The organism is Methanobrevibacter millerae (genome assembly GCF_900103415.1).
GTDB lineage: Archaea > Methanobacteriota > Methanobacteria > Methanobacteriales > Methanobacteriaceae > Methanocatella > Methanocatella millerae.
On the sequence record NZ_FMXB01000015.1, the window covers coordinates 13,950 to 69,201 of the forward strand.

The following is a 55,252-nucleotide window of genomic DNA, read 5'->3' on the forward strand; positions in this document are numbered from 1 at the left end:
GTTTGTGCTGCATCTTCTATTTGTGCAGTTACTCTTTTAATTCCACTTTCGGTAGGGTTGAATTTGACTGTTTCATCCGGACTGACAACAGATTTATCAAGGGTACCGTCTGTTGTGGTAAGAGTTAAATTGATTTTCGGCAGTAATGTATTGTCATATTCACTTGTTGTTGTGCCGTCATAGCTCATCAGGAAGAATTTAATGTCGTTTTGATTGTTTGTTCCGTTGAGGAATAACCAGCTGTCCATTTGAACATTATAATTATTTGGTTTATTCATATAATTGCTTGCATTATTGCCAAACCAGCTATCTTTTACCACAACACCCAGGGTACGGGCATAAATTTCATATTCACATTTGTTGTTTAAGAAAATTGCATTTGTAATCTCCACACCAGGATTGCTTTGGAAGTGGATTATTGAATTTGATGCATTGTTGTTAATATATGTTCCTGTAATGTTTGAATTTGAAACACTACTTAGGAAGCTGTTTGCTCCACCCCTTTGTGCGGTGTTGTGGTTGTATGTTCCGTTAATGTTTGAATTTGAAACAGTCCAGTAGAAGTAGTTTGCTCCACCATTACCATTTTTTGCGGTGTTGTTGTTGTATGTTCCGTTAATGTTTGAATTTGAAACAGTCCAGGAGAAATAGTTTGCTCCACCATTATAATCTTTTGCGGTGTTGTGGCTGTATGTTCCGGTAATGTTTGAATTTGAAACAATCCAGGAGAAGTAGTTTGCTCCACCTCTTACTGTTGCGGTGTTGTTAATATAAGTAGCATTTATATTGGAATTGGAAATGGCATTTTCAAAATAAATTGCACCACCTTGGTCTGCATTTCCGTTTATAAATGTCAATCCGGTTATGTTAATGCATGATGCATAAACTGTAAAAATTCTGGAATTGTGCTTTGCATCAAATACTGCTTCACCTGAACCATATTTTAAAAGATTCAATTGTTTATTAATATTTAAATTCACATTTTTTCCATTGCCTTTGTAGTTTTCTTTGCCGGCGAAATATACATTGTCTCCATCTTGAAGATTGGTATTATCCAAAACACTTCTAAAATTATTATATGGAGAGATATTAGAACCGTCGCCTCCATCTGCTGCGCTGGCGTTTACATACCAGTCACGGTTATTGCTTGAAATTACATTCTCATCACTTGACATGCCAACCGCATCATCAGATGCGCTGGCAGTTAATATTTCCGGGCTTTCACTAGTGCTGATTACATTATTTTCACCAATATTATCTATCTGACTTTCCAAGGCGCTTACAGAGCCGATGCAGACAAATAACATTATGAATAGTAATAAAATTATTAAAGTATGATTTTTCAGTTTCATATACCTTTTTCTCCCATTTGAAAAATATTCGAATAAAAATGTTTTATACTTTACAAACAATCTTAGAAAGTTCTACTTTTTGAATAAAACATTTATATAATTAAGAATTTATAAAAAAATATATTTATAGGTATTGATATGTTTTCACTAAACTTTTTATAAAATTAATCCATCATGATTTCTAGAGAATTAGACAATTTCCGTGTTATTAACCAAAAAATCAATCCCCAACAGCAATCTTGCCACTTTTCCACAAAAATAATAAATCAGACAAGCCTTCTGAAAACATATGCAAGAATCGAGCCTGCAAAATTCTGCCAGACGGAATAGAGGGCTCCGGGAACCGTCGCCTGAGCCAGGTTCGGAAAGTGGTTCTTTGCAAGGCCCGTGGACAAACCGGAATTTTGAAACGAAAGTTCAATGGCAACTGTAATGATCTGCTTTCGCTCCATTCCGGCCAAATAGCCGACAGCGAATCCCAAAATCATTGCAATGAAATACTGCAGAATAATAACAAACATTATGACTGCAGATGAAGATAAAATTGCCTGTTTATTGGCCCCGATTACTCCGGCAACAATCAGACAGATCACGATTGAAGATACTGCAGGCAGATAATCCTTAAGCTCTTCGCAAAATTCAGGGAATTTGTAATTCAGCGCCAAACCTAAAATGATCGGTATGATGACAATCTCAAGGATGGAAATGAACATGTCAACCGGATTGAAATTAATCTGATTGCCTATTAACAGTAAGGTAATCACAGGAGTTAAAAGCGGCGAAATCACGGTGGAAACGGCCGTCAGTGAAACGGACAATGCCACGTCCCCCTTGGAAAGAAACGTTATAACGTCAGACGCCGTGCCTCCGGGAACGGTTCCAACCAGAATGATGCCGACAGTCAGTGCATCGTTTAATGAAAAGGCCTTTGCAAGAACAAGCGCTATAATCGGCATTATGAGATACTGCGCCAAAATTCCAACGGAAATCTCTTTGGGATTTTTAAACACATTGACAAAGTCATCAGCCTTTAATGTAGTTCCCATTGTAAAAAGAATGATACTCAATAACAGATTCAATACATTAATGCCGTTATAATTGCTTAAAACCCATTTGAACGAATTCGGATAGAATAATGAAATGACAACGGCAAGCAATACTATTATGAAATAATATTTTTCAATGAATTTAAAAACCCTTTTCATGAGTTTTATTTTTATGTTAATCTTTTAAAAAAATTATCGATTTTGAAATTTCCGTGATGAGAAAAAAGCCGATTTTTCGGACAAAAAAACAAACCAGAATAATTGAAAATAGCCATGATTAAAATCATACATCATATAAAACAATACAATTTAATCAGATGAAAAATCAATATGGTAAACATTAATCAATAAAAATGAAAATAACACTAATGTTATCTACATGAAAAAAAGAAATAAGGATGAAAAATTCATCCTTTAATCAAACCATTTTCTTTGGACAATTGTCTTTCCAATTCAATTATCCTTTTTTGTTGTTTTTCAATAGTCCTATCCTGTTCTTCGATAGTCCTATCCTGCTTTTCAATTTTTAAAGCATCTTTCTCACGCAGTGAATCCCTTAATTCAATTCTTTCATACAATTTAGCAATTCTACGTTCATAAGTTTCTTTAGGAACCAATCCTTCAGGATTTTGACGGAACACAGCTTCAGATATCATTAATAACAACTCCCCACATTTAGCCTCATCATCACTGAAATAATACTTAATCATTTTTTTAAGAACTTGATGTATGTCATATTGAAGTTGTTCTTCAATTTCCTCAATTTGTGAAAAAAGAACGGATAATTTTTCTAATGTATCCTTACCAAATTCTTTTTTAACGAAAATAGCAACGACAGTGATGTTTAATGCTTCGCTACGAGATAATTTCTCTTTAGATTCTATTTTGTTTGTTAACATTGATAACCTTTTTGAAATATTTTCTTCATCAAGAACTATATAATGTATCTTGAATATCTGATCATGAGATTCACAATATATTACTTGATTTTCAGTGTCAATATTTGTTATAACAATAGAATTTGAAGGCAGATTAGTTTGATTAATCAAATATAACTTATAATCATACATTATACCTATTTTTTCCTGTATTAAAGGAGAAGTTTGATGTTCTACATTAATGGTGGATTTGCAGGTTATGTCTCCCTTAGGCATTATTAACTGTGCACAATCCATTACTAAATTTCTTCCATCCTCAGTAAATGCATCTGTACCACATGTGTCCAAATATTCACCAGGGAATTCAAAAATCTCATGTGCTTCTTTTGGATATTCAGAAACAACATAACGAAAACAAAAATCACGAGGATTATGATTTATTTCTTGCATCATGTTATTTACTAGTTCTTCTAATGAAATTTCTGTATTAAAATCATTTTTTTCCACGTAATTCAACACCTTTTATTTTCTTTTGAAAAAATTTTTGAGAATTTTTTTACAATATTTTATTTATTAAAGGAAGTATATAAATTATTTAGTTTTTTTTCGTACAATATAACCTTCTTTTTGAATATAACCTTATTAAATCAATATTATAATGAAAAGGTAAAAATTTAATTAAAAAAAGGAATTATTGTAAAAATTCAAAAAAAGAATTTAACAATAAAAATGAATCGTCAAAATCCATATATCTAAAAAATAAAAGAGGTTAAATTGAATTTAACCCCTAAGGAGTGACGGTTACCTTGTTTGCTATGTTTGCACCATTGTATGATGAAGTTATGATGTATTCTCCAGCCATCAGGTTGATGTTGAGCCTTGCAATACCGCTATCATCGGTCGTACGAGTGTAGAAGACACCGTTGATGTTGAAAGTGACGTTGGTATTAGGTAGTGCTTTGCCCTGGCCGTCAACTAATGAAACTTCAAATGCCTTTTTCTCTGAATATGATTTGGTCAGATCGGTTGCGTTAAGCACAGGCTTGATTGTGATGTTGTTTGAAGCCATCAGACCTTTATATTCAGCAGTGATAATGTATTGACCAGGTTCCAGGTTCAGGTTAAGCCTTGCAATACCTTCATCGTTGGTTGTACGGTTGTAGAAAACACCGTTGATGTTGAAGGTTACAACTTCACCTGCTTTGGCTACAGTGCCGTCCTGCTTGATGATTTTAACTGTGTAGCCGGTACCGTTTTTATAATACATTTCAATGTCATGGTTTTCAACGATCAGCGGGTTGATGACGATTTGGTTGCTTGCCATTTCACCGGTTTTAACCCTTTCGGCCGTGATTGTGTAGTTCCCAGGGTTTAAGTTAATGGCTAAGCTGGCCGTACCTGCAGCATTGGTTGTTCTTTCATAGAAAACACCGTTGATGTTGAATCTGAGAGTTTCATCAGATACAGGTTTTCCGTCAACAAGCACTGCAGCGTAGTATCTTGTTCCGTCTTTATACATCATGACGATATCATTACCCTGAACAGCTGATTTTATGGTTACTGTTGCGTTTGCAGAACATGCTTCATACTTGTCGTTTCCTTCAAAGACCAGTTCTACAGGATATTCACCGCTGTTTAAACCTAAAGCAAAGGAGAACTGACCGGATGAATTGGTGAGTCTCTGACGGGTAACGCCGTTGATTGTTGTTGTAACGTTGACGTTAGCTATAGGATTGCCGTTCATGTCTTTCAACGTACCGACAAACCTTGTTCCGTCCTTAACGTACATCACAACGTCGGAAGCTTCGATTTGAGTGAATTCCTTTGCGTCTTTGCTGACGGTTAAAACGCCGTCACCTGAATTCTGCACATAATTGTCGCTTTCAGAAATAACAGCTAAAATCGTGTAGTTTCCATCATTCAAACCGGCAGGAATTGTTGAAAGGAAAGTAGCAATACCGTTATCATCGGTTTTGTTTGATCCTACATACTGTGCGTTTCTGTAGAATTTAACTTCAATTCCTGCAAGGGTATCGTTGGCAGCGGTAATTACGGTTGCAACAAGAGGAACTTTAGAACCTGCCTTTGCAGTAACATCGTCCACATTAACCGTGAAATTGGCTTTTGTAATTTCCAGATTGGCAGTTACGACTTCAGTTTTGTATCCTTCCTTGGATAAGGTGGCCTTGAGAGTGTAGTTTCCGACATTGGTATTCTTATTTAATTTATAGCTGACAACGGTTTGAGTGCCGTTGGTTGTCGTATTTGCAATTATTAAGTTATCCAATGTGAAAAGCACTTCAGCGCCTTCAACGTCACAGTTCAGTACGATATCAAATGAACCGAGGTATTCGGCCGTTGCATCTTCCATGGTTGCGTTTTTAAAGTCTGCTGCGTAATTATCTTTAACAGTGTTTGCAGAAGGGTTTGTAACGCCTGCATCACCTGATCCTTCAGCGCCTTTAAGATAGTTGTCTGTTACTGTGTTTCCGGTTGATTCGTTTGATAAGTAAACCGGATAGCCTTCAGCAGTAGTAATTGCATTATAGGTAATTTCATTGTTGGTTGATTTTCCGGCCAAAAATATACCTGAATTATCAGCTTTTACACTGTCCTTCAATATGAAACCGAGGTTTTCACCAGTACCGTTTGAGGTAATTTCATTATCCTTAATCACGTTATTGTCAGCGTTGATGCCTGCAATTCCTGAAATTATTTTACCTACACCGGAAATAATATTGTTTTTAATGGTGTTGTTGTCTGAATCGTAGGCTTCAATTCCGTATCCTGCTCCGGCATCCATATTAATGACGTTGTTTTCTATTGTGGATTTTCCGGACATTTCAAGAGTGATTCCGTAAGCGGTGTAGTCAACGCTTAAATTGATGTTGTTGTCCTTAACGAGAGTGTCTGCGCATCCCTGTCCGAATATAAGTCCTTCAACAACGTTGAAACCATTAACTGTAATGTTGTTTGCAATGAACTTGTTGTTTACGGCAGTGGATGAACCAGGCTGTCCTGTAGGATATGCGATTGCGCCTGCGCCGTAGAGGTAATTGTCGTTACCTTCAACAAGGATTTTATTATTGGAAATAACGTTGTTGTCACAGTCATAGTAGAAGTCGATTCCCACAAGTGAATTCGTTGAGTTTACAACAAGGGATTCGTTGACAAGTGAGGATACGTAAACGTCATTTGAATCTACGGTGTTGTTGGATGATTTAATCATTAAAATGCCGTATGTCCTGTAGATTTCAGGAACTATGTTGGTTCCGTCAAGGCAGTGGTACTGAAGAACATCACCCAGACAGTGCCCGATGCACACACCGATGCAGGTTTCTGAATCGTTTGCGTTGATGTCTCTTGCGTCTTCAAATGAATGGATTTGGCCAGTACCGATACAGGAAACAGTGTTGTTTACAAATTCACAATTTTCAGCGCCGTATCCGAGTAAAGTGTAAGTCAGTGACTCACCGTGTGACATCAATACGTTGTTATCAACGTAAACCTTTGATGACTGGAATACGTAAATGGCATATGCAGCTGCAGGATCGAAAACAACAATGTTGTTGTTTGTGATTTTAACGATTTGAGTGTCTGCAACGAAAATTGCCCATGCGTTGTACCTTTCAGCTCCCCTGTTGACAATAGTCAGGTTTTCAATCCATACGGAATCGGAAGTGACTATGAACGTTGAGTTGTTGAAGGTTGCGTTGTCTGCAGTTACCTTAACGCTTAGGGATAAAAGGATTTCCTTGTTGTCAAATGTACCATTGAACAATAATATGTCCCCGTCACTTACAAAGTCGTTTTTAAGGTTTCCGTCAGTGTCAATGAAGTTATGATAATTTGCAGGAGTGATTACGTGGGTAGTTCCGTTAAATACAAAGTCCGGAACGCTTGGGTCCACTTCACCGGCAGGAGTCATGATCTTACCGGTACCTGCGTTATCCTTGATTACCCAGGAATTCTTGTCCGCATCTGCGGCATTGATTATATATTCGTTTGAAGTCGTGATATTGTTGCCTGTAATGGTAATTTTGGACGGATATTTTGTTTTGGATGCTTTTGAAAGCAGAACACCGATACCGCTGTCAGATACGATTACATTTCTGTCCACAACGATTCCTTCATATTTACCCTGCTGGTGAATACCTGCGCTTGCGGTTGTGTAGATTTCGTTTTCACGAATGACAACGTCGTTTGCGGAAATGTCCATACCGTATCCTTTTGTAGCGTTGATGAAATTATTTTCAATTACAGAACCGTCACCGGCTGAAATTCCTGCACCTACAAACATACCGTTAATGGTGTTGTTCCTGATTGTTGCGTTTGATGCAAGTGCAATACCGTAATCACCGCCTGTTACAGCATGAGTTGAGAAATCGGTACCTGCAACATAAATCACATTGTTTATAGCCTTGTTTGACGGGAAATTGGAAGAGGAAATACCTCTGTAGGCCTTATAAATCCTGTTTGAATCAGCCGTATTGTTTCCGCCCATCATCTGAATGGCGTATGCCCAGGAAGTAGTGTTTACAAGATAATAGATATCATTGTTGTAAATATAATTGTTATAGGATTCTCCTCCCTTAAAATCTCCGCCGGCAAAGCTTGACAGGTAAATACCGTTGGCGTCATCACAGTAGAGAGTGTTTCCTGCAATGTAATTGTTGTCCGCACTTCCAAGAACTATTATGGAAGTTGACCTTGTACCGTGTCCGTAAGCAGCGCCCATAGTCTGGAGGACGTTGTTTGTAATGTTGTTAAAGTCAGAGCCTTCATTTAAACAGATTGGATAGGATGAAATACCCGTATTGTTGATTACGTTATTGTCAATGAGACAATTGGTAGCTCCGTTGATATAGATACCCTGAAGCTTATCTCCGACGTTTATAATTTTCAAGTCACGTATTACACTTCCGGATGCCGTTTTGGTAAGCTTTACAATACCGTTTTTAATGGTAGCTCCGGAACCCTGAAGGGTAATATTTTTAGTTACCGTAAAGTTCTTTGATGAGAATTCGCCTGAAAGAGTTATGGTATCTCCAGCACTGACCTTTGAATCAATCAGCTCACCCTTGGATGAGAAGTACTGATTGTAGTTGGATGGAGTTACAGTGTACTCTGCACAGAGAATCTCACCGCCATCATCAGAAATCTCATTAATGGCTAGAGTTTCATTTGCATCGTCTGCTGCGCTTACAGCACCCAATGAAACGAATACCAGCAATAATAAGATTAAAATCATATTTAGTTTTTTAATCACATTAACCACATCATAAATTTTTTAATATAATACATTTGATGAAAAAAAATGTATCATAAGTTTATTTATGTAATTAAACCATATTTAAAAATTGCTAAAAAAAGAAGAAAAATTGATGATTTTAATAATCATCGAAATCGTTTTTGTTTCTTGTATAACCTATGAGGAATATTGCAATAAGAGCAATAACCGCAATGATTACAACTATAGGCATGCTTGATTCCACGCTGCTGCTTTTTGCAGGTGAGCTTTTGGAAATCTCATAAGCTTTTGAGTCGCTTGCCTGTGAAGCGTCTTCAGCTGCGTCGTTTGACTGGGAAGCATCATTAGCCTGTGAGGCGTCGGATGCTGATGAAGATGAAGCGCTTGCGTCGGCCTGTGAAGTTGAAGGCTGATCGCCTACAGGACTTACGCCTGCAGTGCCTCCCGTGGACTGTCCGTTTTCCTCAGTGGTTCCGTTAACCAGAATCTCTTCTGATGAAGGATTTGATTCGCTTTGACCGTCACCGTCTGTAGGTGCGTCATCTGCAACGTATAACGGATCGGTAAGTGTAGCCTGTGAGAGGATTTCAGCATATTTTGCCTTTTCCTGAGGAGTAAGTGAGCTTGCCTGAATGATTTTCATGTTGAAGTCCAGGTTCTTACATGTGTGGTGACAGCATGCGACACCGTACTGGATAGCCATCTTGATGATGTTGTCAGCCAGTTTCTGAACCGCCTGTGCGTCACCGTCCCATACGCCCTGGTCGTTTAGGTAAAACATCCATGCGGCCATGCTCTGCCATGCGGCGGCCTGAGCGGTTGACTGTACCGTACCGGTGAGACCGTTGTAGGTATTTGCAATCTGATTACCGAGCTCAGCGTTAAGCTTGCCTCCGCTTAATATTAAACCTCCGTAAAGGTTTTCCATGTTTTTAGCGTAAGACAGAGATCCTGCCTGAGTTCCGACAAGCGCATTGTAGTAATTAGGATTTAAAATCATTGAACGGATTTCAAAGTCCAGTTCCTCTTCATAGGTTCTTGCAACGTAATTGTTCTGATTCCTTATGTCAACGAATGAAGTGTCAGGATTTGCCCCAAGGGTACGTGCGGCATTGTAGAGTCCGCCGAACCAGTCGTAGTAATCGTCTGAATCGATGAATCTCCAGGTACTGTCGAAGTTCTGAGTAATCAAATCGACCTGTGAGAGTAATGTTTTATAAGCTTCTTTCTGGGCAGTCACAACAATGTTACCTTTCTCATCCATGTTCCATGCAAATGAAACCTTGTCAAGGTAAATGCTTGTTGCCTCTTCGTTAACCGTTTCGATATTCCAGTCTGAAGTACTTGGAATAAAATTACTCATACCAGTACCTTCGAGAATTGCTCCAGGAAGACCATAAAGCCTATCCTTAATGCCGTTCTGCTCATAATGGAGCTTGATGTAATTCTGTGAGTAATCTTCGCCTTCGGCGTTCATGGCCAGATTGACACTGGTTAAAAGCCACGTGAGCCAGTCCTTGTTGCTCGTTACTATGCTTGCAAGCACGTCGACTCTAGGCCTGTTGACAACGCTTCCGTTGTGAAGTTCAACAGTCAAATCGCTTAAAGGAATCATTTCAACTCCTATGACCTTGCCGTTTTCAGCCCATACAGGCTTGCATCCGAGGAAGTACATGAATTCTGCAAGTCCGATACCTTCGGTTCTTGATATTTCGGTACCCCAGAGGATTAATGCAGTTAATTTAGGCCATTCGCCATGCTCTTCCATGTAGTCGGCCAGGAGCAAGTCAACGATTTTGACTGCTGATGCGTAGGCTGACTTTGAAGGCATTTTCGTTGAATCCGAAGCGAAACCGTCATAACCTGTCGGGATTGAGTCACTGTATGAAGGATCGGCAAAGAGTCCTGCAAGCACGTAGTCGCCTTCCAATGCCTTTATAATGGCTGCCCATTCATTATTGTTCTCGATATTTACAATGACGCTTGCGGCATACAAGGTATCGTTATAAAGGGCAGAGCCCACAGATATATTATACTCCTTGTTCAAGGCTTCAACGGACGTTCCGCAAACCAGCGCTGTCACGTATTCCCTTAAGAATGCCGTAACGACATCTTCCACTAAGGCGTATTTCTCCACGTGACGGATATCCTCATAGAAGTTCATGCCGTCCAGTTCAGGGAAGAAATGAGCCAGTATGTGATTGTATATTGTAGTCTGGGAAGTCGTAACCGTTATTACCTCTTCAATCAGTTCATAGCCTTCCAGAACCTTACCCAGATGGTGAAGACCGTAGGTATAGAAATCGTCCTGCATGCCTTCAAGGTATGAGTGCAGTTCGGCCACATAATCATCAAATGTCTGATTGGACTCATTATAAACTCTAAAACCTAAGCTAGGAGCCAGGTCAATAATTAAAAGCTTATATTCCTCAGCATTGGTAGTTACGTTGAGCTTTGACTGGTCCCTGTAGTGGGCAATGTATTCGTATAACAGAGTATAATTGCCGTACAGTGCTGATGAAACCATTGCAGGAGTCATGTGAGTAATCATCAATGGAGCGATTCTGTCACGTGCAACCATAGCTTCCCCAGGGTTTGAAACGATATACGGATAGACCGTAGGAGTTAATGTCAGCTCAAAGGTCCAGTCCCCTTCCATTACGCCTATGTTTCTTCCCGGAAGCCATTCGAGGGTTCCGTGAGTACCCATATTGATTATCGCATTGACGTCTATGACCTGGTCGAGCCATTCGTAAAATGCAACGTACTGCTGATGAGGCGGCAGGGACAGGTCGTGATAGTTCTGAACCTCTTCCCATCCTCTTGAAGGCTGGAAAGTAATGAAGACATTGCCGAACCATAAACCAGGAATGACAATGTAAGTATTATTGTAGACCATGATTTCTCCGAGTCCGTCGCCCCAGCGGTCAATCATCCATTCATACAAATCAGGATTGATGTTTGCGGTCAGCTCGTAGAACTGGTTTAAGTCAATCAGCTGATGGTGAGCCATCAAATCATCGAAATTCTCCTCAACGTAATCATTTAACAAACCTTTGGCCCAGGTACCCTTGTTACCGAACTTTACGATTAATTCAGTCAAATTGTACAGTGAAGGAATGTCTGAGAGGTCGCCCACATCAAAGCCCGCTTCGTGAAGCTGGAACAATAAATCATATGTACTCTGGAACACATCCAGATAGGAAGCTCCGATTTCTGCCTTTCCCGGCGGATAATTGTAAAGCACTATTGAAATGACCTTATCAGCATTGTCCATTTCCTTCAAATCGGCCCACTGGCAGCCCAACTTGACCATCTTGTCTACGCCGCTTTGAATAACGTGGGATTTTCCCATTCCGTCAACGTAGGACAGGACTATAGGTCCGTAGACACCTTCAAAACTCGGATAGGTTACTGAAAACGTCCATTCGATTTGAGGACCGAGCTCGTTATTGTAACTTGTTTCGGAAATGTCATAAACACCTTTAAGGACTGCAAGATCGATATCTTCCAAATCGCCCTGAGCGGAACCGTTTGCATAATTTAAGGACCAGCTATAAAGTGACGTGATCGCTGAGATGCCCACTGTTGAAACCTTAGTGATCTTGTTTAAGATTGAAGCCATAGGAGGGATGGTGCCTGTCTTGAATACGTTAAATGCTGCCCTTCCCTCTGCCTCATAGCTTCTGATTAAGGCATCTACAACGCCGCCACCAGAATAGTAGGTAGCAATAGCTATGAACGGTTTGTCGTAAGCGATTTTGTCAATATACTCCTTTTCAAATGATTTGAATAGCTCCGTAGGATCCAATGTGTTTTCAAGCCAGTTCGGATAATCTTCAACCATCCAGTTAAGGCTTCCATGACCGTCTGCGTCGTAACCCGGATTGTCATGAATCCATTTGTTGATTAACTCCGCTTCGGGAACGATTGTGTAGATTCCCAAATCAGGATGGTAGAAACCACATTCAGGACTCATCAGCGGAGCGTTTTTAGGATCCAATGTCGGGTCAGCGTATTTGTCCGAATCAATCAGGTAACATACGTATTTGAAGTAATTTGCCATGTTGTCGTTCAAAACGGATGAATCCTCAATGTCTTCAGCCTGGAAATATGAACCGACATAAGTGTTTTCTATGGTATGATACGTATTGTTTTCTGCGCTTGCGCCCGTGATATGGATTCCGGTTGCGTTTAAAATGCTTTCGGAATACACACCGAAGGTATATGCCACGTTATAATTAATGTTTGCCGGAGAGGTTTCAAGAATCTTTTTCAAGTATTCCCCGGTTAAAGTATGATAGGCACCTTCGCTGAACATGTCCAGGTGAATGAACTTGGCGTAGTCAACGAGCCATTCCCTGGTGTTGTCATAGTCCGTTGTGCTTATATATGCAACCCTTTTGGACATTTCCATTAATACGTCAACCTTTTCGTTGTGGGAATTGTAATCCACCAGCAAAAGTATATCAGGAATGAACATGTAATTCAGCAGGGCCGTGCTTTGAGTTGACAGATCCACGCTTTCAACATAAGTCTCATAGGTGGAATATTTAATCTCAACGTTATATTTCGCTGGATTTAAATTGGAAACAACCACATTACCCTCACTGTTTGTTAATCCTGAAAATACCAATTCGTTAGACGAATCATAAACCGAAACGCTTGCATTGGCCAGATTTACCCCGTCTTCAGTCCAGGTGTTCGCACTGGCGACATATGAATCATTGACATGAACCGTCAGTGAAGGAGATGCCATCAGTACGTCCGTTGAATCTATGCTCGATGCAAGTAAAGTTGAATTATCCTCGGCAGAAATCGCGCTCAATGATAGTAAAAGCATTAGCGATATTATTAGAGTAAACAACAACTTATTACCTAACTTTTTGATATTTTCACCCCCTTTTTATGCTAATTGTGTAAACATAGCAGCATTTAAAAATCCACTATAAGTGTGATATATATCTTACTTTATATATAAAATTTAGTAAAGATAAAGTCAATTTGAGAAATTTATCCAATGTAATTGGGAGAGACGAATATTACCTTGTGAGATAACTATTTCCCTGAGACAATGAAAATTCAATAAGTGAGTAAAATTGTCCTCATTTTGTAAAATTACAATGTAAAGTAAATATTTACTTCAGAATAGAATTTATTACATTCAAAATCAAAAACAAAACATTTATATGTATTTAAATCCAATATTAAAACCACAAACTTGATGGTGGTGAAGTAAATGAAAGATGAAAAAAATAAATCAAACTGGCCTGAAAAGTATGATACTGAAGATACAATTTACAATGAATGTGTAATCAGCATAGAAGAATTTCCAGAATACATTACTAACTATAAAGACATTGAACATTGGGGACATACAAAAGTAGTATCAAAAGCTTTTCAAAATTTAAGAATGGATTCCGTTTACGAACGCAAAGACGGCAGTTTGGTTAATATAGAACATCATTCCACTCTTAATAAAGAAAAATTAGCAAGGGATTTAGACTATATCACTACACTACATCGTGCTACCCTCAAAGATGTCGAACCATTCATAATGTACACTGGAAAATTACCTGTTAAAAAAACAGTATATCTAAATTACAGGGATGCTTTCACCCCAAATTTTTTCATTACAAAATTCCAAAATGGTGAAACAAATTTAAATAATTTGAAATATAAATTAGAAAATGACAAGAAAATCACACCATTTGATGTACTTGATTTGATTTGGCTACCATCCTTTGATACAGAAATTAATAAAGAAAATTTAGTAGTAGAACTGTCTGAAATCTATGATGAACTAGAAATTTCTAATTCATTATCAGAAGTTGCACAATCATGCCTAATATTATGGGCAAGCAAATATGTTAAAAAACAAGCCAATATAGATATTATAGAGGAGAAATTACACATGTCAATAACACAAAAAAGGTCCATGGAAGAAAAAATAAGAAACGCTAGAATTGACGGAATGTTAACCCGAGCAGAAGAAAGAGGAGAAGAAAACGGTGAAAAAAGAGGAATAAAAATAGGGGAAGAAAATGGAATTAAAATAGGGGAAAAAAACGGAGCAAGAAAAAAAGAAGAGGAAATGATTAAAATCCTTCTCAAAACACATGATGCCAAAAAAGTAGCTGAAATGCTTGAATGCGACATCGAAAAAGTACAAAAAATAAAAAACAATACAGAAACTCCAGCAGAATAACAAAACCCGATTCCGCACTTCCAAAATAATATCTGAAATATGGAATATAAAATACCTCTTTTCACTAATAGATATTGTTAGAATTCTTAATAAGAGTAAAAATCCGGCAAAAAGGAAGGTATTGAAACGGCTACAATTTGTAGTCCGTTGAAAATACCGGTTAATAATAGTAAATACATAATTAATGTTGATGATACCTGACAATTATTCCCCATCATTCAAACAATGCATCCACCAAATTTCGATCCATCAAATCAATATTTGCTCAAGTAGATAATGAAAGGATTGTTATATTAACAAAATTTATACACCAAATTAAAAATTCTCATACCAAAAACACACAAAAATGGAGAAACTAAAAATGTCAGAAATAGTGTTAAGACCATTAGAAGAAGAAATAAGAAACGCAAGAATAGACGGAATGCTATGGCGAGCAGAAGAAAGAGGAATTAAAAGAGGAATCAAACAGAAAGAAGAAGAATTAATTAAAAAACTCTTAAATAACTATTCCCCCGAGAATGTCTCATTAATGCTGGAATGCGACATCGAAAAAATAGAAACAATCAGTCATTCAAAACAACCACATTGTTAATCATCTCAACCAACAGCTTATTGATCGGATTTAAAAATGAAAACTCATGTTCTTTCGGATAATTCTGGCTCAGCGGAAATACCTGAAGGGTTGCCATGCACAGCTCGGTTGACCTCACAGCAAAGTAGGAGGAGTATTTGCCGTCAGCATACTTTACGATCAATCCGATGTCGTCGGTTCGCCTGTGGCCGGAAATCCCCTCTTCCTCAAAAATCTTAAAGACCTTGACTTCATCAGCAGTAATTAATGTAAATTGCCTTTCAAAGTACAGGTCATCCTCATCAAGGTCATAATCGTCATATTCAATGACCTCATCAACATATTCTTGAGGAACTCTCATTTCAGGACTGCAATAGGCAAGGGAGATGTAGATGCCCTCATCGTCCAATGCCCTTGAAATCAAATCAAAATAAAAATTGTCCAGTTCGATTTTCGGCGGATTGTCACCCAAAAGCCTGTCTACAGGATAGGTGAATGAGGAATTTTGAATGACACTGCAGTAGAAATGCTTTTCGCCAAGATAGCCTGCGATTGCGGCCTTTTCTATTGTGGCTTTAACGTCTATATCTGCATGCTCCATTTTACGGGATATTTCAATTACTTCATCACTCGTCAGCACGGTTACACCTTATTAATATATTATAAAATCAAAAACATTTAAATATACACACAACTTATCAACATAAACATTTATATACTACTTGTAATAATTATAAGTTAGAGAGGTGAAAATTATGCGCAAATCTTTAATTGGTATAATAATCTTATCAATTGTTGTCATAGCTATTGCAGTTCCTGCAGGCTTTTCAGCCCAATCAGAAAAGACTGTAATTACCTATGGTGAAACTACGTATCATAATGGCGAATACAAATCAGTTGTTGACAACTTCTTTGCTCAGCAATCAAACCTTAAGGTAAACAGCATCGAATCAAAAGTTATTACTGCAGATGAAGTGAACAAGATCGCAAGTACGATAACTCACAAGACCTACAATTCAAATCAGATATTCTCATCTGCACTTGTTGACTTAAGCGAACAGGGAAACATCAAGGTGACTGTGGACACATCAAAGATTACGACCATAACTGCCGACATGTACATTTCAGCCCTTAAATCCGCTGGAATTACCCACGGACACGTCTACGTAACAAGTCCAGTACAGGCAACCGGTGAATCCGCACTTGCCGGAATCATGAACTCCTATGAAGAGGTTACAAACGTCGAAATTCCTGAAACCGTAAAAGAGGCAGCAAACGAGGAAATCTACACCGAAGCTGCAATCGTTGAAAACGATAACGTCAGTGCCGACGACCTGACAAAGCTTGTGGATGACGTTAAGGAAACTGTTCAAACCGGAAACATTACAGATCACACGACAATCGTAAACATTATCTACAATTACACTGTAAACAACAACATAAACATGACGAACAGCAGCATTGAAAACCTTGCAACCAGTATTGGCGGAGTCCAGGCTGTGCAGGGCGATGTACAAAGTTATTCAAGCAAGGTCACCGAATTTGTTGGAAACAACACGGCCGGCGGCTTTTCACTTAATGATTTATTCTCCAAACTCGGATTATAATCATTAACCTCCTTTTCTTTTTTTTAGCCTAAAGTTTAACTATCAGTGCCTACAATATATCATAATAAGTGATATTTTATGACAGATGAAAGACAATGGAACAGCAACATAACATTTATTTTGGCAATGATAGGATCTGCAGTCGGACTTGGAAACATATGGCGTTTTCCGAACGTATTATACTCCCACGGCGGAGGATCATTCATGATACCATATCTTGTGTCACTATTCCTTTTGGGAATCTCATTTGTCCTAGTTGAATACGCAGTCGGATTCCGTTTCAAGACATCCCTTTCAAAGATACTCTTTAAGGTGCATAATAAATTAGAGCCGGTTGCGTGGTTCGTCCTGACGGTCGTGTTTTTAATAACTACTTACTATGTCTGCGTTGTCGGATGGGACCTGATTTATGTAATATTGAGCTTTACCAAAGCCTGGGGGTCAAACCCCGACACATTCTTCACAAATACCGTTCTACAGTCAAACGATTCAATTTCAGGAATTTTCACAATAGTCCCCTCCGTTTTAGCCGCAATAATAGCCATCTGGTTTACGACATGGCAAATCATAAAAAGGGATCTGAATGCTGGAATCGGCCGTGTAAGTGAAATCCTGTTGCCATTGCTATGCATAATCGTTGTGGTTATCGTAATTTATTCACTGACATTGCCCGGAGCATCCATAGGATATTCACAGTTATTAACTCCCGACTGGTCTGCTTTGACCGATTTGAATGTATGGCTGGCCGCATTCGGTCAAATCGTATTCTCATTAAGTCTGGGAATGGCCATAGCACTGACATACGCAAGCTACCTGCCCGAAGGCTCAAAACTGGTGGACAACGCATTAATCGTGGCATTCTCCAACTCAGGATTTGAAGTCTTCAATTCAATCGGAATCTTTTCAATACTGGGATTCATGACATTGACAAGCGGAATACCATTCAACGAGCTGGTAACTGAAGGAACAGGCCTAGCATTCGTGGTTTTTCCGCAGGTGTTCAATATAATGGGATCCACATCAAACATAATCGCTCCAATGTTCTTTTTATGCATACTCTTTGCGGGAATCACATCAATCATCGCCCTTCTTGAAGGAGTGTGCTACTCAATTTCAGACAAGTTCAATTTCTCACGCAAAAAGACCGCAACAATCGTCTGTATTTTCGGCACTTTAATATCATCAATATTTGCAACAGGTGCCGGAAGCATGATATTGGGAGTCTTCGATGCCTTCCTAAACAATACCGCATTATTATTCGCAGTTCTTCTTGAATGCATCATATTCGGATGGATTTATAACTTCGACAAACTGATTGAAACCCTGAATAAACATTCAAGAATCAAAGTAGGAAAAATATGGAAAGCTGTAATAAAGTATATTCTGCCTGTGTGCATATTTGGACTCTGGATTCAGGGAGTTTTATCAACTCTTTCAGGAGAAGACCCTATAAGCATGGCGATAATTTATGCATTGGCCATTGCGATTGTGATGGTTCCGATAATATTTACAAAACTGCCGGCGAAAAATGAGGATTTCTACAAAATTTAATTAGTCATTATCCTGAAAATATTATATTAGCATGAAGTGGAAAATAGGCAATGTAGAAATTGCAAATCAAATTGTTTTGGCTCCGATGGCAGGCATATGCGACTCATCATTCAGAAGCATAGTCAAAGCAATGGGCTGCGGACTGATAGAAACCGAAATGGTATCTACAAGAGCAGTCATGCACCTAAATAGAAAAACAAGAGAAATGCTTCATATGACTGATTTTGAAAGGCCGATAGCACAGCAGATATTCGGCTCAGAGCCCGAAAGCTTTGAAATCGCATCCAAATACATCTGCGATAACATGAGGCCGGACATAATCGACATCAATATGGGCTGTCCCGTTACAAAAGTAGCCATCAAGTCAGGGGCAGGATGCGCACTGCTTAAAAATCCAGATAACGTTTCGCAAATCATAAAGACAGTTGTAAATACTGTCCAGATTCCAGTTACGGCAAAGATAAGGAGTGGTTGGGATGAAAACAATGCGGTTGAAATCGCACAAATTATCGAAGAGGCAGGAGCGTCAGCCATAAGCGTCCATCCCCGCACAAGAAATCAAAGGTACGACGAGGCTGCCGACTGGTCAATAATCAAAGACGTTAAGGATAACGTGTCAATACCAGTTATAGGAAACGGAGATGTTAGAAGCTGCTATGACGCCAAGGCGATGATTGACCTGACCTGCTGCGATGCAGTGATGATTGGAAGAGGAGTTTTGGGAAATCCGTGGCTCGTAAAGCAGTGCATAGAATATCTGGAAAACGGAAGGAAGCCCGAAAGGGTTTCATCAAAAGAAAAGCTTGAGATGTTTAAAAGGCACTCCGAAATGCTTTGTGAAAACTACCAGGACAAGGTGCTGATGCACAAGCTGAGGATAAACGCCGCTTACTACATGAAAAACCTCCACAGAAGCGTGGAAGTCAAAAAAAAGATTTTTCAAACGAAAACCAAAGAGGAATTATACTGGCTTCTTGAAAACTATGTGAAAGATTTGAAATATTAGCTGATTAATCTATTCGGTTGACAATAAATGATAATTTTAAAACTCCAAAACGATAATATTAAAGAAACGCATAATTAATCAATAGATTATGATTAATATGTCTCATTTAATTAATCATCTATCAAAAATAGATTAATGAAAAATAAATCAAAAAAGTGATGGCATTAAAACATTGACTTCATCCTATAACGTGCACAGGATTACATCACATTTGAGAGGGGACTTGTCCTTTTTAAGGCATAATTTCTCATCCTTAATAATGACCTTATCCTTGAGCTTCACATCATCACTTTCAGCATACATCACAACATTATGTCCCGGTGCAGCCGTCTGCTGCCAGTTTTCATCAACAGCCTGGGTCTTATCATTCAGCTGAACCTTTAACTCATTCCCATTAATGTCGACAACACGTCCGATGTCTCCGTTGTCAATGATCTTGTAGGACATTTCAATTTCAAGGTTTTGCCGGACCAGCTTTTCAACAAGGTCCTGCCTGAATCTTGCCAAAAGCTTAATGTCCTGGTCGATTGTCCTGTTTAAATTCATCTGGGCGGTCGTTTCGGAATATGTCGGATGTTTTACAATAACATCGAATGTGTCACCGACGGTTGGCGTTTTTAAAGAGACTTCAGACAAGATTTCCTCAAAGATCTCACGCATTTTCATCAGATTCTGGGAAGCTTCCCATTTTCTTGAAAGGAGTTCTTGAGCCAGTTTCTTTGCATATTTGTTTCCAAAGAGGATTACTCCATTGTTTCCTGCCTTACGGGACTGGGTTTGAGCACCCAACAGTTCAACAAGCTGATAGCCATTGGTCGTGCCATAAACCCTTCTTCTTTTTGTCTGGAAGGTTCCTTTGGAGCTCACTTCACCCCGAATGATTTCTCCAATTTCCAAGAGTTTGCTTGAGCCGTCAGTGATTTTAACCGCAACATTCAACTCCTCTGCCCTTTTTGCCAATTCATCATCATTTTGAATAGTTCCACTATACAGTTCACTTTCCAAAACATTTAATTCATCCTTATCGCCGAAATAAGCTATTTTTCTTTTATCTGCGGCCATTACGCAGCCTTTTTTACCCATATATGCTATAATCAAACTCATAATATCACCAAAATTTGATATCCAATAAAACTTAATTATATTATATCAATCATACATTATAAAGTTTAAAGAAAAATTGAAGAAAAGTTGAATTAATAAAAAAAGCCCTATGAGATAAACATCATGACCATGTTTTCAGCTCCGACAAATACGGATGCAAGCATCATTAAGGCAGCAAGCAGAAAAGCCGCAAGCCTGTATTTCGGACTCCATTTCATGACCATGGTCCCGTCCAGGCTCCAAAGGGGCAGTATGTTGAAGACAGCAAGAAAGCTATTGACGGAAAAGCCGACAGTGCAAAATAAGAAAAAGAAGATGAAATATGCTTGAGTTCAATGAAAGAGGATATAAAAATAAAGCAATCACAATAAAAAGCAATGCAAGGCTCATATTGGCCATCGGTCCGGCAATTCATATTCTGCCCTTTATTTCATCGGGAAGATCTTCGGGATGAATCTTGGCTTCTCCAGGTGATGCAAATACGATTCCTATAAGAGAGGTTACAAATGCAATAAGCAACCCCAAAGGCCACAGCTCGAACTCGGCCTCACAGTCATATTTCATTGCCACGTATTTGTGTCCAAGCTCATGGACAACAAATCCCAATCCTACGCCGAACATGACAATATGCAGGAGAGAAAGGATAGCGTGAAAATCGAATCCGACATTTGAAATTGCAAAACAGAATGAAAGCACAATCAACGCAATAATCAAATCCCTTAATTCATCCCTTGAAACCGCAAACATAATAATGAATATTAATTTTAGAATATAAAATTCTTTTCAATATCAAAATCCAAATATCCCTTTTAATTATGTTGATTTTCAAAAGATTTTTTACCATTAATCCATAAAAGATATAAACTTAAAAAATAAGAAAAAATAATTAAAATTCATGGCCTGTTAAGAGTAACCCACCTTCTGTTCTAACAGCATTCGTCTTAGCGAACTACCTTGCCTACAACAGCGATCATCAGCAACTTTGTTCTTGCATCCTATGGGATAGCCGTTTCACCGATTCTTTTAATGTCCTCAATTAGCTATCATCGTCACCCATTAAAAGCCGTGTCGTTTCTGCTCCATTGCCATGCTTCTCAGCATACATCTTTCAATGCCATAGTCTGTGCGATGGGCGGAGTTTCCTTAGTTAAAATAACCAGCAGCTGTCTTTAACTTGCCATGAGAATTTTAATTAAGAGTAGCAGGGCCTAGATTTGAACTAGGGATCTCGGGGTTATGAGCCCCGCGGGATCACCAGACTACCCCACCCTGCTATAAAAAACAGAAAATAAATCGATATTAATATTATATTTAAGATAATATATAAAACTTTCGATGAAAATAGAAATTTGAGAGATTTTTAATAAATCTCTTCAACATTAAACACATTAAGATAAAAGAATCACTTTTCCAAAGCTTCAATTCTCTTATCGATATCATTGAGTTTTTCTTCAGTAGCTTCCTGGAACTCCTTTGATGATTTCTTGAATTCCTGATAATCCTTGTCAAGTGCGTCAACGGAGTTTGTTGTTTCAAGGAATTTGGCTTCAAGCTCTTCCAGGTCGTTGGTCGTTGCAAGTGACCAGTCCTTAATCAGCTCATCGCTTTTCTCATCCAAAAAGGCATCTAGCTTGTTTGAAAAGGCGTCGGTATTGATTGAGGACATATCAATGTCGTTTAACTTGACCTTGATTCTTTTGGTCATGGATTCGGAATCCTTTTCTTTCTTTAAATCACCATATTCATCATTTTTACCGAGAATCTCGTTCATGTGCGCATCAGCGCTTGTCGGAACATAGCTTTTAATCTTGTCCATTGTCTTTGGAGTATTCAACAGGTAATAATAAACTAAAACCAAAATGGCTATTATTAAAATAACTACTGCAACAGCTTCAATTGCATCCATAATTAACACCTACTTCTTATTGTTGAGTTTCTTCTCCTTGGCTTCGATTTCCTTAAGCATCTTTTCAAGCTTTTTCTGCTCGGTTTGAGCTTCAAGCCTTGCAAGCCTTTCGTTGATTTCACTGTGCAGGTATCCGATTTCGTTTCTCACATCAGTGGTTGACTGCCTGATTGCCTTTAGGGAATCCTGCTGGTCTTTTGGCAATGGGATTGGATTATCCATCAGTCTTTTGGTTTCAATATCCTTTTCAACCATAGACATTTTCTTAAGCTGAATTTCCTTTTCAAGCATGTTTACGGAAGTTTTTGACTGAGCAACCTTTCTCCATTGGGCTACCACGATAATGACAACGATTGCTACAATAATTAAAACGATTAGATAAAACGTCTGATCAGGTATAGTTGGAATATCCATAATTTACCTCCAAATTTATTTATATATAGAAAATATTATTAATCTCATTGCATATAATATTTATTATTAAAAAGTGATGATTATGATGGATTCTTATATTAAGGCTGGAAAAATAGTATCAAAAATACGTAGCGATGCGTCAAAAATGATTAGGGAAGGATGCCTTGTTTTTGATTTGGTCGACTATGTTGAAAGTGAAATTCTAAAGCAGGGTGCCGGAATAGCATTCCCATGCAACGTGTCAATTAACGAAATAGCTGCGCACTACACTTCACCGGCCAACGATGAAACTGTAATACATGCGGGAGATCTGGTAAAGCTCGATTTGGGGGCCGAAGTTAACGGTTATATTGCCGATTCGGCGGTTACGATAATGGCTGAGGGAAACATCGACGAAAGGTTTTCCCAGGATGAAATCAACCAGAACGCAGAAATGATTGAGGCTTCAGCCGCCGGTCTTGAGGCCGCAATTGCAACTGTAAGAGACGGCGTTGAGCTTAGAAAAATCGGAGCTGCAGTTCATGAGGCCATAAGCGATTTCGGATTCAATCCTATTTTCAATCTCATGGGGCACAGCCTGGAGCAGAACAATCTCCACGCAGGAATTTCAATTCCTAACTACGACAACAACGATCCCTTCAAGCTTGAGGAAGGCCAGGCCATAGCAATAGAGCCTTTTGCAACCACCGGAGAAGGCCACGTCAATGACGCACCGGGACATTTTATTTTCTCATATATGGCAAACAAGCCGTTCAGAATGAAATCCACAGCTAAAGTTTTAAAATACATCCAGACAAACAACAGATACCTGCCGTTTTCCGGAAGATGGATTACAGACGAGTTCGGCGAAAGGCGTGGAGGCATTGCGTTAAAACAGTTATCAGGAGCAATGGCGATTTATCCTTACGCTCCGTTAAGGGAAAAGAAAGGGTGCTTCGTTACGCAAAAGGAGCATACCGTAATCGTTGAAAAAGAGGGTTGTACAGTTACAACTCTATAATTTTACTTATTTTTAAAAAAAAAAGAAAGAAAAGAAAGAAGATTTAGTAAATTGCAGGGATACGAACTCCCATTTTTGCTCTTCTTTCACGTTCTGCAGTATTTTTGTCTTTTTTACCTTTAGCTAATTTTTCAAGTAAAGGAAGACCTGGTTTTACATCATCCATTGGTTTGGTTTCGATTAAGCCTGCGTCAACTGCAGCTTTAAATACTGATTCACCTGCATCAGTTCTGGTCAAGACAGTGGACCATCCGTCAGGAGATCCTACAGAACCGGTAGATACATCAGCCCATTCAGCAACGTAGTCTTGACATACGTTACATCCTGCCTGTTCGTATCCGTGGGTTTCTTTAATAGCTAATCCTTTGTCTTCACCATCTTTGGTTAACCAGAATTTACCTTTACCGATATCCATTTTGCTGGCATCAGTTAAGGAGTCGAATCCTAATTTAGCTGTTGCAAATGTATCAAGAGAAGCCATTGGGAAGTTTTCCATACAGTAGATACCGATGATTAAGTTTACTTTATCAGCGACAAATCTTGTGAATGGATAAGCTTTAGCTTTTCTTAAACCCTGTACTTGACATGGAGTTGCAACTACACCGACTTTTTCAAGACCGTATTGACGTGTTGCTTCTTTTAAAGCAGATAATGTAGGAGACATTGAGTATTTGGTTCCTGCAGCTGCAATTACTTCATCGGATGAAGTTACAACAGTAGGAATAGGTCTCCAATCTTCATCAGGAGTTCCAGCAACTACAGCACCTTCAATGATTCCTTCATCAAGTGCGTAACAGAGTAATGATGAAACGATTCCTCCATCTTGTGATACATCTAATATTTTTTGTTCAGTAGATCTTGCAGATAATGCTTCTTTATAAGTACCTAATGGCATATCTAATCCTCCTAAAGTCCTGTTTCCTTTTTAATTCTTCCTTCAGGCAACCATGACCTTGGACACATCATATAACAGGTACCGCATTTAATACATCTGTCTTTGTCACAGCTAGGTCTACCTTCAGAATAGCCCATTGCCCTTGTTGGACAAGCTAGACCACAAGTTCCACATCCGGAACATAATCCTTGACGAATTACGTTTGTCAATACATCACAACCGCATCCTTTATCACATGCAGCCCAATCCATTGCAGGTTTTAAGTAATCTAAATCGCCTTCGCATACTGCTACAACGGTTTTTGCAATCATTTCAGGAGCTACAGGACAACCTGGAAGTGCGGCATCAACTTTAACTAATGAACTGATAGGCAAGAATGATTCATGTTTAGGTTGTGCTTGCTGACCTCCGCGTGCGTAGGTTGTAAAACAACCGGTAACAGCACAGGATCCGAATGCAACAATTAATCCTGATTTTTTCCTTGCTTCCAAGAGTTCGTGTACACTGTGTTCGTCTTGTAAACAAACAGAACCTTCAATCAAACATACGTCCATTTCAGGCATTTCTTCAGCGAAAGTTCCGTGAATCCATTTATCAACTAAAGTTTGTCCGTATACAATATCAACCATATCGGTTAAAACAGTAGCTAAAATGTCATAGTTTTCAGTTAAAGACATTGCATCACCAGTACAACCACTTAAGTGTATGTAACCGATACGTGGTTTTGCTGAAGCGGCTTTTGGTTCTTCTGCTGGTGCAGTTTCAACAGGTGTTTCTACAGGAGCAGCTTCAACTTTTTCCTCTGCTTTTGGTGCTTTAGGTTCTTCTGATCCGCCAAAAGCTTTTTTCAATTTATCAAACATTATTTTACCCCGATTTCATTTAAAATAATATCTATAGCTTTAGGAATTGCCTTTTCAACGGGTTCTGTCAAACCCATGTCAACATCCGGAGTTGGTATGCTTAAAGGCCTGCATCCAACAATAACGACCTCACATTTTTCGGAAATCTTTTGAAGAGGCTCTTCAACGGTCATTCCGTGAGGATTGTCATACTTTCCGATTTTCATTACATTTGGATCGAATGTTTCAACCGTTCCAGGCTCGGCGTCGAACTCAACGACGTCCAGAACAATGAGCTTTTTCCAGTCGTACTCGGTGTACAGCGGGAAGAAATTGCTTGGAGCTGCCGTGCCGCCGTCAACGAACTGAACGCTTTCGGGCAATGTAACGCCTTCAAATTTTTGCTGAATCTCATTCAATATGTCTTTATCAAAATCTTCTTCAACGTATGAAGTGACCACCGGATCGTAATAATCGTTTTTGTCATTGAAATATTTCTGCAGTATGTTTATGAGAATAGGACCGAATCCGTCGTCCTTAAACAGGACATTCCCACAGCCTACAACAATAATATCCGAATGATAAGGCATTTAATTTTTCCTCCACTGCTTAGATTCTCACCATTTCATTTTTGAGAATAGATTTATCTTCATCGTCAACTACCATTACATGAGTAGCACATGATAAACATGGGTCGTATGCCCTTATGACATGAGGACCGAACTCATGATGGAATCCTTCAGTTGCAGGACCCATAGTTGGAATGTTCCAAGTAGTCGGTACAATTGCAGAATAGAAAGCAGTTTTTCCTTCAACAACTTTTGCCATATGTACGTCAGTTCCTCTAGGACCTTCGATGACACCAAATCCAAGTTCACCAGTTCCTCTTTTATCGTAACTAACATTAGCAGGTGCTGCAGGGTCAATTGCATCTAATGCTTCTAAACAGGCGTTGTAGTTTTTCATCATTTCGTCTGCACGAGCAACATGTTGTGCAACTACGCCTTTGTCCTTGAAACCTGCGAATTTTTCCATTCTTGCCCTAGGACCGGTTTCAACATTAACACCTTCCCATAATGGAATTACTGAACATGCTTTTGTTCCGATTTCCGGATCATCATACCATGCTTCAGGCAATACTTCGGAGAATTTGCTCATGTCAAATTCATTGGTACCGTAAGTTGCATCCATTGCCATTAATGGCTGGTTGACTACACCTAAATCATTAGGCAATCCTGCTTCGAGGACACAATTTTTGATAAATTCTATGTGTTCTTCGAGTTTTGGTTTGAATGCAGTCATTCTTTCGACTAATCTTTCTTTGGTGAATGGAGTAATATTTCTTGCCATACCACCAACTCTTATATCAGATGGGTGAATACCTTCACCAGCAATCATTTCAACAACATATTGAACAGTTTTTCTGACTTCACTTACACTGTTAACTGCATCTGCGAATTTGTCATCAGGGACAACATCAGGTGCAACCAAGAAGTGGTGAATTGCTGCACTGTTAATACCATGTGCTGCTGCGACAGCTTTTCTTAACAATTTAGCTGCTTTAGGAATTTCAATTCCTAATGCCATGTCCATTGCTTCAGCTGAAGCCAAAGTGTGAGGAATCGGACAGACTCCACAGATTCTCTGACATAAAACTGGAGCGGTTTCAGGTGCCTTGTTAAGAACCATCTTTTCTAAACCCCTAACCGGAGTGATACTTAAATACATACCTTTTGTAACAATCCCTTCGTCGTCAACTTCCATGACCAATTCGGCATGGCCTTCTTGACGGGTCGTAGGAGATATAACTACTCTATCTTTCAAATATGTCACCTTCTTTCGTAATTAAAAATTTCGTTGTTTTAATTAACGATATATATATTTCTTTCAAAGTATTAATAAGTAATACTTTCTGAATTAAATAGTAAAATATATATAATAAAAAATCGGAGCCTTCTGCGACGAGCAAATTCATGATAAATCATGAAAAATTATTAACTGTGTTAAAAAAAGTAGTACTATTTTTTAGGTTATACAAAAAATTATAAATATTGAGAAAAATTGAAAAAGGGAATGAATAAGATGTTAAAAAAATTCTCTGATAAAGTCTAAAAAAATAAAAAACATCTAAAATTTTAAAAAATAAATTAAAAGTAATTGAAAATAAATATAAGCCTAATTGAGTAATGAAACAAACAAAAAATGATGTTTAAAAGAATTCAAAAAATGGAAAATGAATCAATATTGCCCCCAGATCCCAAAATCAGAGAAATCTGCAAATCATTACGGAAGTAATAATCGAAAATTTAAGAGTAATACCTGAAAATTAAAAAAATATGATGAATTTTCATAAAAAAGTAATAACAAGTATTACTTTGAAATTTCATCAAGTATTAACTCGATGGCTTTCGGAACTGATCGGGCAACCGAATCAGTCAGTCCCATCTCAACGTCAGGAGTCGGAATGCATTCAGGCCTGCATCCGACAATCACGACCTCACAGCTTTCGGAAAGCTCATGGAGAGGCTCCTCAACCGACCATGTGTGGACATTCTCGTACTTGTCCCTTGGCATCTCAAACGGTGAGAAAGTTCTTACTGTTCCAGGCTCGGCATCAAAGTCAACGACGTCAACGACAATGACCTTTTCCCAGTACTCGTCGGGAAGGGAGAATATGAAATGGGTTGCGCCGTTGCCGGCGTCGATGAACTTCACTTCGCCGGTCAGGTCAACGCCCTCAACGATTTTCTCGACCTCATCGATTATCTCAGATGGAAACTCGTTTTCGATATATGAGATTACCGCAGGGTCGAAATCGTCCTCGCTTTCGTTTCTGAAGTATTTTTCAAGCATGTTTACAACAATTGGCCCGAAACCATCGTCCTTAAAGAGAATGTTTCCGCAACCTACAACAATAGTTTTGGCATGATACGGCATTCTTAATCACCTATTTTAATATATAGTAAGTTATTTATACGATGAGAATATAATAAATTTGTTATAAAATAAACATTTAAGTATATTAATAAACAAATATTCTATTAATTAACTCAATATATTCAGGAGGTGCAATCATGGATAAAGCTAATGTAATAATTTCTATCATTATCGTTTTATGTATTGCAGCTGCAGTTGCAGCTTACGGTATTATAAATAATCCGAACGCTGTATTTTCAGATTTAGCAAGCATGGGTTCTGGTTCCGGTAGCGGTGGAAGCAACGGTATTGGAAACAATACGACGCACACCACAAGCCCTACATCAAGCGGAAGCGGATCCAGCTCAGGCAGTTCAAGCGGAAGTAGTAGTGGAAGCGGAAGCGGCTCAGGTTCAGGTTCAAGTTCCGGAGGAGGCTCCGGCGGAGGCGGCTCTGGTGGAGGAGGCTCCGGCAGTGGTACTGTACACTCATCAAGTGAAATCAGAAGCATTGCAATGAACCACGTTGAAGTCTCAGGATGTTATGCAGGAACGCCTAGCTACTCCAACGGATACTGGTACGTTACAATATACAACTCCACTGATGACAGCGCTGTAACCAGTTTTGAAATAAACGACAGAACCGGATTCGTAAGTTTAGCGTAGATTCAATCTACCTAAATTTTTTATTTTTTTATTGAAAAAATACTTAACTATATATAACAAGAAAAACATATTAATTAAATGACGTACACTAGGGCCCGTAGCCTAGCCTGGATAGGGCGTCGGACTTCTAATCCGAAGACCCCGGGTTCAAATCCCGGCGGGTCCGTCTCAATATTTACTTTTTTTAAATAAATTCAGTTAAACAATGGGCTTGTAGCCTAGTCTGGAAGGGCGTAAGACTCCTAATCTTAAGATCGAGGGTTCAAATCCCTCCAAGTCCGTTTTTCAAAAATTATCCAAAGTGACCATTTTAGGCTCTTTTTTCTCGGTTGCCTTGGATTTCAAAATTATCTCGCCATACTTTCCCCCGCCGCCGGGAACGATGTCTATGGTGTTGTTTCTAAACGCTTCAATTGCCTTTGAAACATCAGAATCTATTTTTTCAATGTCTTCGAGTGAAGCATTAATCAGTACGTTGATTTCGCTTCCAAAGCTTGCAATCAATTTATCCCACAGGCGTTGAACCGTCTTTGTGGTGACCCCCTTGTCATAGACCTTTGCAATCAGCTCGGCCAAAGGCATGATATGAACGTATTTTGGGCGGAATTCGGGATGATGGGGCTTTTTAAAGTCAGCAATCTCATAAATGCGGTAGTCAACACCTTTTTTTATTCTTCCTCCACATTCGCATTTCATCTTTGACTTTTGAGCGGATTCGGGATCGACGAGTTTGAAGCATTTGGTGCATGCGGTCATGTGATACTTGCCCAGGTTCGGATGAAGGCCGTAGTTTGCTTTAATTTTTGAATGCTTTAATGCATGCTTGAGTGATGAAAATGAAATATCTTGAAGCTCCATTTGATTAAACTCCCTTCCCAATCTGTGAGGCCACGGGGAATGCGCGTCGGAATTCGTCAAAAATGTGAAATCCTTCAGTTCACCAACGCAGTCTGCCATGTCGGTATCGGCGGACAAACCCAGTTCAACGAAATCAACCTTATGCTCGTAGCAGTCGTAAATGCTGTCGAAGGACTTGTACATTCCCGTCCATGGAGTGAAAGCGTGGGCCGGACCGATAAGACAGTCGTATTCCTTGACCAGCTCAAATATCTCGGCACCGTCCAGTCGTGTTTTAGGCCTTCCGTCCATATCCTTGTTTTTAGACGGCAATTTCATCGACAATTCACGGGCGATGTCAATGTCCGGAATTATTATCAGATGATGGATCCGGTTTTTTCCTTCGATTTCAGTGGTGATTACAAAGTCCATCTCATCGGTTGAATATATTCCGTCGCCCGAATAGCTTGTGGACTCCTCGATGATGTCAAGCCATCTAGGATGAAGCCCGTCACCCGTTCCAAGTAGATTCAAGCCCTTAAGCTTGGACTTTGGAGCGATGTTTTTAATCAGCATATCTCTTGAGGAGGCCATTGAAAAGCAGCTGTGAATATGAAAATCCGCATTTATCAACATAGTTAAATGTATTTAAATTGAATTATTTAATGTTTTTTCAAATTGATCCAAAGGAACATTACAAGACTTTGGCATCAAATCAGCATCCAAATCATCACCAATTGACGAATCGAAATCCTTTAAGAACCTATTGACCTTATCAATCAACTCAATAATCTCCTCTCTAGTGGTGGGATAGGCCAGCTTCAAAACGGGAATATCCCTCTGGGACACCAGACTGACCGCCAGCGAATGGGCATTGTTGCATCCGTTTCCGCAAAATAAAATCAGTTCATTTAAAACGTTATACATCGGCTCATAGTCGGAAGGCCTGCGGCCCAAAACGATAGCTGCATCGGTTTTTTCCAATAATGGAGCCAAAAGAGAGATTCGTCCCCGCACCCCCGAAGGAGTTTCACTAGACAAATTAACCTTAAAATCAGGATTTAAATTAACTTCATTGTTATACTTTGAAAAATCAGTAGGAGAAAGATAAGTATGTCCGTTTTTCTCAATTAATGGCACAACAATCATTGCGCCGTCGGGAATAACAACTATATTCATAAAAAAAAGTAAAAAGATTGGATTTGATTATCCAATATATCTTAAGTCATCGGCATTGCCTGCATTGGCACGATTGATTAAGTCCTGCTCCATTTGCTGGGCTCTGGCCAACATTTCCCTTGTCTCTTCAGCCCTTTCATCGAGCTTTTCGGTATTTATTTCAAAGTTTAAAATGTCGGCAAGTTTCAATAGAACGCCTTCTGCAGATTCCGCATCGATAAAGTAACCCGGAGTTTCGCCCATAAGGCAGGCTCCGTATATTCCCCTGCGCATTCCAAGGCCTAAAAAGAGCCCTGAAGCTCCGACGATTCCGCCATCGTTTGATCTCATTTCAACGCCGACTTCCTTTAAGATTTCGATGTGCGCTTCGTCGCTTGCGGCTCCCAATACCCTTGGGTTTTCGATAGGCTGTCCGGTTGGAACTCCACCTAAAGTGAAGATTCTTGAAATATCAAAATCCCCTAAAAAGTCCAGGATTTCCTCACAGACAATATACTGGCCGTCTGGAGATAATGACTGGGTATTTCCGGTAATCATGATGACATCAACGCCATCTTCTCCCAAATCCTTAATATAATATAACTCGTTGATCATGTTTTCAATCATTCCGCCCTCTCCGACAAGAACCTGCGGAGGAAAGGTTGGAGAATAGATTTCGGCGAATTTGGTTGCGTCCAGTTCGTCTACCATATGGTCTGCAACAAGTTTGCCAACATGGCCAACGCCGGGTAAAGCTTCAATAAAAATAGGATTATTCAATTCCACTTCTTCTAAAACAGTAATTTCAGCTGCTTTCATTTTTATCCCTTAACTCTTTTTTTAATATGCGGCGATATTTGCCGTATTTATCTTCAATAGAAAATTTGGGAGGATAAATCACTTTCAAATCCCCGCTGCATTTGGGGCATTTATCCTCTAAAGTATAAATTCCACATTCTGGACATTTATGCATTTTCATAGTCATTTAATCATCTAATTCTCTTAAAAATGAACCGTTACCGTCAGATTCTTCAACGATAGCTATGCATCTTTCGGCTGCTGCCTTAAGTGCCTTTTCAGCCAACAGATAATCGGTTGATTTGACCGTGATTCTGTATCTTGGAGCACCGACGCACTGGACTTTAATTTCCTCTTCCTCGTCGCCGTTGTCTTCAGCTGCCTTGAGGGCTTCAATGATGATTTCAACTCCGTTTGGAACGAAAGTCTCGATGTCAACGTATCCGTTGATGTGAACTTCCGGAGGAGTGATGTTCTTTTGGGCCACTTCTGTAATGGCTTCAGCCCAGTCTTCAGGAATACCCTCTTCAATCAGGGATTCGGCTCCTTCATCAGCTGCGGTTTCAAAAGCGCCGTAAACGTCACCGAAGATGTCCATAAGGTCATATCCGACTTCATCATAGGCTTCATCCAATGACTTATCCAATGATTTTGCAGATAATTCCAGGAACTTTTCAGCCTTCTGCTCGATTTTCCAGTGCTGAATCTTTTTGGTTCTTTGATCTTCACGAATTCTTTTTAAAGAAGCATCCACATGTCCTTTTTTAGGGTTTACTCTTAGAACACGGCATACAATCTTTTGATTTTCTCTTACGTGATCTCTAATATTCTTTACCCAACCAGCAGAGACTTCAGAAATATGAATAAAAGCTTCTTTGCCTTGATATTCTTCCAATTTTGCGAATGCACCGTAGTTAAGGACCTTGTAGACTGTACCTACAATGAGTTCCCCTTCATCAGGCCATTCTTGACTTTTTCTTACCATGTAATCACCCCAAAAATAAGCAAAATTAAAAAACAGTTAAAAAAAATAAGTTAAAAACTAAAGAATTTAGTTTAAAACTTTTTCAATGTGTGCTGTAATTTTAGCTTTAGCACCACGGGATTTAACGAGAGTTTTGCCACAAATAATACATTTAACGTCAGATGCTGCACGATCAAAGATTATTTGTTCGTTGTCACAATCTAAACATTTAACTTTTAAAAAGTTTCCTCTTCCTTTACTAACCATGCTAACCACCTATTTTGCTACAAATTCAGGTTTTCCTGTTCTGAAAGATTGTTTGATGTGAGATTTACCACATTCTTTACATTTTGCTCTTAAGTCTAATTTTTTAACTGGTTTGTTTCCAGCAGGCAAAGGCCTTGGATAACCTCTGTAACCAGCGGTAACACGTCTGAATTGTCTTTGTCCCCAGGTCAATTCACTAGCTTTTCTTCTTTTTGCAGTGTGAATTTCGTGTACTGTGTGTTTTTTACAGTGAGGACAGTATGTTCTTTTTTCTTTTGGTATTTTCATTATTTCACCGTATATTTTTTATTTTAATACGCACTGAAAAGTGCTTAATTAAATAGTCATTATAAATCTAATTGTAAATTTATCTAAACTCAATTCATATCAAAAGGCGTTAGAGATAGAAACTGCATAGTAACCGTTTATGTCTACAAACAGCAAAAATCCAAATTATAATAAATAATTTTTTAATATTACAAATAGATATGGGATATAGTTATATTGTTAACAGTATTTAAAGTTAACTTATATTTTGACAAAACGGGCTTTTCTGTTTTTGACGAAAATATTTGCATTGATTTTCGGTAAGGTAACAATGTCCTGTGACCTGAATGGTCCATAGACTTTTTCATCCACGCCAACTATTGAGCCGATTTCATCCAAAACAAGTATTGTGGTGATTTCTGATTCCCTAGTTCTTTTAACCGCATCCAGATCAATGAACTGATCGTCACTGTCCAGTATTTCAATGTCACCGAACTCTTCGGGAACCTTGATTTTAGGCTTTTGAGGCTTTGAAATCTGCTTTTCGATAGGCTCTCTCACTTCATTTTCAATGACCCTGGCTTTTGAAACTTCATCGATTCTGTCCAGGACCTCATCGGTGGAATCGTCTTCCTCTTTCGTTTCAGAGTCACTTTCAATATCAGAAACAGGATCAGAACTTTCCTCGCTTTCGGAAGCCTTCTCGATAGCCGCATCTGCAATGTCAGCAAGAGAACTGGAAGTAGTTTCCTCAGTTTCGGGAGCTTCCTCTTCGCCATCGTCATCAATAACGTCAGGAACATTTTTTGGAATTTCCTGGCCTGAAAGGTTTAGCCTGTGGGTTTTTAAGGTTTCAATTAAAGAAAAATAGAATGTTTCCTCTTCGGGAGTTAAATTGAGAGGCATCGAATCAATCAAATCGAATTCCTGCTTTCCCGCAAAAAGCTGATAGGATCTGTTCATGTTAAGAACGGCTGCGCTTGTAATCTTGTGCTCCCTGCGCTCGCAGATTTCGGTGGCTATTCTTCTGGCCTCATTTAAAGTATTGTACACATCAGAGAACGGATTGTCAATGGCGGACTGCTTAAGCTCATTTAAATATTCATGAATCTGAGAATAGAAATTCTCATCAACCTGAGCCAAAGTACCATTGTCACGTTCTTTCTTTTGAATCTTGCGCAAATGTTGAAATAAATCCACTTATTATCATCTCTGATGGTTTTTAAAAAAAATAAAATAAGAAGAAAACAAATGAATTAATCATCTGTTTCTAATCTTGGAGCAAGCAGGAAACTGAGTTTACCGTCACCGGTAACCATGGTTAATGTCAAACTCAATGGCATATCGGTACCCAAACTGATTTCGGCTTCCTCGGAAAATTTATCTGCTTTGAGCATTTCCCTAATTTTATCCAGGGAAAACAGGGATTTAACGTGCTCATTAATATTTTCGCCGTGAATATACTTGATGCTTGCGTCACCGAATTCACCGTCGGCTGAAGCAATGAAGTAGTCTTCATCGACTTCCAAAGCAATCTTATCTGAAAATATTTCTATATCGTTGATTGAATCTTTCAGGATGGAGAAGCGAACTTTGAAAGTTGTCGGATGATTGATTTGAGGCGGAGTAGGATTGTCGTACTCAATATCAATTAATCTGATTTTAAAGGTTCTTGTTGCGTCCCCTTCAAAAGTGATAATGAAATTTCCTTCATCAACAGACATTTTGACTCTGTCCTGGGATTTTGCCCTTTTAAGGACTCTCATGAACTCGTCGGTATCGATGTTGATCTTTTCAGGAACATCACAAATATATTCATCGAATAAGCTTGCTTTTAATTCCAAATGAACGAAAGTTATGTGACTGCGGTCTAAGGCATCTAATCTCATACCTTCACTGTCAGTTTGAATTTGTACTTCATCCACGATGGAGGAAATAGCATCAAAACTGGTTTTTAAAATACTAGAATCACTTAATTCTGCTTTAAACATAAATAATCCTCTGTTTTCAATAATTTAATAACATTATATATTATGTTTAAAGTATTTAATAAAAGTTATGTTTAAGGAAATTTTTTAAAAGATAATCAATATTTATTGCTTTAAATCAACATAATTAATTAATATATTAAATTAAGTAATTAATAATAATATTTTAATTAATTAACTGTTAATTAACCCAATTTAATTAATCAGCAAAATTTTATCAAAAAGAGTTAACTTCGTATCTGTAAAAAATAGTTAACTTTATATGCGTAAAAAATAAATTATAATATGTAACTTAAATTTAACGAGGTGAAAAATTGAAAAAGGCTTATGCATTAATAACCGCATTTCTGGTAATTGCTTTAATCTCCGGTGGTTACGCATTAATTAATAATGGCGGATCAAATGACGCGCCCGCCGCTACCGTTAATGATAACTCCCATCCAAGCAGCGTTCCAACGGCCAGTGTGTCCGATATCGCTCCTGCAGCTGCTGGTGAAAATCCATTGATTGCTGTTGCAGAGATAATCAGAGCAAATCCTGTAAGCAATCCCGTAACTGATACGGCGGCCAAATACGTTTTATCAGCCAATGGAAAAGATTACGTTAACTCCAACCAGGATTTCACAGACAAATATTACCAATGCTGTGAATGTGGAAAATTCGTATCCCTTGGAGAAGTTACTAAAGAAATACCTGAAGCAAGAAAATGTACTTGCAGTGAAGAATTAGCAGGAATAGGTCACTTGAATGCCGATGATTACTACGTTTACTCCTATGAAGAAGTAATGTACTACATCAGTACTGGAGAATTCCCAGATAGCGTACAGGAACGCAGAAACATATACGAGGAAAACGTGAAAGCAACTATTGCTGAAATCATTTCCCATTACAAAGCAGTTCCGGGTTATGAGGACACATTTGTTAACGCAAGTCAGGATTTCACTGACAAATACGTAAAATGCTGTGAATGTGGAAAATATATCCCATTAGGCGACATTACAAGCCCATTGCCTGAAAATATGACCTGTGATCATTCCACAAGAGGACACAGCATTGCATATCTAGACACCAATATCTGGGGCGTAATGGATTACGAAAAAGTAGTATATGCAATTAATAATCCAGAAAATGTAACTGGATACCCGGAAATTGATGATGATATGGGTAAAGTCCTGGGCATAGGTTCAAATATGGAATCCAGTCTGGTAATCAGACAAAATTTTGATTATATCATATATGACTATGGATTATGGGATGAAGGAATTCAAACTGATGTCGAACTCTTCACAGGATACATTACACTTCCTGATGATGCGGCACCAGAGCCTCCTGTTTTAGAAGAAAATCAAAATTCAGAGGATATTTGAATCCTCTAACTTTTTTTATTTTAAGCAAGCGTTTTTCATGCTTGATACATATTCCTTTAATGCATCTGAAGCATTCTCACCGTGCTCTTCGATGATTTTAACTATCGCGCTTCCAACGATTACGCCATCGGCTATTTTTGAAATGTCTGAAGCCTGTTTCGGAGTGTTTATTCCAAATCCGACAGCTACAGGCACGTCACATACGTCACGGATGTCTGAAATTATCGCTCCCAAATCTGTTTTTATCTCGGACCTCATTCCGGTTACTCCCAAGGAAGAGACGACATAAATGAATCCAGTTGCGTCAGAGGCAATCTTTTGAATTCTCTCTTTGGAGGTAGGAGCAATCAATGAAATTACGTCAACGTCGTTTTTGGCTGCAATGTCTGCAATCTCACCCTTTTCCTCATAAGGCAAATCAGGAGATATTATTCCGTCAACGCCATATTCATTACACTTCTTAAAGAAGTCTTCATAGCCGTAGAAGAATACCGGATTGATATAGGTTAAAAATACTAATGGAACGTCCGTTTTCTGGCGAACCCTTTTTACTATTTCAAAAACATCATCGGTTGTCGTGTTGTGTTTTAAGGCACGTACGTTGGCTTCCTGAATTACAACGCCTTCGGCCATCGGATCTGAAAACGGTATTCCGATTTCCACCAAATCGCATCCCGCTTCAACCATTGCGAGAATGTATTCAACGCTTTTATCGACTGTCGGGTCTCCTGCGGTTAAAAATCCTATGAATGCGCATTCGTCCTTAAAGGCATTAGCTATTCTACTCATTTAATTCAACCCCCCTGTACTCTGCTATTGACTTGACGTCCTTGTCCCCTCTTCCGGAAAGGCAAACTATAATTATATCATCCTTATCCATTTCAGGCGCTATTTTCATTGCGTGGGCTACGGCATGAGAGCTTTCAATGGCCGGAATGATTCCTTCCATCCTTGATAAGTATTCAAATGCCTCTACCGCTTCCTCATCATTAATTGGAACGTATTCGGCACGTCCGATGTCCCTTAGATATGCATGTTCAGGTCCGACGCCCGGATAATCCAGTCCCGCTGAAATTGAATAGACCGGAGCAATCTGTCCGTAGTTTCCCTGGTTGAATATTGATTTCATTCCGTGAAATATTCCTATTTTTCCGTTGGTTAATGCAGCGGCATTGTACGGAGTGTCAACTCCCTTTCCGCCTGCTTCACATCCTATAAGCTTAACCTCTTCATCGTCAATGAAATTATAAAAGGCTCCCATTGCATTGCTTCCTCCGCCGACGCATGCTAAAACGGCTGTCGGTAGCTTTCCTTCCTTTTCAAGGATTTGCTCTCTTGCTTCGGCACTTATTACGGCCTGGAAATCACGTACGATTTGCGGGAACGGATGCGGACCCATCGTTGAGCCTATTACGTAATTGGTATCGCCGACATTTGCTATCCAATCCCTGAATGCGTCATTAACGGCATCCTTAAGTGTCTGGGTTCCTGATTTTACAGAATGGACCTTTGCACCCAATAACTCCATGCGGTAAACGTTAAGGGCCTGCCTTTTGGTATCTACTTCGCCCATGAAGACTTCACATTCCATATCCAAAAGAGCCGCAGCAGTTGCGGTTGCAACACCGTGCTGTCCCGCACCGGTTTCGGCAATTACTCTGGTTTTTCCCATCTTTTTGGCAAGTAAAACCTGTCCTAAAACATTATTTATCTTATGGGCTCCGGTATGGTTCAAATCCTCCCTCTTGAGGTAAATCTTTGCTCCTCCGAGGTCTTCGGTCATCCTTTTTGCATAGTAAAGCAATGAAGGCCTTCCGGCATATTCCCTTAATAACGTATTCAATTCCTCAATAAATTCGGGGTCGTTCATATAGTGGTTGAACTGCTCTTCCAGATAAATAAGCTCGTTCATCAGCGTTTCCGAAATATACTGACCCCCGTATTCTCCATATCTTCCATTAGTCAAATTAACTTCCTCCATGACTTTCCTTATTTTTGATTCATCCTTATAACCGTTACTTTCCACGCCGCTGCTTAAATCAACGGCATATGGATTGAACTCATTAATGGCCTGGGCAATATTGTCTGCATTAAGCCCGCCGGCCAGAAAGAATTCCTTTTTTAAATTCTTATTTATCAAACGCCAGTCAAAGGTCTTTCCGCTGCCTTTTCCGCTGTCAAAAAGCAGATAATCTGCAGCAGAATCGTCGAACCGGCTTAAATCAGTTTCATCTGACATTTCAATTGCATTAATTATTTCAAGTTGATCGTTGGATTTCTCTTTCAATTCTTTAATGTATTCTTCGCTTTCGCTTCCGTGAAGCTGAGCGATGTCTATTATCCCATCATCATATAATTTCAGGATTTCATTTATGTCTGCATCCACAAAGACTCCGACGGATTTTATCGAATCATCCAGTTCTGCCTTCATTTCTAAAGCCAGCTGATAATCGACCTTCCTTGGACTTTCGGCAAATACAAAACCGACATAATCCGGTTTATATTTATTTGCAAGTCCGATATCCTCCAATCGTTTGAGTCCGCAGATTTTGATTTCAGCCATTTTTCAACTCCAAAATCATAGCCTTTTTATCATCACTTTTCATTAAAGTTTCGCCTATTAAAACTGCATCGACATTATTTTCTTTTAATCTGGCGACATCTTCCTTTGTTTTAATGCCGCTTTCAGAAATAAATACAACATCTTCACCGACACATCTACGTAGACCTATACTGTTTTCAATGTCTACGCTGAAATCGGTCAGGTCACGGTTGTTGACACCTATGATTTCTGCCCCTACAGCCAATGCCTTCATGATTTCCGTGCTGTCGTGAACCTCAACGATTGCGGATAGGCCCAAGGAGTGTGCCAAATCAAGATATTTTCTTAAATCTACGATATCAAGAATAGCTACAATTAATAAGACCGCTGATGCTCCCAGATACTTTGCCTGATAGATCATGTATTCGTCAATGACGAAATCCTTCCTTAAAATTGGAATGGAAACGCTTTTGGCGATTTCCCTTAAATAATCGTCATCACCCTTAAAGAAGTACGGTTCTGTCAGCACTGATATTGCGGAAGCTCCGGCCTCTTCATAGTCCTTTGCAATCTGCACGTAGTCAAAGTCCTCTGCAATAATGCCCTTTGAAGGTGAAGCCTTTTTTACTTCAGCTATAATGGAGATGTCATCGCCCTGAAGAGCCTTTTTAAAGGGAAAGTCATCATTGATTTCCATCAAGGAAATTTCCCTTTTCAAATCATCAAGGGTAATGATTGACTTTTCCGTTTCGATTCTTTCCTTTGTCTTTTCTACTATTTCATCCAACATGATAATCAACTGTTTGTAAATTCGATAAACTTTTCAAGCTGTCTTAGCGCTTTTCCGGAATCAATGATTTCCTCTGCCAGCCTGACGCCGTCATTGATTGACTCGACAACGCCTGAAACGTAGAGGCCTGCCGCTGAGTTCAATACTACAGCATTCCTTTTGGGTCCCTTTTTGCCCTTTAGAATGTCTAAAGTAATTTGGGCGTTTTCCTTCGGGTCGCCTCCAACCAAATCCTCTTTTTTGCATTTTTCAAACCCGAAGTCTTCGGGATCGATTTCATATGATTTGGTGACTCCATCCCTGATTTCACAGACAAAGGTCTTGTCGCTTGCAGATATCTCATCCATTCCATCCGTTCCATAAACGGACAATGCGGATTTCACGCCGAGATTGTTTAATACTTTTGCCAAAGGTTCTACTAATTCTTTATCATAAACCCCCAAAACCTGCATGGTTGCTCCGGCAGGATTCGTCAGAGGCCCTAAAATATTGAAAATCGTTCTGATTGCAAGTTCCTTTCTGACGCTTGCCACATATTTCATTGCAATATGGTAATTCTGGGCAAACAAAAAGCAGATGTTATGTTCCTTGAGGCATTTCAAGCTTTTTTCCGGGTCGATTTGGATATTGACTCCAAGCTCTTCAAGCACGTCTGCAGCGCCGCATTTGCTTGAGGCAGAACGGTTTCCGTGCTTTGCCACCGGAACGCCTGCAGCTGATATTACAATTGAAGAGGTCGTTGATATGTTGAAGGTGTTTGAGCCGTCACCGCCCGTTCCCACAATCTCTAAGGCCTCAACGTCATTCAAAAGCCTTACACAGTGGCTTCTCATGGCTTCGGCCGATGCAGTGATTTCATCTATCGTTTCGCCCTTCATGGACATTGCGGTCAGATATGAGCTCATCTGAACTTCGCTTGCCTCACCGCCCATTATTTCATCCATTGTCTGATACGCTTCATCATAAGTCAAATCCTGTTTTTGTGATACCTTTAAAATAGCTTCCCTAATCATTTAAATAGCTCCTAAAAAATTTCTTAATATCTGTGAACCGTCAGGAGTCAGTATTGATTCCGGATGGAACTGAAGTCCGTAAACGTTATGTTTTTTATGTCTTACTGCCATTATTTCACCGTCATCTAAAGATTTTGACAGTATTTCCAAATCGTCGGGCAGAGTATCCTCCACGAGACTTAATGAATGGTATCTGCCCACAGTAATCTGTGAATCCAGGTTTTCGAAAATTGAATCATCAGCCAAATCAATCAGTGATGACTTGCCGTGAATCAACCGTTTCGCATAGGATATTTCGCCGCCGAAAGCAGCGCATATTGACTGGTGGCCTAAGCATACTCCAAGAATCGGGATTTTACTGTAGAATTCCTTAACGACGTCAATGCATATTCCGGCATCCTCAGGCTTTCCCGGTCCCGGAGAGAGAATAATAGTTTCAGGATTCATTTCCTTTATCTCTTCCAACGTTATCTTATCGTTTCTTTTGACAGTAATGTCTGGCGTTATCTCGCCTATTAACTGATACAAGTTATATGAAAAGCTGTCATAATTATCTATTAATAAAATCATTCCAATCCCCCGTCAGCCATTTTTAATGCGTTGATTACCGCTGCGGCCTTGTTCATTGATTCGTCGAATTCCTTGTCGGGAACGCTGTCTGCAACGATTCCGGCTCCGGAGCGGATGAATACCTTGTTGTTTCTTGCAAATGCGATTCTTATGGAAATGCAGGTGTCAAGGTTTCCGCTCAAATCAAGATATCCGATGGCTCCGCCGTAGATTCCACGCTTGTTGTTTTCAAGCTCGTTGATAATTTCACAGGCTCTTATCTTTGGAGCTCCGGACAATGTTCCCGCAGGCAGAATTGAGTCAATGGCTGCAAGTGAGTCCAAATCAGACCTTAATGTTCCCTTGACGGTTGAACCTATGTGCATCACGTGTGAAAACCTTTCAATGGAGAGGTATTTGTCAACGGATACCGAACCGATTTCAGCTATCCTTCCGATGTCGTTTCGTCCAAGGTCAACTAGCATGTTGTGCTCGGCAAGTTCCTTCTCATCAGCGAGCAATTCCTCCTCCAAAGCAAGATCCTCTTCAGGAGTTTTTCCGCGAGGCCTTGTGCCCGCAAGAGGAAACGTGTACAATTCCCTTCCGTTAACCTTAACCAGGGTTTCGGGAGACGCTCCGGCGATTTCAATGTCATCGCTTGAGAAATAAAACATGTACGGAGAAGGATTCGTTGTCCTTAAAACACGGTAAGTGTCGAATAGGCTTCCTTCGATGTCGGCTTCAATGCGGTTGGAGAGAACGACCTGGAAAATGTCGCCTTCGCGAATATATTCCTTGGCTTTGGTTACGATTTGACCATATTTTTCACGGGAAAACACTGGCTTAAAATCGGATTTCAACTTTAAAGGCTTGATATCAGTTTTCTTGCCGTTTTTAATCAAATCCGCAATTTCGGTTAATTCATTACATGCTTTTTTATAGTTGTTTTTTAAATCGTCGGTTTTCATGTTGACGATAATGACGATTTTCTGGCGGAAATTGTCGAAAGCAATGACCTTGTCAAAAAGCATCAAATCGATGTCCTTGAACTGATCCTGGTTTTCGGCATCCAGATTAAGTGAATTTTCCGCATATTTGATATAATCGTAAGCGAAATAACCTACAAAACCTCCGGTAAACGGCGGCAATTGCTCCAGCTTTGGAGATTTGTTTTTATTTATCAAATCCCTTATGATATCGCTGGGACTGTCGGTTTCTATTGTAATGACATCATCGGTTAATTCTGTGAAATTCAAATCGCCTTTGATTTGAACGCATGAATTCTGACACGTGAACTCCAGTAACGGATTGAATCCTAAAAAGCTGTATCTTCCCCAGTATTCGGCATCTTCAATACTTTCTAACATGTAACAGTGTTTGCTGATGCCTTTTAAAATCCTTAATACCTCAATTGGAGTAGCCATATCTGAAAACAGTTCATAAGCTACAGGTATTCTTTTATATTGCTCATTTTCTGCAATCTTTTTTACTTCATCAAAATTTGGAAAGAACATTTTATCACTAGATATATTTAAGAACAATGTACTATTTAAAACCTTGCAGTATCTTTTTGTACATTGAAAATTGTTCTCACTCCCAAGAATTGTCGTGACTGCTAAGAATTGCCTTGAGTCCTAAGAATTGTCGCAACTCCTACAAATTGTCCTCAGAAATACATTTTATATAAGTTAATATGGTTTAATCCAAAAAATAAATGATTTAAATAATTAAAACATAATATTAAGCAATTAATTGTGTTGAGAATAAATAATCTAGAAGACATATTAGGCGATAAAATGAGTGCAATTGATGAATATGGAGAAAGAAGATGCAAAAAAGGATTTGAAAAAGGATTTAAAAAAGGATTTAAAAAAGGATTTGAAAAAGGATTTAAAAAAGGATTTGAAAAAGGATTTGAAAAAGGATTTGAAAAAGGATTTAAAAAAGGAAAAAACGATATAATAAGAAAAATAATAGCAAATATGACCAATTCAGGAATGAAACCCGAAGAAATATCAATAAAAACAGAAATAGATTTAAAAACAATAAAAGAAATAATAAACAAAAACGAACAAGACAAGCATTAATTCATCTTGTCCTGTTCCCGGTTAAACTCGATTACGATCTTTTTAATTTCACGGGATTCCAGATAAGGAAGCTTTTCCTTTAATTCCCTTTCCAATCCCCTGTTCATCTCCAGCCTTTTTTGAATGTATTCCTTTTCGCCCAGCTGGCTTTTATATTCCTTATTCAAATTTGAATATTTGCTGATTAAAGGCTGAATGACAGATCCTATATCCACATCCAGCTGGTCGTTGATGTCCTTTCTTCTTTTGACGTCAGTGAGAAATCCCACAAGAGTTATGAAAAATCCCAATACAGTTATCGTCAATGCGGGAACAAGATACTTGTGATTGCCGACGAAAAAAACTGAAAATGCGATACCGATAAAAATCAAAATTATCCCAATTCTTTTTAAGTTCATAATAATCCCCCTATCGCTTGTTGATGTATCTCCATTCCTTACGCACTGAAGTTGCTATCAGATAAAGTGAAACAATGGCAAGAACGGAAAATACCACTATAAATATGTCGTTTGTAAATATCAGATTGCCGTAATCGGCATAATATAAGATTTCGGCTAAAAGATTGTTTAAAAAGTGAGCGAATATGCACGTCAGGACATTCCTGGTCTTCAGATAGATTATGCACATGCAGACGCCGAATACAATAGCTGATATGATGTTTCCATAGCTGTGAAGCGCTCCGAAGAGTATGGAAGTGATTGCTATTGCAAATGACGTCGGAACAATCAGCTTCAGCCTGTTTAAGAAAACTCCTCTAAACAACAGCTCTTCTGAAATCGGTGAAATGAAAATCGAGGATATCAGCCCCCCAATCGGAACCAGCGAATTTATAGCCACCAGAGGAAAAACTGATGATGCCACAACCGCGCTTAAGCCCGGAATATAGTCCAGGGCGAAATTTGACAGGTAGAGCATTCCATATGAAAAGAAGACGTTGACAAGCACTATGGTAACCACGGACTTCGGAGTCATTTTCAAAAAGATATTGGACAAATCCTTTTTAAACTCCTCTCTAAAAAACCTCAGCCTGTAAACAAAATAGATAATAAGTCCAAGATACATCCAGTCTTCACTTAATGGAAAATAAAATATCCTCAAAAGAATTAATACACCATATAATGCAAGTATTACAATTAATACTTCCAAAATAGTGATTTTTTTAAGACTATCATCTAAAGAAGACATACTTTAAGATATGGTAATACTTTATATAAAAAATAATAAGATTAGAAGTTAATTAGAATTAACTTCCTAAATTGTAGATTAAGCCTACGCAACGACTCTGGAACATTGTCAGGTAAGGCATTACTATAAAGAACAATATGAAATTAATCAGGATTGATCCTATGGTACTTACAGTTCCAAGACCGTTAGCGGAAATTCCAGATGTAGCAATTCCCAAAAAGGCAAATACTATTCCAAGAATAATTGATACAACGAGCACAACGATTACTGATATTATCAAAATACCTAGATAGGCAATGAAATATCTGAAATAACCGATTGATGACATTATATTAAGTATTTCGGAAAATGCGAAAGCAGATTTCAATGAATCATCGTTGCTTGCCATATGAGCAATTGCCAGATAGGCAAATAAAATGCTTAAAACTATTAAAATAAATCCAATCAATGCAAAAATCCAGCCAGAATCGCCTGTAACCAGGGAAAGGCAGAAAATAATTATTGGAATGATTGCATAAGCCAAAAAGACCACAATATATTTTAAACCGTTTATGAACATTTCTTTGAAGTTAGAGAACTCAGGAGGTACATCTTCCCCGTTAATCATACTTTGAGTGGATAATTTAACTACATTGTAATTATAACCGTAGAAAAATATGGCCGGTATTATCAGAAAACTAAAAAAAGATAAAACACCCAATAAAAGAAGGCTCGAAACTTTTCTTGATGCAAACTCGAATGAATCCTTATAAATATCTAAAATCATTTTTAATCACCTTCTTCAATAATGAAAACTTCCTCAATAAGTTCTTTATCTAAAACTTTAGTTATTCTATAGGCTAATAATAAGGAAGGGTTGTATCTTGCATTCTCTAATGCGTTAATAGTTTGACGTGTCACGCCTACGGCATCGGCCAGCGCCTGCTGAGTTAAACCTTTCTCGTGACGAAACTGTCTTATTTTTGTTTCCAAATAATCACCCATTTCAATAAAAATATTATAATTAAAAAAAATTATTATTATAATGATATTTATTATTGAGTAATATATAAATTTTTTTACATACTGACCAAATTGACATTGAAAAAAAATTTAAGAAAAAATTCTAAAATCAATTGTTATCACTAAAAACAAAATATAATAATGAACAAAACGAAATATATACATATTATATTAATTTTAATGAGATGATAAAAAATGGCTATACACCCTATTGAATTCAGGTATGGTACTCCCGAAATGAAAAGAATCTGGGAATCAGAAAACAAATTGCAAAGAATGTTAGATGTTGAATCAGCCCTTGCGCAGGCGGAAGGCGAACTGGGAATAATCCCTCAGGAAGTAGCTGATGAAATTGCACGCAAGGCCAATACAGACTACGTAAAGCTTGAAAGAGTCAATGAAATTGAAGCGGAAACCAATCACGACATTGCAGCCCTTTCAAAAGGAATTACTGAAGTCTGTGAAAACGGTGCCGGCGAGTACGTTCACTTCGGCGCCACATCAAACGACATTGTTGACAGTTCAAATTCACTCCTTATCCGTGACTCAATAGACGTTCTGGAAGAGAAAGTGGAAAGGCTGACCAAGATAATGCTTGAATTGGCCGAAGAATACAAGATGAAAGTCTGTATCGGACGTACGCACGGTCAGCATGCACTTCCAACTACCTACGGAATGAAATTTGCCCTCTGGGCCGACGAGCTTCACAGGCAATACGAAAGACTGGAGCATGCAAGAGGAAATGTCTGCATCTCCGTAATGGACGGAGCTGTCGGAACGACCGCAGCGCTAGGAACTGACGGATGGAAAATACACAAGACCGTTGCCCGTATCCTTGATTTGCCTCCTGCAAAGATTACAAACCAGGTTCTTCAAAGGGACAATCACGTCGAGTTCATATCAACCCTTGCAAACATAGCTTCAACCTTGGATAAAATTGCCCTTGAAATAAGAAGCCTTCAGAGAACCGAAATCATGGAAGTGGGAGAATATTTCGATCCTGAAAAGCAGGTTGGAAGCAGCACAATGCCTCACAAGATGAATCCTATTACCGCAGAAAGAATCTGCGGCGTTGCAAGAATCGTAAAGTCATACGTGAATGCCGCATTGGACAACAACCCTTTATGGCATGAAAGGGACTTGACAAACTCCTCATGTGAAAGGATAATGTTTCCGGAAAGCTGCATTTTAACCGACTACATCCTAAACCTGACAATCAAGTTAATGACCAATCTTGTATTCTATGACGAAAACATCGAAAGAAACCTCAACTTCACTAACGGACTGATAATGGCTGAAAGGCTTATGGCCGAGCTTACAAGAGCCGGAATGGGTAAGCAGACCGCATACGGAATCGTAAGAAAAAACGCCATTAAGGCAAACAGGGAAAAATTATTGCTTGGAGAGCTGATTCTTGAAGACGAAGAGGTTCAGAAATACCTCACCGAAGAGGACGTTGAAAAGATTATGGATCCTCACACCTACACAGGTTCAATCGAAATAATCATTGACGAACTTCTTGAAGACGCTAAAACATGGTTTTAAGTGATAAGATGGCAGTAAAAGAGATGAAATCCCTTGATGTGACGTCATTTACCGTTGCATTAACGGGAGTTTCAACACTCCTTTCATTAATAGTCAGCATAATCCTTGTTGCAGCCATAAGCGCCGCCGTGCCGAACAGCTTTGGAACAATGGTCTATCTGCTTCCGACAATCGTCTTTTTGACGGTTATCTGCGGCATTTTCCTATACTTCAGTGCAGCCTACCTTTACAACGTTTTATCAAAAAGGGTTGGGACCATAAAGTTCGAAATCGAAAATGACACTATTTTAAAGATTTCAACCAAGGAAACCGCATTGATTGTTGGCTTTTCAGCAACGATAATAACAGCTGTCGTTTATCTTGCGTTTTCACTGATACTTCCGTTGATTTTAAGCTCATTCATTACGATATTAATGTACGCAGCACAGGAAGCACTTGCAACGGTGGCTTATCAGGCAATGCTTCTTTTTTCCAATCCGATTTACATAGCAGTCGGAATCGTTTCAACGCTGATTGTGACTACGGTATTCACGCTGCTTGGATGCTACTTCTACAACATCCTTGGAGACAGCGAAAGGGGAATAAAAGTTAAGCTATCCGAGGAAGGAGAATTTACCATTCTCGATTCAATCGACACCCTGAGTTTCGGCATTGCCATAGCAGCAATCTGTCTGATCCTGAACATTATCCTTGCATTAATCATGATAATCAGCGGATATGACATCTTCACCGCATTGGCTCAGGCATTGGGAAGCTTTGTCGTTGCCTTCATCGAATCAATAATAATAGCTGTTGCATACAACTTTTTAGCGCCGAAAATCGGGAAAATTAAAGCTGAATTAATTTAGGATGTAAAAATTATGAAAGACATATTTGATGAGTGTTCATTTGGAGAATTCAATCTCAAAAGCAGGATCATAAGAACTGGAGCCTGGGAAAGGCAGAGCGAAGACGGAGGATACCTGACGCCGGAGATTTACAGCAGATACGAAAGGATTGCAGGAAGCGGCGTCGGACTTATCGTATCTGAAATCTTTGCACTTGATTCAAAAGACCGTTTTTACGACTATTCGGCCAACATGAACTTCAGAGGTTTTATTAAAGATTACAAACAGGTTACAGATATCGCCCACAGCAATGACGTGCCAATTTTAGGCCAGGTTGCGTTTTTCTACTATGATGACGGCGACAACCAGAAGGCTGAGCCAAACGATTTAACGATTGACGGAATAAGAAAGCTTCAGGCGGAAGTCATTCTGGCGGCCAAGAAATTCTCCTTTGCAGGCTTTGACGGTATTCAAATCAATATGGGAAACAATTTCTACCTGTCACGCTTTGCAAACCCTTACTTCAACCAGAGAACCGACGATTACGGCGGAAACACCTACAACAGATTGAGGATAGTCTTGGAAATCATCAAATTAATTAAAAAGACCATCGGATTTCATGTGTGCTGCAGAATTAACATTGAAGATGTAAGGAAAGGCGGCCTCACGCAGGAAGAGAGCATGGAAATAGCTAAATTACTTGCCGAAAACGGTGCCGACAGCATTCAGATTACGGGAAGAACGATTTCCATGAAGTACGATGCAACTGAAAAGCATATCTTCCTCGATTATGTAAACAAATTGGCCGGCGAAATAGACATCCCGGTAATTCTTGCGGGAAACCTGAGGGACTCCAAAACCATGAACGAGATTTTAAACTCTTCAAACGTTGAGTTCATGTCACTTTCAAAGCCTTTTGTAGCACAGCCCGACTTTTTAACCGAATGGAAAAGTAACGGTGATGGAGTTTCAAGATGCAAAGGCTGCAGCAACTGCTATGCAAAAAAGGAAAGCAGATGCTTCCAGTATGATGATTAAAAAAAAGAGTTAATTTGTTTTTTTAACTCTTTTTATAGGTGGCACGTAACGTTTAAGCAATAATGACAGTGAAATTACCGTCACTGAACTCAATGCCATTGCCAGACCCGCCAATTCGGGCTTGAACATTATTCCGAAGTTAGGATACAGAACACCTGCCGCAACCGGAATAAGTATTGAATTGTATGCGAAAGCCCAGAAGATGTTTTCCTTGATTCTTCTCATTACTTTCTTGGAGAACTGAACTGCGGCAACAACGTTTTCCAGATCGCCTTCCATTACCACAACGTCACCGCTTTCCATTGCGATATCAGTTCCGTTACCCATTGCAACACCAATATCAGCCTGCGTTAATGCGGGTGCGTCATTAATACCGTCCCCAGTAAATAGAACCTTTTTGGAGCCGTTTGACTGGATGCCCTTGACGATGTCAAGCTTGTTTTCAGGCAAGATTCCGGCCTCGACCTTATCGATGCCCACGGCTTCGGCAACAGACATGGCTGTGCTTTCATTGTCACCCGTTAACATGTATGTTTCGATGCCCATCTTATGCAATTCTTCAATGGTTCTTTTAGAATTTGGCTTGACCTTGTCGGAAAGACTTAAAATTCCTCGCATATCTACATCGACGGCTAAAAGAATGATGGTTTTGCTTTGACTTTCAAGTTCATCATACTTTTCCAAAACGTTTTGAGGTATTTCTATGGAGTTGCTTTCCATTAACGCCTTGTTTCCGGCAAGAATTGTCTTTCCATCGATTTCAGCCTTGATACCCTTACCAGTAACGTTTTCAAAATCCGTCGTGTTTAGCAAATCAAGACCTTCGGCCTTTCTCACTATTGCCTTGGCTATCGGGTGGTTTGAATTCTGCTCGACTGAAGCAGCAAGGGTTATCAATTCACTTTCATCAATGCCGTAGGTGATTACGTCGTCCACTTCCGGTTTTCCTTCGGTAATCGTACCTGTCTTGTCGAATGCGGCAACGTCAATTTGACCCGCATTTTCCAGAGTGTCACCGTTCTTGATTAATATTCCGAATTCGGCTGCCCTTCCGACGCCCACGGTAACGGCAGTTGGAGTGGCCAGACCCAATGCGCACGGACAGGCAACGACCAGTATTGAAATCAAACAGGTTAAGGAGAACAGAAGGGTTGCTCCCAAAAGGAAATACCAAATGCAGAATACCACAATGGCTATTGTCAAAATGACCGGAATGAAGTAGGATACTATGGTATTTGCGAACTTCTGAACAGGAGGCCTTGAGCTTTGAGCCTTTTCAACCAGACGGATAATGTTTGATAGCACGGTTTCTGAACCTATTTTAAGTGCGCTTATTATCAGAACGCCGTCCTGATTGATTGTTCCGGCAAATACTTCCTCGCCATCCTTTTTGACTTTAGGAATAGGCTCACCGTTAATCATGGATTCATCGACATATGATTCTCCGCCGATTACCTTTCCGTCAACTGGTATCTTGTCACCCGGTTTCACAAGAAGGGTGTCCTCAAGGTTTATATCGGCAATCTGAACCTCTTTCTGGGATAAAACCTCATTGTTATCGTCAAGCTCCACCAAGGTTGCGACGGTAGGCTGAAGACCTATCAGTTCACGGATTGAATCGGAAGTTCTCTTTTTGGCTTTTGCCTCAAGGTATCTACCAATCATCAGAAATGAAGGAAGCATGACAGCTGATTCGTAAAACATGAATGTGTGGTCCAGAATGATTCCGAAAGTTCCAAGGATACTTGATCCGTAGGCCACAATAATACCCATGGAGTACATTACGTCCATATTAAGGTTTTTATGCATCAGCCCATTGATTCCAGCTTTTAAAATCGGAAGTGATACGTATAAGAACGGGAAAATGCTTACAATTAATGACAGAAGTCCCATTGAGGAAATGTCAATTCCCGTGCTTTCATGAAGCTGGTGGGTAAGGCCCATTAACGGATCCCATCCGCTGTACATCAGTATCATTAGAATTGCTGAAAAGAACAAGCCGACGATAATGCGGTTTCTTTTGCCAATCAGATCCTGCCTGTAGAGTTCATCTTCATCTATTTCCGTCTGTCCGTCGATTCCCAGAAGCTCAAATCCCAGATTCTTTATGACGGCTTCCATATCGTCGATTGTTACCTTGCTTTTGTCATAGCGGACACGGGCAGTTCCTGAAGTCAAATCCGCCTTGACGTCGAAAATTCCGTCCAGACGAATCAGAAAGTTTTCAACGTTCATTGTGCATGAAGCGCAGTGCATTCCGTCAATTCTCAGCGTCACTTCATCGGAATGCAGTTCAAAACCCAAATTTTTGACAATCGATTCCATTTCATCATAGGTCATCTTTTTGGGATTGACTGTAATATGGAGCTTGTTTGAAGCTAAATCCGCATCAACCGCCTCAACACCCTCTTCACGTTCAAAGGTCTTGTTGACACTTAAAACGCACGAAGCGCAATGCATACCTTCAATCGGCACGTCCATCTCCTTAAGTTTTGCCATAATAATCACGACCTAACAATTAATAGTATATATTAAAAAAAAGACTAATAAATTTTTAGGTTAACAAAAATCACATGTAACTAACATTAATTTCATCGTGGGGAATAGTACGGCGAAAACGCCTTTTAGGATAGCCAATGATAAAAGCAGAGTACATATGCTTTGATTTATCAATTTGCGGGAAGAATTCCATTAACTTGTCGTGATTGATTTCATCAGACTTCAAAATAAAAAGCGAGTAAAAGCCACCAAGGCCTAATGAATATGCAAGCATCTCCAAACGTGCATTGGCTATAACTGCACTGGTTTTATCGGTCGAAAATGTTAAAATCAGCTGTGAACCTTCCCAAAGCAAAGGATGATATTTCTTTGATGAGTTATCTTTGAGATAATCGCCGAATTGTCGGATTCTAAAAAATTCATCCTCCTCGACTTTTATTATATCATAAACAATGTCCATGAATTCGTCCAGCCTTTCATCAAGAACAACGAATTCGACATCCTGGCTGTTCTGGGCGGACGGTGAATAGTAAGCCCCTTCAAAAAGCTTATCAAAAGTGTCCTCATCAATCTTTTTCTTTTTAAACCACCTAATGGATCGCCTTTGCTTTAAAAATTGGAGAAAATCATCATAATCAATAGGGATTTGTCTTGAATCGTATTCCTCAATCCTGTCAGTTTGATTTTCATATCTGATAAGGCTGATGGCGCCTTCAGGACAGATTGCCATACAGTGACCGCATTCAAAGCAGTCGTTTCCCGTTTCATAAGCTGTTTCATCTATTTCAATGTTGTCACGGATGCATACTGCCATGCATGATTTGCAGGCACTACATAACTCCGCATTTATTCTTAACTTCCTCTCCATCCTGAATAACCCTTAAAATATTGTCCGGATCGGTTAATAGTTCTATATTAACTAAAGGATTCTTTTCCAAAAATATCATGTCTGCGCATTTGCCGGCTTCAATAGAGCCTATATCGCTTCTTCCCATGAATTCGGCCGCTTTTGTGGTGGCTGCGGCAATGGCCTGCTTTGGAGTCATTCCCAAATCGACCAGATTAATCAGTTCCTTAAGGTTATGGCCGTGAGGAATAACGCCGCTGTCAGTCCCCATTACGATATTGACGCCTTCATCATATGCTATTTGAACATTCTCTTTGTGAACTTTAATTATTTCCTTTAATTTGGCCATCTTTTCATCGGCATAATTGTCCCATAGAGGAAAGCCGTTTTCATATAAATATTGATGAACCAAAAGCGTCGGAACCAGTGTGCCGCCGTTTTCAACCATTCTTTTAGAGGCTTTCTTATCGATGAACGTTCCATGCTCAATGGATGAAAAACCTGCATCAATGCATTTGTTAATGCCTTCAAGACTGTGGCAATGGGCTGAAACCTTTGAATTTGTAACATTTGCCTCATTTACAATTACTTTAAGTTCATTTAAGCTGAACTGGGAAAATTCTGGAGACGTGTTAGTGGTCAAAACGCCGCCGCTGCACATTACCTTAATGAAATCTGCGCCTGCCCTTTTTACTTCACGGGTTTTCTTCAAAACCTCAAATTCCCCGTCGCATCTGCCTTTAGGAAATCCCGGATACATTATTTCCATGTCAAAGCCTGAGGGAAGCATCAAATCAAAATGGCCACCAGTCATTACCAGAGGCGTGATGCATATTTCCAGTTTCGGAGCCGTAAAGAGTCCCCTTTGCTGTGCAAGCTTCACTCCATAATCGGCGGATCCGCAATCCCTGATTGTAGTAAGTCCCGCATTAATCGTTTGTTTGGCATGAAGAACCGCATTATAAAAATGAATTGCCAATGGATTGGCCATGTTTTCCTCCTTGTGAAAGCCCTTTGCCAGAATATGGGTGTGGCAATCAATGAACCCCGGCAGAACGTAATTGTTTTCGCCGTCTATGACATTAACGTTTTCTTTCGCGTGAATCTTGCCGGAGGAAATCTCCTTAATTATTTTATCTTCAATCAAAATGTTTTGAGAGTCCTTAAACTCGTCATCAGGATTTATGATATTTACGTTTTCAATCAGGGTCTGCATAAAAATCACTTACAAAATCGTAATAATTCCTTCATCGCCGTCAACTTCAACCAAAGCGCCATTAACCAGGTCCTTGGTTTCTGATGGTGAATCGACCATTGGAATATCTGACATTATAGCTCCAGTAGCTATTATAGGCTCTGCATTAAGACATATTATTGCCTTTGGAGCCGTATTGTTCTTCATCATCTGGAAAATTACGTAAGAACCTACAGTGGAGCCCTTTCCGCCGGGAATGAATAGAACCTTATCCTTAATGATTTGGCCTTTAAGCTCATGATTCGGATCTATTATTTCGCCGGTTTCGGGATTAACTCCGCCAAGAAAACTGATTGGTTCAGAGCTGACTATTAATTCTCCTTTTCCTTTACCTTTAGCAATATTTCTACATTCAATCATTATGAAATAATATGTTGAAAGTAGTATTTAAAAAAATTGGACTTTGGCATTGTTGCCACATATATTAATTAATCTGCGGACAGATACATAAAAATAATGAATATAACTATAAGATAACAGCAATGTTATGGAAAAAGCAGTAATTTAACACAAGGCCTGTTGAGGGTGTCCGCCAAAATTAGTTTTTGGTAGACTTATTGATTTTTTTTAAAATATTGTCACATCGAGTTTTAATTGGTGTATTACTGATTCTCTTTCGCAGAAATCTTCTAAATCTTCTGTTGAATTTTCTATTTCTTGAGTTATGTTGTATAATCTGATTAGATTATATGCTAATGCGTCTAAATATAGTCTTTCTTCTGTTCGTATCATTCCGATGACTACTTCTTTTTCTATTTGGAATTGTTCTTTTAATATTCCAAATGGTCCTTCAACACTTGATCTTTTTGCGTATTCGTCTTTATATTCTTGTTTTTCCATTTTACGGTTCACTGCTTTTTGCATTTCTGAACCGTATTCTGTGATGGTTCTGTGTGTTTATGAGGGTGAACAGCATTTGTTTCGTGATTTGCAGTTTTTACAAGCTTCGTAGTTATTGTAAAGTCTTTTTATTTTGTCGGGTTTTTCAGGATCTTTGTGTGGTTCATTGTATTGTCCGAAAAAGTGTAAATATTGTCCTTCTGGGCATTTAAATGCATCTAACTCGTAATCATAATCGAAATTGTCCTTGTGGTATTTATTTGGATTTAATTTTCCTATTTTTTCTTTTGTTTGTTTTCTAGTTGGTATTAATCCGTCAATTTTTTTATCTGCCAAATAAGATAAACTTATTTGGTTTAAGTATATTGTATCTGC

General features: G+C 39.1%; 50 protein-coding genes, 3 tRNA genes, 1 other RNA gene and 1 pseudogene. 14 read left to right on the forward strand and 41 right to left on the reverse strand.

The features are described 5' to 3' along the window. The 5 genes from F3G70_RS12100 to F3G70_RS08790 form a co-directional block, all read right to left on the reverse strand. A partial coding sequence (locus tag F3G70_RS12100; RefSeq protein WP_223166052.1) for a hypothetical protein occupies positions 1 to 1,352 on the reverse strand: 1,352 nt, incomplete at its 3' end. A 266-nt stretch (positions 1,353 to 1,618) separates the two neighbouring features. Continuing rightward, a complete protein-coding gene (locus F3G70_RS08775; RefSeq protein ID WP_149732334.1) occupies positions 1,619 to 2,557 on the reverse strand; it encodes a bile acid:sodium symporter family protein in 939 nt (312 codons plus the stop codon). Positions 2,558 to 2,805: 248 nt separating this feature from the next. Further along, entirely contained in the window at positions 2,806 to 3,783 is a 978-nt protein-coding gene (locus tag F3G70_RS08780) for a SlyX family protein (protein WP_149732335.1), read from the reverse strand. Positions 3,784 to 4,063: 280 nt separating this feature from the next. Further along, the gene (locus tag F3G70_RS08785) at positions 4,064 to 8,545 is read right to left on the reverse strand and encodes a right-handed parallel beta-helix repeat-containing protein (RefSeq protein ID WP_149732336.1); all 4,482 of its coding nucleotides are present in this window, start codon (positions 8,543 to 8,545) and stop codon (positions 4,064 to 4,066) included. A gap of 121 nt (positions 8,546 to 8,666) precedes the next feature. Continuing rightward, complete coding sequence (locus tag F3G70_RS08790) at positions 8,667 to 13,355, reverse strand: cobaltochelatase subunit CobN (protein WP_223166053.1); 4,689 nt, start codon at positions 13,353 to 13,355, stop codon at positions 8,667 to 8,669. A gap of 411 nt (positions 13,356 to 13,766) precedes the next feature. Between F3G70_RS08790 and F3G70_RS08795 the strand changes: the two genes are divergently transcribed. After that, positions 13,767 to 14,735: a hypothetical protein gene (locus F3G70_RS08795; RefSeq protein WP_149732338.1), complete on the forward strand. Its 969-nt coding sequence runs from the start codon at positions 13,767 to 13,769 to the stop codon at positions 14,733 to 14,735. A gap of 361 nt (positions 14,736 to 15,096) precedes the next feature. Next, on the forward strand, positions 15,097 to 15,327 hold the full coding sequence (locus tag F3G70_RS08800; RefSeq protein WP_149732339.1) for a hypothetical protein: 231 nt from the start codon (positions 15,097 to 15,099) through the stop codon (positions 15,325 to 15,327). On the opposite strand, the gene F3G70_RS08805 is transcribed toward F3G70_RS08800, so the two are convergent. After that, entirely contained in the window at positions 15,299 to 15,946 is a 648-nt protein-coding gene (locus F3G70_RS08805) for a hypothetical protein (protein WP_149732340.1), read from the reverse strand. The genes F3G70_RS08800 and F3G70_RS08805 overlap by 29 nt on opposite strands. Positions 15,947 to 16,061: 115 nt before the next feature. Here F3G70_RS08805 and F3G70_RS08810 point away from each other — a divergent pair, with 115 nt between their 5' ends. The 3 genes from F3G70_RS08810 to dusB all read left to right on the forward strand — a co-directional run bounded on the left by F3G70_RS08810 (position 16,062) and on the right by dusB (position 19,470). Then, on the forward strand, positions 16,062 to 16,913 hold the full coding sequence (locus tag F3G70_RS08810) for a DUF1002 domain-containing protein (protein ID WP_149732341.1): 852 nt from the start codon (positions 16,062 to 16,064) through the stop codon (positions 16,911 to 16,913). A gap of 78 nt (positions 16,914 to 16,991) precedes the next feature. After that, entirely contained in the window at positions 16,992 to 18,464 is a 1,473-nt protein-coding gene (locus F3G70_RS08815; protein ID WP_149732342.1) for a sodium-dependent transporter, read from the forward strand. A gap of 31 nt (positions 18,465 to 18,495) precedes the next feature. Next, a complete protein-coding gene (gene dusB, locus F3G70_RS08820; protein WP_149732343.1) occupies positions 18,496 to 19,470 on the forward strand; it encodes a tRNA dihydrouridine synthase DusB in 975 nt (324 codons plus the stop codon). A 183-nt stretch (positions 19,471 to 19,653) separates the two neighbouring features. Here dusB and F3G70_RS08825 read toward each other — a convergent pair whose 3' ends face one another. The 6 genes from F3G70_RS08825 to F3G70_RS08850 form a co-directional block, all read right to left on the reverse strand. After that, complete coding sequence (locus tag F3G70_RS08825; RefSeq protein WP_149732344.1) at positions 19,654 to 20,574, reverse strand: MJ0548 connectase family domain-containing protein; 921 nt, start codon at positions 20,572 to 20,574, stop codon at positions 19,654 to 19,656. A 411-nt stretch (positions 20,575 to 20,985) separates the two neighbouring features. Continuing rightward, on the reverse strand, positions 20,986 to 21,321 hold the full coding sequence (locus tag F3G70_RS08830) for a hypothetical protein (protein ID WP_149732345.1): 336 nt from the start codon (positions 21,319 to 21,321) through the stop codon (positions 20,986 to 20,988). Between the two features lie 151 nt (positions 21,322 to 21,472). Further along, positions 21,473 to 21,752: RNase P RNA component (rnpB, locus tag F3G70_RS08835), an RNA gene on the reverse strand. 21 nt (positions 21,753 to 21,773) lie between these two features. Beyond that, a tRNA-Met gene (locus F3G70_RS08840) sits at positions 21,774 to 21,848 on the reverse strand. A gap of 128 nt (positions 21,849 to 21,976) precedes the next feature. After that, positions 21,977 to 22,480, reverse strand: coding sequence for a hypothetical protein (locus tag F3G70_RS08845; protein ID WP_149732346.1), 504 nt, complete (start codon positions 22,478 to 22,480; stop codon positions 21,977 to 21,979). 9 nt (positions 22,481 to 22,489) lie between these two features. Then, positions 22,490 to 22,894 carry a hypothetical protein gene (locus tag F3G70_RS08850; RefSeq protein WP_149732347.1) on the reverse strand — a complete coding sequence of 135 codons (405 nt, stop codon included), beginning with the start codon at positions 22,892 to 22,894 and terminating at the stop codon, positions 22,490 to 22,492. 82 nt (positions 22,895 to 22,976) lie between these two features. Between F3G70_RS08850 and map the strand changes: the two genes are divergently transcribed. Further along, positions 22,977 to 23,894 (forward strand): type II methionyl aminopeptidase, encoded by a 918-nt coding sequence (gene map, locus F3G70_RS08855; protein WP_149732348.1) that lies wholly within the window; start codon positions 22,977 to 22,979, stop codon positions 23,892 to 23,894. 43 nt (positions 23,895 to 23,937) lie between these two features. Here map and frhB read toward each other — a convergent pair whose 3' ends face one another. The 5 genes from frhB to frhD form a co-directional block, all read right to left on the reverse strand. Then, positions 23,938 to 24,789: a coenzyme F420 hydrogenase subunit beta gene (frhB, locus tag F3G70_RS08860; RefSeq protein ID WP_149732349.1), complete on the reverse strand. Its 852-nt coding sequence runs from the start codon at positions 24,787 to 24,789 to the stop codon at positions 23,938 to 23,940. 11 nt (positions 24,790 to 24,800) lie between these two features. Beyond that, a complete protein-coding gene (gene frhG / locus F3G70_RS08865; protein WP_149732350.1) occupies positions 24,801 to 25,652 on the reverse strand; it encodes a coenzyme F420 hydrogenase subunit gamma in 852 nt (283 codons plus the stop codon). Then, positions 25,652 to 26,221, reverse strand: a complete 570-nt coding sequence (locus tag F3G70_RS08870; RefSeq protein ID WP_149732351.1) for a hydrogenase maturation protease — start codon at positions 26,219 to 26,221, stop codon at positions 25,652 to 25,654. Before F3G70_RS08870 ends, frhG begins: the two co-directional genes overlap by 1 nt. A 19-nt stretch (positions 26,222 to 26,240) precedes the next feature. Further along, entirely contained in the window at positions 26,241 to 27,455 is a 1,215-nt protein-coding gene (gene frhA, locus F3G70_RS08875) for a coenzyme F420 hydrogenase subunit alpha (protein ID WP_149732352.1), read from the reverse strand. 546 nt (positions 27,456 to 28,001) lie between these two features. After that, positions 28,002 to 28,568, reverse strand: coding sequence for a coenzyme F420-reducing hydrogenase, FrhD protein (gene frhD / locus F3G70_RS08880; protein WP_149732353.1), 567 nt, complete (start codon positions 28,566 to 28,568; stop codon positions 28,002 to 28,004). A 137-nt stretch (positions 28,569 to 28,705) separates the two neighbouring features. On the opposite strand from frhD, the gene F3G70_RS08885 reads away from it, so the two are divergent. The 3 genes from F3G70_RS08885 (at position 28,706) to F3G70_RS08895 (ending at position 29,493) form a co-directional block, all read left to right on the forward strand. After that, the gene (locus tag F3G70_RS08885) at positions 28,706 to 29,212 is read left to right on the forward strand and encodes an endoglucanase (protein WP_149732354.1); all 507 of its coding nucleotides are present in this window, start codon (positions 28,706 to 28,708) and stop codon (positions 29,210 to 29,212) included. A gap of 91 nt (positions 29,213 to 29,303) precedes the next feature. Continuing rightward, positions 29,304 to 29,378, forward strand: a tRNA-Arg gene (locus tag F3G70_RS08890). Positions 29,379 to 29,419: 41 nt separating this feature from the next. Beyond that, positions 29,420 to 29,493 (forward strand) — tRNA-Arg (locus tag F3G70_RS08895). Between the two features lie 4 nt (positions 29,494 to 29,497). On the opposite strand, the gene F3G70_RS08900 is transcribed toward F3G70_RS08895, so the two are convergent. The 9 genes from F3G70_RS08900 to pcn form a co-directional block, all read right to left on the reverse strand. Beyond that, a complete protein-coding gene (locus F3G70_RS08900) occupies positions 29,498 to 30,685 on the reverse strand; it encodes a TIGR00375 family protein (RefSeq protein ID WP_149732355.1) in 1,188 nt (395 codons plus the stop codon). A 12-nt stretch (positions 30,686 to 30,697) separates the two neighbouring features. After that, on the reverse strand, positions 30,698 to 31,228 hold the full coding sequence (locus F3G70_RS08905; protein ID WP_149732356.1) for a DUF2112 family protein: 531 nt from the start codon (positions 31,226 to 31,228) through the stop codon (positions 30,698 to 30,700). 27 nt (positions 31,229 to 31,255) lie between these two features. Next, positions 31,256 to 32,026: a proteasome assembly chaperone family protein gene (locus F3G70_RS08910; protein ID WP_149732357.1), complete on the reverse strand. Its 771-nt coding sequence runs from the start codon at positions 32,024 to 32,026 to the stop codon at positions 31,256 to 31,258. Beyond that, the gene (locus F3G70_RS08915; protein ID WP_149732358.1) at positions 32,013 to 32,192 is read right to left on the reverse strand and encodes an RNA-protein complex protein Nop10; all 180 of its coding nucleotides are present in this window, start codon (positions 32,190 to 32,192) and stop codon (positions 32,013 to 32,015) included. Before F3G70_RS08915 ends, F3G70_RS08910 begins: the two co-directional genes overlap by 14 nt. Then, complete coding sequence (locus F3G70_RS08920) at positions 32,193 to 32,990, reverse strand: translation initiation factor IF-2 subunit alpha (protein ID WP_149732359.1); 798 nt, start codon at positions 32,988 to 32,990, stop codon at positions 32,193 to 32,195. A gap of 66 nt (positions 32,991 to 33,056) precedes the next feature. Continuing rightward, positions 33,057 to 33,236, reverse strand: a complete 180-nt coding sequence (locus F3G70_RS08925; protein ID WP_042691937.1) for a 30S ribosomal protein S27e — start codon at positions 33,234 to 33,236, stop codon at positions 33,057 to 33,059. A 9-nt stretch (positions 33,237 to 33,245) separates the two neighbouring features. Then, a complete protein-coding gene (locus F3G70_RS08930; protein WP_149732360.1) occupies positions 33,246 to 33,524 on the reverse strand; it encodes a 50S ribosomal protein L44e in 279 nt (92 codons plus the stop codon). A 240-nt stretch (positions 33,525 to 33,764) separates the two neighbouring features. After that, on the reverse strand, positions 33,765 to 34,703 hold the full coding sequence (locus F3G70_RS08935) for a DNA replication complex subunit Gins51 (protein ID WP_149732361.1): 939 nt from the start codon (positions 34,701 to 34,703) through the stop codon (positions 33,765 to 33,767). 56 nt (positions 34,704 to 34,759) lie between these two features. Continuing rightward, positions 34,760 to 35,494 carry a proliferating cell nuclear antigen (pcna) gene (pcn, locus tag F3G70_RS08940; RefSeq protein WP_149732362.1) on the reverse strand — a complete coding sequence of 245 codons (735 nt, stop codon included), beginning with the start codon at positions 35,492 to 35,494 and terminating at the stop codon, positions 34,760 to 34,762. Positions 35,495 to 35,805: 311 nt separating this feature from the next. Here pcn and F3G70_RS08945 point away from each other — a divergent pair, with 311 nt between their 5' ends. After that, on the forward strand, positions 35,806 to 36,858 hold the full coding sequence (locus F3G70_RS08945) for a hypothetical protein (RefSeq protein ID WP_149732363.1): 1,053 nt from the start codon (positions 35,806 to 35,808) through the stop codon (positions 36,856 to 36,858). Positions 36,859 to 36,873: 15 nt separating this feature from the next. On the opposite strand, the gene trpA is transcribed toward F3G70_RS08945, so the two are convergent. From trpA to trpE, 6 genes are read right to left on the reverse strand one after another with little or no spacing between them, the layout of a single operon-like run. Next, positions 36,874 to 37,647 carry a tryptophan synthase subunit alpha gene (trpA, locus tag F3G70_RS08950; protein WP_149732364.1) on the reverse strand — a complete coding sequence of 258 codons (774 nt, stop codon included), beginning with the start codon at positions 37,645 to 37,647 and terminating at the stop codon, positions 36,874 to 36,876. Continuing rightward, entirely contained in the window at positions 37,640 to 39,421 is a 1,782-nt protein-coding gene (trpB, locus tag F3G70_RS08955) for a tryptophan synthase subunit beta (RefSeq protein ID WP_149732365.1), read from the reverse strand. Before trpB ends, trpA begins: the two co-directional genes overlap by 8 nt. Further along, entirely contained in the window at positions 39,414 to 40,190 is a 777-nt protein-coding gene (trpC, locus tag F3G70_RS08960) for an indole-3-glycerol phosphate synthase TrpC (protein ID WP_149732366.1), read from the reverse strand. Before trpC ends, trpB begins: the two co-directional genes overlap by 8 nt. A 5-nt stretch (positions 40,191 to 40,195) precedes the next feature. Continuing rightward, positions 40,196 to 41,203: an anthranilate phosphoribosyltransferase gene (gene trpD, locus F3G70_RS08965; protein WP_149732367.1), complete on the reverse strand. Its 1,008-nt coding sequence runs from the start codon at positions 41,201 to 41,203 to the stop codon at positions 40,196 to 40,198. Then, entirely contained in the window at positions 41,204 to 41,773 is a 570-nt protein-coding gene (locus F3G70_RS08970; RefSeq protein WP_149732368.1) for an anthranilate synthase component II, read from the reverse strand. Then, positions 41,770 to 43,266, reverse strand: coding sequence for an anthranilate synthase component I (gene trpE, locus F3G70_RS08975; RefSeq protein ID WP_149732369.1), 1,497 nt, complete (start codon positions 43,264 to 43,266; stop codon positions 41,770 to 41,772). Before trpE ends, F3G70_RS08970 begins: the two co-directional genes overlap by 4 nt. Positions 43,267 to 43,548: 282 nt before the next feature. Here trpE and F3G70_RS12105 point away from each other — a divergent pair, with 282 nt between their 5' ends. Next, on the forward strand, positions 43,549 to 43,839 hold the full coding sequence (locus tag F3G70_RS12105) for a hypothetical protein (protein WP_188118132.1): 291 nt from the start codon (positions 43,549 to 43,551) through the stop codon (positions 43,837 to 43,839). Here the strand turns inward: F3G70_RS12105 and F3G70_RS08980 are convergent. From F3G70_RS08980 to F3G70_RS08995, 4 genes are read right to left on the reverse strand one after another with little or no spacing between them, the layout of a single operon-like run. Further along, complete coding sequence (locus F3G70_RS08980) at positions 43,836 to 44,237, reverse strand: hypothetical protein (RefSeq protein ID WP_149732370.1); 402 nt, start codon at positions 44,235 to 44,237, stop codon at positions 43,836 to 43,838. The genes F3G70_RS12105 and F3G70_RS08980 overlap by 4 nt on opposite strands. 10 nt (positions 44,238 to 44,247) lie before the next feature. Then, entirely contained in the window at positions 44,248 to 45,024 is a 777-nt protein-coding gene (locus tag F3G70_RS08985) for a CPBP family intramembrane glutamic endopeptidase (RefSeq protein ID WP_149732371.1), read from the reverse strand. A 58-nt stretch (positions 45,025 to 45,082) separates the two neighbouring features. Continuing rightward, positions 45,083 to 45,790 carry a DUF4013 domain-containing protein gene (locus F3G70_RS08990; RefSeq protein WP_149732372.1) on the reverse strand — a complete coding sequence of 236 codons (708 nt, stop codon included), beginning with the start codon at positions 45,788 to 45,790 and terminating at the stop codon, positions 45,083 to 45,085. A gap of 2 nt (positions 45,791 to 45,792) precedes the next feature. Beyond that, positions 45,793 to 45,996, reverse strand: a complete 204-nt coding sequence (locus tag F3G70_RS08995) for a helix-turn-helix transcriptional regulator (protein ID WP_149732373.1) — start codon at positions 45,994 to 45,996, stop codon at positions 45,793 to 45,795. 225 nt (positions 45,997 to 46,221) lie between these two features. Between F3G70_RS08995 and purB the strand changes: the two genes are divergently transcribed. From purB to F3G70_RS09010, 3 genes are read left to right on the forward strand one after another with little or no spacing between them, the layout of a single operon-like run. Further along, positions 46,222 to 47,571 carry an adenylosuccinate lyase gene (gene purB / locus F3G70_RS09000; RefSeq protein ID WP_149732374.1) on the forward strand — a complete coding sequence of 450 codons (1,350 nt, stop codon included), beginning with the start codon at positions 46,222 to 46,224 and terminating at the stop codon, positions 47,569 to 47,571. 8 nt (positions 47,572 to 47,579) lie between these two features. Next, complete coding sequence (locus F3G70_RS09005; protein WP_149732375.1) at positions 47,580 to 48,419, forward strand: hypothetical protein; 840 nt, start codon at positions 47,580 to 47,582, stop codon at positions 48,417 to 48,419. 12 nt (positions 48,420 to 48,431) lie between these two features. Then, complete coding sequence (locus F3G70_RS09010; RefSeq protein WP_149732376.1) at positions 48,432 to 49,436, forward strand: oxidoreductase; 1,005 nt, start codon at positions 48,432 to 48,434, stop codon at positions 49,434 to 49,436. Between the two features lie 9 nt (positions 49,437 to 49,445). On the opposite strand, the gene F3G70_RS09015 is transcribed toward F3G70_RS09010, so the two are convergent. The 5 genes and pseudogenes from F3G70_RS09015 to F3G70_RS12545 all read right to left on the reverse strand — a co-directional run. Further along, complete coding sequence (locus tag F3G70_RS09015; protein ID WP_149732377.1) at positions 49,446 to 51,935, reverse strand: heavy metal translocating P-type ATPase; 2,490 nt, start codon at positions 51,933 to 51,935, stop codon at positions 49,446 to 49,448. A gap of 70 nt (positions 51,936 to 52,005) precedes the next feature. Beyond that, positions 52,006 to 52,803, reverse strand: a complete 798-nt coding sequence (locus F3G70_RS09020; protein WP_149732378.1) for a nitroreductase family protein — start codon at positions 52,801 to 52,803, stop codon at positions 52,006 to 52,008. After that, positions 52,766 to 53,998, reverse strand: a complete 1,233-nt coding sequence (locus tag F3G70_RS09025) for a metal-dependent hydrolase family protein (protein ID WP_149732379.1) — start codon at positions 53,996 to 53,998, stop codon at positions 52,766 to 52,768. Before F3G70_RS09025 ends, F3G70_RS09020 begins: the two co-directional genes overlap by 38 nt. 9 nt (positions 53,999 to 54,007) lie before the next feature. Continuing rightward, positions 54,008 to 54,397 carry a DUF126 domain-containing protein gene (locus tag F3G70_RS09030; protein ID WP_149732380.1) on the reverse strand — a complete coding sequence of 130 codons (390 nt, stop codon included), beginning with the start codon at positions 54,395 to 54,397 and terminating at the stop codon, positions 54,008 to 54,010. A gap of 207 nt (positions 54,398 to 54,604) precedes the next feature. After that, positions 54,605 to 55,252 (reverse strand): annotated as a pseudogene (locus F3G70_RS12545) (transposase); the annotation flags it as partial.

Bases quoted from the DNA above. Each gene is read 5' to 3' on its own strand.
- F3G70_RS08930 (WP_149732360.1), bottom strand. From the start codon at position 33,524: ATGAAAATACCAAAAGAAAAAAGAACATACTGTCCTCACTGTAAAAAA.
- F3G70_RS09020 (WP_149732378.1), bottom strand. From the start codon at position 52,803: ATGGAGAGGAAGTTAAGAATAAATGCGGAGTTATGTAGTGCCTGCAAA.
- F3G70_RS08915 (WP_149732358.1), bottom strand. From the start codon at position 32,192: ATGACTATGAAAATGCATAAATGTCCAGAATGTGGAATTTATACTTTA.
- F3G70_RS08870 (WP_149732351.1), bottom strand. From the start codon at position 26,221: ATGCCTTATCATTCGGATATTATTGTTGTAGGCTGTGGGAATGTCCTG.
- trpC (WP_149732366.1), bottom strand. From the start codon at position 40,190: ATGTTGGATGAAATAGTAGAAAAGACAAAGGAAAGAATCGAAACGGAA.
- F3G70_RS08800 (WP_149732339.1), top strand. From the start codon at position 15,097: ATGTCAGAAATAGTGTTAAGACCATTAGAAGAAGAAATAAGAAACGCA.
- frhD (WP_149732353.1), bottom strand. From the start codon at position 28,568: ATGCCGTATCATGCCAAAACTATTGTTGTAGGTTGCGGAAACATTCTC.
- purB (WP_149732374.1), top strand. From the start codon at position 46,222: ATGGCTATACACCCTATTGAATTCAGGTATGGTACTCCCGAAATGAAA.
- F3G70_RS08850 (WP_149732347.1), bottom strand. From the start codon at position 22,894: ATGGATATTCCAACTATACCTGATCAGACGTTTTATCTAATCGTTTTA.
- F3G70_RS08775 (WP_149732334.1), bottom strand. From the start codon at position 2,557: ATGAAAAGGGTTTTTAAATTCATTGAAAAATATTATTTCATAATAGTA.
- F3G70_RS08830 (WP_149732345.1), bottom strand. From the start codon at position 21,321: ATGTTTGCGGTTTCAAGGGATGAATTAAGGGATTTGATTATTGCGTTG.
- F3G70_RS09025 (WP_149732379.1), bottom strand. From the start codon at position 53,998: ATGCAGACCCTGATTGAAAACGTAAATATCATAAATCCTGATGACGAG.
- F3G70_RS12105 (WP_188118132.1), top strand. From the start codon at position 43,549: ATGAGTGCAATTGATGAATATGGAGAAAGAAGATGCAAAAAAGGATTT.
- frhB (WP_149732349.1), bottom strand. From the start codon at position 24,789: ATGCCATTAGGTACTTATAAAGAAGCATTATCTGCAAGATCTACTGAA.
- F3G70_RS08905 (WP_149732356.1), bottom strand. From the start codon at position 31,228: ATGAATATAGTTGTTATTCCCGACGGCGCAATGATTGTTGTGCCATTA.
- F3G70_RS08985 (WP_149732371.1), bottom strand. From the start codon at position 45,024: ATGTCTTCTTTAGATGATAGTCTTAAAAAAATCACTATTTTGGAAGTA.
- F3G70_RS08825 (WP_149732344.1), bottom strand. From the start codon at position 20,574: ATGAGTTTGATTATAGCATATATGGGTAAAAAAGGCTGCGTAATGGCC.
- frhG (WP_149732350.1), bottom strand. From the start codon at position 25,652: ATGTTTGATAAATTGAAAAAAGCTTTTGGCGGATCAGAAGAACCTAAA.
- trpB (WP_149732365.1), bottom strand. From the start codon at position 39,421: ATGGCTGAAATCAAAATCTGCGGACTCAAACGATTGGAGGATATCGGA.
- pcn (WP_149732362.1), bottom strand. From the start codon at position 35,494: ATGTTTAAAGCAGAATTAAGTGATTCTAGTATTTTAAAAACCAGTTTT.
- F3G70_RS08845 (WP_149732346.1), bottom strand. From the start codon at position 22,480: ATGGATGCAATTGAAGCTGTTGCAGTAGTTATTTTAATAATAGCCATT.
- F3G70_RS08795 (WP_149732338.1), top strand. From the start codon at position 13,767: ATGAAAGATGAAAAAAATAAATCAAACTGGCCTGAAAAGTATGATACT.
- F3G70_RS08810 (WP_149732341.1), top strand. From the start codon at position 16,062: ATGCGCAAATCTTTAATTGGTATAATAATCTTATCAATTGTTGTCATA.
- trpE (WP_149732369.1), bottom strand. From the start codon at position 43,266: ATGTTCTTTCCAAATTTTGATGAAGTAAAAAAGATTGCAGAAAATGAG.
- F3G70_RS09015 (WP_149732377.1), bottom strand. From the start codon at position 51,935: ATGGCAAAACTTAAGGAGATGGACGTGCCGATTGAAGGTATGCATTGC.
- trpA (WP_149732364.1), bottom strand. From the start codon at position 37,647: ATGAGTAGAATAGCTAATGCCTTTAAGGACGAATGCGCATTCATAGGA.
- F3G70_RS09005 (WP_149732375.1), top strand. From the start codon at position 47,580: ATGGCAGTAAAAGAGATGAAATCCCTTGATGTGACGTCATTTACCGTT.
- F3G70_RS08910 (WP_149732357.1), bottom strand. From the start codon at position 32,026: ATGAAAGCAGCTGAAATTACTGTTTTAGAAGAAGTGGAATTGAATAAT.
- F3G70_RS08980 (WP_149732370.1), bottom strand. From the start codon at position 44,237: ATGAACTTAAAAAGAATTGGGATAATTTTGATTTTTATCGGTATCGCA.
- F3G70_RS09030 (WP_149732380.1), bottom strand. From the start codon at position 54,397: ATGATTGAATGTAGAAATATTGCTAAAGGTAAAGGAAAAGGAGAATTA.
- F3G70_RS08970 (WP_149732368.1), bottom strand. From the start codon at position 41,773: ATGATTTTATTAATAGATAATTATGACAGCTTTTCATATAACTTGTAT.
- F3G70_RS08900 (WP_149732355.1), bottom strand. From the start codon at position 30,685: ATGTTGATAAATGCGGATTTTCATATTCACAGCTGCTTTTCAATGGCC.
- F3G70_RS08920 (WP_149732359.1), bottom strand. From the start codon at position 32,990: ATGGTAAGAAAAAGTCAAGAATGGCCTGATGAAGGGGAACTCATTGTA.
- F3G70_RS09010 (WP_149732376.1), top strand. From the start codon at position 48,432: ATGAAAGACATATTTGATGAGTGTTCATTTGGAGAATTCAATCTCAAA.
- F3G70_RS08815 (WP_149732342.1), top strand. From the start codon at position 16,992: ATGACAGATGAAAGACAATGGAACAGCAACATAACATTTATTTTGGCA.
- F3G70_RS08925 (WP_042691937.1), bottom strand. From the start codon at position 33,236: ATGGTTAGTAAAGGAAGAGGAAACTTTTTAAAAGTTAAATGTTTAGAT.
- F3G70_RS08885 (WP_149732354.1), top strand. From the start codon at position 28,706: ATGGATAAAGCTAATGTAATAATTTCTATCATTATCGTTTTATGTATT.
- F3G70_RS08990 (WP_149732372.1), bottom strand. From the start codon at position 45,790: ATGATTTTAGATATTTATAAGGATTCATTCGAGTTTGCATCAAGAAAA.
- trpD (WP_149732367.1), bottom strand. From the start codon at position 41,203: ATGATTAGGGAAGCTATTTTAAAGGTATCACAAAAACAGGATTTGACT.
- map (WP_149732348.1), top strand. From the start codon at position 22,977: ATGATGGATTCTTATATTAAGGCTGGAAAAATAGTATCAAAAATACGT.
- dusB (WP_149732343.1), top strand. From the start codon at position 18,496: ATGAAGTGGAAAATAGGCAATGTAGAAATTGCAAATCAAATTGTTTTG.